Annotated in this window: 42 protein-coding genes and 5 pseudogenes; 26 read left to right on the top strand and 21 right to left on the bottom strand. The window is 71.0% G+C overall.

All coding sequences use genetic code 11. From position 1 onward, the window contains the following. Window positions 1-316 precede the first annotated feature (316 nt). Window positions 317-487, top strand: a pseudogene (locus tag B7L92_RS41405) (transposase); the annotation flags it as partial. Window positions 488-761: 274 nt separating this feature from the next. After that, window positions 762-1,193 carry an SRPBCC family protein gene (locus B7L92_RS17530; RefSeq protein WP_081238531.1) on the top strand — a complete coding sequence of 144 codons (432 nt, stop codon included), beginning with the start codon at window positions 762-764 and terminating at the stop codon, window positions 1,191-1,193. 315 nt (window positions 1,194-1,508) lie between these two features. On the opposite strand, the gene B7L92_RS17525 is transcribed toward B7L92_RS17530, so the two are convergent. Further along, window positions 1,509-2,114 carry a class I SAM-dependent methyltransferase gene (locus B7L92_RS17525; RefSeq protein WP_081238530.1) on the bottom strand — a complete coding sequence of 202 codons (606 nt, stop codon included), beginning with the start codon at window positions 2,112-2,114 and terminating at the stop codon, window positions 1,509-1,511. Window positions 2,115-2,550: 436 nt separating this feature from the next. Between B7L92_RS17525 and B7L92_RS17520 the strand changes: the two genes are divergently transcribed. Continuing rightward, the gene (locus tag B7L92_RS17520) at window positions 2,551-4,398 is read left to right on the top strand and encodes an ABC transporter ATP-binding protein (protein WP_081238529.1); all 1,848 of its coding nucleotides are present in this window, start codon (window positions 2,551-2,553) and stop codon (window positions 4,396-4,398) included. Then, window positions 4,395-4,535: a hypothetical protein gene (locus B7L92_RS40665; RefSeq protein WP_159461040.1), complete on the top strand. Its 141-nt coding sequence runs from the start codon at window positions 4,395-4,397 to the stop codon at window positions 4,533-4,535. Before B7L92_RS17520 ends, B7L92_RS40665 begins: the two co-directional genes overlap by 4 nt. Window positions 4,536-4,835: 300 nt before the next feature. Here B7L92_RS40665 and B7L92_RS17515 read toward each other — a convergent pair whose 3' ends face one another. The 5 genes from B7L92_RS17515 to B7L92_RS17495 form a co-directional block, all read right to left on the bottom strand. Further along, a complete protein-coding gene (locus B7L92_RS17515) occupies window positions 4,836-5,819 on the bottom strand; it encodes a ferric reductase-like transmembrane domain-containing protein (RefSeq protein ID WP_081238528.1) in 984 nt (327 codons plus the stop codon). 169 nt (window positions 5,820-5,988) lie between these two features. Next, complete coding sequence (locus tag B7L92_RS17510) at window positions 5,989-7,236, bottom strand: MFS transporter (protein WP_081238527.1); 1,248 nt, start codon at window positions 7,234-7,236, stop codon at window positions 5,989-5,991. Next, entirely contained in the window at window positions 7,226-8,452 is a 1,227-nt protein-coding gene (locus tag B7L92_RS17505) for an ATP-grasp domain-containing protein (RefSeq protein ID WP_081238526.1), read from the bottom strand. The genes B7L92_RS17510 and B7L92_RS17505 overlap by 11 nt, the downstream gene beginning before the upstream one ends. Beyond that, window positions 8,449-9,597: a pyridoxal-phosphate dependent enzyme gene (locus B7L92_RS17500; protein ID WP_081238538.1), complete on the bottom strand. Its 1,149-nt coding sequence runs from the start codon at window positions 9,595-9,597 to the stop codon at window positions 8,449-8,451. The genes B7L92_RS17505 and B7L92_RS17500 overlap by 4 nt, the downstream gene beginning before the upstream one ends. A 240-nt stretch (window positions 9,598-9,837) precedes the next feature. Further along, the gene (locus tag B7L92_RS17495) at window positions 9,838-10,578 is read right to left on the bottom strand and encodes a class I SAM-dependent methyltransferase (RefSeq protein WP_081238525.1); all 741 of its coding nucleotides are present in this window, start codon (window positions 10,576-10,578) and stop codon (window positions 9,838-9,840) included. Window positions 10,579-10,850: 272 nt separating this feature from the next. Between B7L92_RS17495 and B7L92_RS17490 the strand changes: the two genes are divergently transcribed. From B7L92_RS17490 to B7L92_RS39510, 3 genes and pseudogenes are all read left to right on the top strand, one after another. Beyond that, complete coding sequence (locus B7L92_RS17490; RefSeq protein ID WP_081238524.1) at window positions 10,851-11,495, top strand: hypothetical protein; 645 nt, start codon at window positions 10,851-10,853, stop codon at window positions 11,493-11,495. Between the two features lie 164 nt (window positions 11,496-11,659). Next, window positions 11,660-12,253: a sigma-70 family RNA polymerase sigma factor gene (locus tag B7L92_RS17485; RefSeq protein WP_081238523.1), complete on the top strand. Its 594-nt coding sequence runs from the start codon at window positions 11,660-11,662 to the stop codon at window positions 12,251-12,253. Between the two features lie 251 nt (window positions 12,254-12,504). Beyond that, window positions 12,505-12,654, top strand: a pseudogene (locus tag B7L92_RS39510) (IS256 family transposase); the annotation flags it as partial. Window positions 12,655-12,695: 41 nt separating this feature from the next. On the opposite strand, the gene B7L92_RS17480 reads toward B7L92_RS39510, so the two are convergent. Next, on the bottom strand, window positions 12,696-15,536 hold the full coding sequence (locus tag B7L92_RS17480; protein WP_081238522.1) for a poly(A) polymerase: 2,841 nt from the start codon (window positions 15,534-15,536) through the stop codon (window positions 12,696-12,698). Further along, window positions 15,536-17,275 (bottom strand): RNA ligase family protein, encoded by a 1,740-nt coding sequence (locus tag B7L92_RS17475; RefSeq protein WP_081238521.1) that lies wholly within the window; start codon window positions 17,273-17,275, stop codon window positions 15,536-15,538. Before B7L92_RS17475 ends, B7L92_RS17480 begins: the two co-directional genes overlap by 1 nt. Before the next feature lie 249 nt (window positions 17,276-17,524). Here B7L92_RS17475 and B7L92_RS17470 point away from each other — a divergent pair, with 249 nt between their 5' ends. Beyond that, window positions 17,525-20,026, top strand: coding sequence for a discoidin domain-containing protein (locus B7L92_RS17470; RefSeq protein WP_081238520.1), 2,502 nt, complete (start codon window positions 17,525-17,527; stop codon window positions 20,024-20,026). Window positions 20,027-20,250: 224 nt separating this feature from the next. On the opposite strand, the gene B7L92_RS17465 is transcribed toward B7L92_RS17470, so the two are convergent. Then, window positions 20,251-20,619 (bottom strand): transglycosylase family protein, encoded by a 369-nt coding sequence (locus B7L92_RS17465; RefSeq protein ID WP_081238519.1) that lies wholly within the window; start codon window positions 20,617-20,619, stop codon window positions 20,251-20,253. A 150-nt stretch (window positions 20,620-20,769) separates the two neighbouring features. Between B7L92_RS17465 and B7L92_RS17460 the strand changes: the two genes are divergently transcribed. Continuing rightward, window positions 20,770-22,941 carry a TerD family protein gene (locus B7L92_RS17460; protein ID WP_081238518.1) on the top strand — a complete coding sequence of 724 codons (2,172 nt, stop codon included), beginning with the start codon at window positions 20,770-20,772 and terminating at the stop codon, window positions 22,939-22,941. Window positions 22,942-23,259: 318 nt separating this feature from the next. Here B7L92_RS17460 and B7L92_RS17455 read toward each other — a convergent pair whose 3' ends face one another. The 3 genes from B7L92_RS17455 to B7L92_RS17445 are packed head-to-tail and all read right to left on the bottom strand — an operon-like array spanning window position 23,260 to window position 28,012. Further along, complete coding sequence (locus B7L92_RS17455) at window positions 23,260-24,345, bottom strand: thioesterase domain-containing protein (RefSeq protein WP_255311015.1); 1,086 nt, start codon at window positions 24,343-24,345, stop codon at window positions 23,260-23,262. An 11-nt stretch (window positions 24,346-24,356) separates the two neighbouring features. After that, window positions 24,357-26,351: a hypothetical protein gene (locus tag B7L92_RS17450; protein ID WP_081238516.1), complete on the bottom strand. Its 1,995-nt coding sequence runs from the start codon at window positions 26,349-26,351 to the stop codon at window positions 24,357-24,359. Next, a complete protein-coding gene (locus B7L92_RS17445; protein ID WP_081238515.1) occupies window positions 26,351-28,012 on the bottom strand; it encodes an alanine racemase in 1,662 nt (553 codons plus the stop codon). Before B7L92_RS17445 ends, B7L92_RS17450 begins: the two co-directional genes overlap by 1 nt. 210 nt (window positions 28,013-28,222) lie before the next feature. On the opposite strand from B7L92_RS17445, the pseudogene B7L92_RS42410 reads away from it, so the two are divergent. Together B7L92_RS42410 and B7L92_RS17435 are read left to right on the top strand one after the other, a co-directional pair. After that, window positions 28,223-28,418: pseudogene (locus B7L92_RS42410) on the top strand (GNAT family N-acetyltransferase); the annotation flags it as partial. Between the two features lie 380 nt (window positions 28,419-28,798). Beyond that, window positions 28,799-29,242, top strand: a complete 444-nt coding sequence (locus B7L92_RS17435) for a VOC family protein (protein WP_081238514.1) — start codon at window positions 28,799-28,801, stop codon at window positions 29,240-29,242. A gap of 56 nt (window positions 29,243-29,298) precedes the next feature. Here B7L92_RS17435 and B7L92_RS17430 read toward each other — a convergent pair whose 3' ends face one another. Beyond that, window positions 29,299-30,258: a DUF5996 family protein gene (locus B7L92_RS17430; protein ID WP_081238537.1), complete on the bottom strand. Its 960-nt coding sequence runs from the start codon at window positions 30,256-30,258 to the stop codon at window positions 29,299-29,301. 787 nt (window positions 30,259-31,045) lie between these two features. Between B7L92_RS17430 and B7L92_RS17425 the strand changes: the two genes are divergently transcribed. The 3 genes from B7L92_RS17425 (at window position 31,046) to B7L92_RS41400 (ending at window position 34,087) form a co-directional block, all read left to right on the top strand. Beyond that, window positions 31,046-31,624, top strand: a complete 579-nt coding sequence (locus B7L92_RS17425) for a fasciclin domain-containing protein (RefSeq protein WP_081238513.1) — start codon at window positions 31,046-31,048, stop codon at window positions 31,622-31,624. A gap of 630 nt (window positions 31,625-32,254) precedes the next feature. Continuing rightward, entirely contained in the window at window positions 32,255-33,760 is a 1,506-nt protein-coding gene (locus B7L92_RS17415) for a serine/threonine-protein kinase (protein WP_081238512.1), read from the top strand. A gap of 57 nt (window positions 33,761-33,817) precedes the next feature. Then, window positions 33,818-34,087 carry a hypothetical protein gene (locus tag B7L92_RS41400; RefSeq protein ID WP_081238511.1) on the top strand — a complete coding sequence of 90 codons (270 nt, stop codon included), beginning with the start codon at window positions 33,818-33,820 and terminating at the stop codon, window positions 34,085-34,087. Window positions 34,088-34,129: 42 nt separating this feature from the next. Here the strand turns inward: B7L92_RS41400 and B7L92_RS17405 are convergent, their stop codons facing one another. After that, the gene (locus tag B7L92_RS17405) at window positions 34,130-35,572 is read right to left on the bottom strand and encodes an aminopeptidase P family protein (protein ID WP_255311014.1); all 1,443 of its coding nucleotides are present in this window, start codon (window positions 35,570-35,572) and stop codon (window positions 34,130-34,132) included. Window positions 35,573-35,714: 142 nt separating this feature from the next. Between B7L92_RS17405 and B7L92_RS17400 the strand changes: the two genes are divergently transcribed. Both B7L92_RS17400 and B7L92_RS17395 read left to right on the top strand, forming a co-directional pair. Continuing rightward, window positions 35,715-36,698 carry a helix-turn-helix domain-containing protein gene (locus B7L92_RS17400; protein WP_174703976.1) on the top strand — a complete coding sequence of 328 codons (984 nt, stop codon included), beginning with the start codon at window positions 35,715-35,717 and terminating at the stop codon, window positions 36,696-36,698. Between the two features lie 438 nt (window positions 36,699-37,136). Continuing rightward, window positions 37,137-37,601 carry a DoxX family protein gene (locus B7L92_RS17395; RefSeq protein ID WP_081238509.1) on the top strand — a complete coding sequence of 155 codons (465 nt, stop codon included), beginning with the start codon at window positions 37,137-37,139 and terminating at the stop codon, window positions 37,599-37,601. Window positions 37,602-37,649: 48 nt separating this feature from the next. On the opposite strand, the pseudogene B7L92_RS17390 reads toward B7L92_RS17395, so the two are convergent. Continuing rightward, window positions 37,650-38,048 (bottom strand): annotated as a pseudogene (locus B7L92_RS17390) (ribosomal maturation YjgA family protein); the annotation flags it as partial. 560 nt (window positions 38,049-38,608) lie between these two features. Between B7L92_RS17390 and B7L92_RS17385 the strand changes: the two are divergent. Both B7L92_RS17385 and B7L92_RS17380 read left to right on the top strand, forming a co-directional pair. Beyond that, the gene (locus B7L92_RS17385; protein WP_081238508.1) at window positions 38,609-39,268 is read left to right on the top strand and encodes a CBS domain-containing protein; all 660 of its coding nucleotides are present in this window, start codon (window positions 38,609-38,611) and stop codon (window positions 39,266-39,268) included. A 339-nt stretch (window positions 39,269-39,607) separates the two neighbouring features. Continuing rightward, on the top strand, window positions 39,608-40,417 hold the full coding sequence (locus tag B7L92_RS17380) for an alpha/beta fold hydrolase (RefSeq protein WP_081238507.1): 810 nt from the start codon (window positions 39,608-39,610) through the stop codon (window positions 40,415-40,417). A gap of 42 nt (window positions 40,418-40,459) precedes the next feature. Here B7L92_RS17380 and B7L92_RS43895 read toward each other — a convergent pair. Continuing rightward, window positions 40,460-40,772: pseudogene (locus B7L92_RS43895) on the bottom strand (ISAzo13-like element transposase-related protein); the annotation flags it as partial. 553 nt (window positions 40,773-41,325) lie between these two features. Between B7L92_RS43895 and B7L92_RS17365 the strand changes: the two are divergent. The 4 genes from B7L92_RS17365 (at window position 41,326) to B7L92_RS17350 (ending at window position 45,749) form a co-directional block, all read left to right on the top strand. Further along, window positions 41,326-42,669 carry a COG1361 family protein gene (locus B7L92_RS17365; RefSeq protein WP_081238505.1) on the top strand — a complete coding sequence of 448 codons (1,344 nt, stop codon included), beginning with the start codon at window positions 41,326-41,328 and terminating at the stop codon, window positions 42,667-42,669. Window positions 42,670-42,835: 166 nt separating this feature from the next. Continuing rightward, the gene (locus tag B7L92_RS17360; RefSeq protein ID WP_081238504.1) at window positions 42,836-43,513 is read left to right on the top strand and encodes an HAD-IA family hydrolase; all 678 of its coding nucleotides are present in this window, start codon (window positions 42,836-42,838) and stop codon (window positions 43,511-43,513) included. 560 nt (window positions 43,514-44,073) lie between these two features. Continuing rightward, window positions 44,074-44,646, top strand: a complete 573-nt coding sequence (locus tag B7L92_RS17355) for a hypothetical protein (RefSeq protein ID WP_081238503.1) — start codon at window positions 44,074-44,076, stop codon at window positions 44,644-44,646. Between the two features lie 641 nt (window positions 44,647-45,287). Further along, window positions 45,288-45,749: an HIT family protein gene (locus B7L92_RS17350; protein WP_081238502.1), complete on the top strand. Its 462-nt coding sequence runs from the start codon at window positions 45,288-45,290 to the stop codon at window positions 45,747-45,749. Between the two features lie 145 nt (window positions 45,750-45,894). Here B7L92_RS17350 and B7L92_RS17345 read toward each other — a convergent pair whose 3' ends face one another. Beyond that, entirely contained in the window at window positions 45,895-46,905 is a 1,011-nt protein-coding gene (locus B7L92_RS17345; RefSeq protein WP_081238534.1) for a cytochrome d ubiquinol oxidase subunit II, read from the bottom strand. Window positions 46,906-46,944: 39 nt separating this feature from the next. Further along, complete coding sequence (locus tag B7L92_RS17340) at window positions 46,945-48,354, bottom strand: cytochrome ubiquinol oxidase subunit I (RefSeq protein ID WP_081238501.1); 1,410 nt, start codon at window positions 48,352-48,354, stop codon at window positions 46,945-46,947. Window positions 48,355-48,928: 574 nt separating this feature from the next. Here B7L92_RS17340 and B7L92_RS17335 point away from each other — a divergent pair. Continuing rightward, window positions 48,929-49,453 carry a hypothetical protein gene (locus B7L92_RS17335; RefSeq protein WP_081238500.1) on the top strand — a complete coding sequence of 175 codons (525 nt, stop codon included), beginning with the start codon at window positions 48,929-48,931 and terminating at the stop codon, window positions 49,451-49,453. A 147-nt stretch (window positions 49,454-49,600) separates the two neighbouring features. Here the strand turns inward: B7L92_RS17335 and B7L92_RS17330 are convergent, their stop codons facing one another. From B7L92_RS17330 to B7L92_RS17320, 3 genes are read right to left on the bottom strand one after another with little or no spacing between them, the layout of a single operon-like run. Then, window positions 49,601-51,037 (bottom strand): sugar porter family MFS transporter, encoded by a 1,437-nt coding sequence (locus B7L92_RS17330; protein ID WP_081238499.1) that lies wholly within the window; start codon window positions 51,035-51,037, stop codon window positions 49,601-49,603. Continuing rightward, window positions 51,034-52,488 carry a glucose-6-phosphate dehydrogenase gene (locus B7L92_RS17325; protein ID WP_255311013.1) on the bottom strand — a complete coding sequence of 485 codons (1,455 nt, stop codon included), beginning with the start codon at window positions 52,486-52,488 and terminating at the stop codon, window positions 51,034-51,036. Before B7L92_RS17325 ends, B7L92_RS17330 begins: the two co-directional genes overlap by 4 nt. Further along, window positions 52,485-53,309, bottom strand: coding sequence for an SMP-30/gluconolactonase/LRE family protein (locus B7L92_RS17320; RefSeq protein ID WP_368656251.1), 825 nt, complete (start codon window positions 53,307-53,309; stop codon window positions 52,485-52,487). Before B7L92_RS17320 ends, B7L92_RS17325 begins: the two co-directional genes overlap by 4 nt. Window positions 53,310-53,485: 176 nt before the next feature. Here B7L92_RS17320 and B7L92_RS17315 point away from each other — a divergent pair, with 176 nt between their 5' ends. The 3 genes from B7L92_RS17315 to B7L92_RS17310 all read left to right on the top strand — a co-directional run. Beyond that, complete coding sequence (locus B7L92_RS17315; protein WP_255311012.1) at window positions 53,486-54,658, top strand: FUSC family protein; 1,173 nt, start codon at window positions 53,486-53,488, stop codon at window positions 54,656-54,658. 207 nt (window positions 54,659-54,865) lie between these two features. Then, window positions 54,866-55,057: a hypothetical protein gene (locus tag B7L92_RS40310; protein ID WP_143626339.1), complete on the top strand. Its 192-nt coding sequence runs from the start codon at window positions 54,866-54,868 to the stop codon at window positions 55,055-55,057. A gap of 290 nt (window positions 55,058-55,347) precedes the next feature. After that, window positions 55,348-56,176 (top strand): PP2C family protein-serine/threonine phosphatase (locus tag B7L92_RS17310; protein ID WP_255311009.1); only part of this gene is annotated, 829 nt, incomplete at its 3' end.

Here is a 56,176-nt window from a genome sequence, read left to right as displayed (position 1 = left end):
GGGGCCTTGCCGCAAGCCCCCCGGTGCGCTATACGTTGAGCACGGTAACTGGCTGTTCTCTATCCGCTCGTGGAGTCGATCGGGCTCGAACAGGTCCCTGGTCCGGGTGAGTCGGCCGGTGTGGGTGCATAGAAGAAGGGCCTCTTGGTAGCTCGCGGTTGTCGAATCCAGCGAGGAGCAAGAGGCCCTGGTGTCGAAGTGTCGCGTGGTCGTGGTCGCCGAGTCCAGTTCGTCCACTCCTGGGTGTGACTGTCTCGCCCATCGGTTCGGGAACGCGGCCGACCGGCCGGAGCGCCGGCCCCGATACAGCTCGGACATGAGCGATGCGGAGTGGTCACGGGTGCGGGATCTGCTGCCGGTTCCCGGATGGCCGGCGGGCCGGGGCGGGCGGCCGGAGGGCTACTGCCACCGGCAGATGATCGACGCGATCCGCTACCTCGTCGACAACGGCATCAAGTGGCGGGCGATGCCCGCCGACTTCCCGCCTCGACCACGGGGCTCCGCCCTCACCGTCCGCCGGCGCGATACGGGCCTGACAGCCGAGCTGCACGACCGACTGCGGAACGCCGCGTCCGCCGGGCGGAGGGCCGGAGCCGAGCGCGGGTCGGGCGGGCCGAGGGGCTTCGGCACGATGCCGGCCTCCTCGACCGGTCCCAGGGTGCCCCTGGGCCCCGTCCCGTGTTCCGGCCGACCGGCCGGTGCCGACGCACACTGGAACCAGAGGGCCACACACGCACATGAGCCGGACATGGAGGTGGGCCATGAGCACCCTCGAACAACACATCGACGTCGGAGTCCCGATCGGCAAGGCGTGGGACAGCCTCCACCGGGTGGAGAACTACCCGCGCTTCGTGAATGGACTGCGAAACGCCCGTACGCAGGCAGAGGGCCGAGCACACCTCGGCATCGAGGCCGGCGGTCGGTCCCGGGAGTTCGAGGCCGAAGTCTCCGACCGCGAGGCGGAACACGTGATGGAGTGGCACACCACCGGCGCTCCCGACCTGATGGGTTCCTTCTCCCTGCAGCCGATCGACGAGAACCACACCCGGATCCAGGCACGGCTCGAGTACGAACCCGGCACCATCAGGGACACCTTCGGCGGACCGAAGGGCTTCGCCCAGGCGAACGCCATAGAACGCCTCGTCCGCAGCGACCTCGAGCACTTCAAGGAGTACGTGGAACAGGAACGGTGATCAGCCGGAAGGACCCCGCTGCGGCACCACCGGGACGCGGCACCACCCAGCCCATGACCATCAGGCCGGCCGGAGGCGTCGTCGCGATGTCCCGGCCTCGTGGCAGTGAACCCACCAGGGGACATACCGCGTCGTGACAGTGAGCTCCGGCGCCCGGGTCACCCTCGTGTCAGCAGCGGGCAGTCACTCGCCCCCACCGTGACCAGCGAAAAGGCGGCGGAAAGCGGCCGACAGCGACTGTCGGCCGTTCCACTGTCACGAACCCGGCGCATGGCAGCCCGGCGGGCACATGCGATCAAGACGTCCGGCAGATCCTCACCGGCGGTGGACGCTGACGGCGTAGCCGCCGCCGTCGTAAGGGGCGGCGTCCCAGGTGGCGAAGCGGTCGACCAGGGTGAAGCCGGCTGCGGCGCAGTGGTCGTCGTACTCCGACAGCGTGATGCTGGGCGGCACGGGCAGGTGGGCTTCGTCCAGGCCGAAGCCCGCGACCAGCAGACCGCCCGGACGCAGGGCCGCGGCCAGGCGCTTGACCACCGTGGCCTCGGTGCCGGCGGCGAGCAACGGGAAAACGTTGCCTGCAGCGACCACGAGATCGAAGTCCGCCGCGATGCCGAGCAGGCCCGGCTCGAACTCGGCCAGATCGACTTGGAACCAGGGCAGTCCCGGCGCCTGCTTCTGCGCCACTGCGAGCATCGACGCGTCGAGATCCACCCCGACGCAGTCGTACCCGAGCTCCGCGAGCCGGATCACGACCCGTCCGGTACCGCACCCGGCGTCCAGCACCCGCGCTCCGGCAGGCACGAGAGCTGCGCAGAACCGCGCCTCACCGTGCACGTCCTTCCCGCTGCGGGCCAGGGCCGCGAAGCGTGCGGCGTAGTCCTCTCCGGACGTCTCCCCGGTCAGCTCCCTCCAACGGCTCATGAGGCCAACTATAGGTCGGTCGTGTGCCGCTCGAAGAAGTGCCCGAGCGCGCGGCGCGGCTGGGCCGGACGGTGTCGAGACTTCGGGCGATACTCAACTATTTTCAACTTATTGCCCCGGAACGCCATCCAAGTCCCGCCCTGAGACGTACCCCAGGCATAGCAAGTTTCAGGAGGAACGCAATGGCTATCTTCAGCAATCTGATTCCTGCCTATCGCCGGGACCGCCACAACGACACGTCGCGCCGCGACGACTCCTCGAAGCATGGTCATGGGCACGACCGCGGTCACGGCGACCGTCACGGCCACGGCGGCCGTCACGGTCACAGCAATGGCCACGGCCACGGTCACCGGTAACCACACCACGGAGGCTGGGCGGACCATAGACCGGAAGGTCCTGGTCCGCTCTGTCCGTCCCTCCACGAGGAACGCATGCCATGGTGCATGTCCTGCGGCGTCTGCTGTCGGTGGGTGAGGCTTCCGATGTGGTGGCGGCCGCGCCTCCGGTGTCTCCGCGCGAGGTGTTCCGGCGGTTCTGGCCCTATACCCGCGGCGGTCGGCGCTGGTTCGCTCCCATCGTCCTCTTCAGTCTGATCGGCCCCGCCCTCGACGCCACGGAGATCTGGCTCTTCAAGATCGTGGTGGACGATGTGCTCGTTCCCCGCGACGTCGGACCGCTCCTGTGGATCGCACCGACCTATATGGGTCTCATCCTCGGCTCCGGCATTCTGGGGTTCGCCGACGACGTGACGTCCACGTGGGTCAGCGAACGCTTCCTGCTGACGCTCCGCTCCGATGTGTTCCGGCACGTCCAGGGCCTGTCGCTCGGATTCTTCGAACGCCGGCGGCTCGGGGACGTGCTGTCGCGTGTGACGGGCGACGTCGACACGGTCGAGACGTTCCTGCTCTCGGGGGTGGCGGACGCCCTCTACTACGTGATCCGCCTGGGTGTCTTCCTCGGTCTGCTGTTCTATCTGCAGTGGGACCTGACCCTCCTCGCCCTCGTCATCGTGCCGCTGTTCTGGCGCGCCGCACGGCACTTCTCGCGGCTGATCAAGGAGGCGTCCCGGGAACGCAGGCGCCGCAGCGGTTCGATCAGCGCGATCGCCGAGGAGTCGCTGGGCAACGTCGCCCTGGTGCAGGCGTACAACCGGCAGAAGTGGGAGGAGCGCCGGTTCGAGCGTGAGAACGTCGGCAGGTTCCGGGCCACGATGGCCTCGACCCGGATCCGCGCCGTCTACGGATCCGTCGTCGAGGTCATCGAGGTGTCCGGCGTCCTCGCGGTCATGAGCCTGGGCACCTGGAAGCTGGCCCAGGGACAGCTCACGCTGGGCGGACTGCTGGTCTTCCTGGCGCTGATCGGCAACCTCTACAGTCCGGTCCGCGGCCTGTCCCACCTCGGCACCACCTTCTACGCGGCGTCCGCCGCGGCCGAGCGGATCATCGAGTTGCTGGACCAGCGGCCGCAGGTCGTCGAGGCCGCCGGCGCCCGCCGGATCGGCCGTGCGCGGGGTGACCTGGAGTTCGACGGCGTCTCCTTCCGCTATCCCGGTACGCCGTCCTGGGCACTGTCGGACGTGTCGTTCCACGTGGCCGCCGGAGAGACGTTGGCGCTGGTCGGGGCCAGCGGGGCCGGCAAGTCGACGGTCGCGAAGCTGCAGCTGCGCTTCTACGACCCCGACCGGGGCGCGGTCCGCCTCGACGGGACGGATCTGCGGGACCTGAGCCTGTCCGACCTGCGGGAGAGCGTCGCGGTGGTCCTGCAGGAGACGCTGGTCTTCCACGGCACCGTGCGGGACAACATCGCCTACGGCCGACCGGAGGCGACGGAGGCGGACATCGTCGCGGCGGCGCGCGCCGCGGACGCGCACGAGTTCATCGAGCTGCTCCCGGAGGGCTACGACACGATGGTCGGCCAGCGCGGCCGGACGCTCTCCGGCGGGCAGCGCCAGCGCCTGGCGATCGCCCGCGCGATGATCAGGGACGCACCCGTGCTCCTCCTCGACGAACCGACCACCGGCCTCGATGCGCGGTCCGGCCGGCGGATCATGGACCCGCTGCGCCGGCTCATGGCCGGGCGGACGACCGTCGTCATCTCCCACAACCTGCTGACCGTCCGGGACGCCACGCGCATCGTGGTTCTCGACCAGGGCAGGATCGTCGAGTGCGGCGCCCACGACGACCTGCTCGAGCGCGGCGGGACGTACGCCCGGCTGCACCGGCTGAACGCCCTGACCGGTGCCGCCCCAGCCGGGCCCTCGGCCCCCAAGACGGTGCTGCCATGAGGGGTCCCGGCGGTGCGGGCCGCCCCGCCCCCGGCGCCCGGCACGAGACCGGCCCCGGGCTACGAGGTCGCGGCGCATCCGGCGCGCACCGGCGCCTGCTCGACTTCTACGACTTCTGGAGCGAGGCACGGCACTGATCGGCATCACGTCGTACGAGGTCGCCGCTGAGGACGTGCCGTTCGGCCGAGGGGTTCCCGCGAGGTTCCTCCCCGCGGGAAGAAAGGTGACGCGCCCTGCGACGGCGGTGTCACGGGCGGCCGGGACGGCTGGTATCCGCAGCGGGAAGGGGCCGTCCCGCCGATCGGCTCGCGGCGGTGTCTGCCCGGGGCTCGCGGCGGCCATCGACGGCTGCCCTCGGACCGATCCGTCGTGCCGGTCCCCGGTGGCCGAACCGGCCGCCGCACTCGACGCGACACTGCCCGGCCCGGGGCGCCGCCTCAGTCGTGATCGTGACTGGACGAGGTGTCGGCGGGAGGAACGGTCCGGCCGCCGTCGTTCCCGCTGACGACCACACCGATGAGGGCGAGGATCACGCCGACCACGGCAAGGCGCCCGCTCAGGCGCAGGGCCCAGCCCATGGGTGAACCCGAGTGGACGCGGGGACCGCGCAGCTTCTCCGAGCGGCGGGCGGGTCGCACCAGGCGTAGCAGAAGCAGCGCGGCGACAGGGAGCTGGAGCAGCCATACGGCGGTACGGAACCAGCCGTCGTACCAGACGTTCGTTCCGTAGAGGAGTGTGTGCCAGACGCTCAGGATGTAGACGACGATCACGAAGCGGTGCAGGACTCGCCAGGTCCTGGGACCGATGCGGTGCTTGACGTAGAAGAGCAGCCCCAGGGGGATGGCCAGGTAGAGCGCTGCTTGTCCGAGGGGGATGGCGAGCTTGCCGGTGCCGGAGTCGTAACCGCCCGGGACGAAGGTCTCCACGAAGGCCGTGCCGAGCGCCGAGTACCACCTCGCGGTGTCGCTGCGCACCAGTTGGGCGGCGAACAGCAGGGCGTGGGCGGCGATGAGGGCGATGCTGTTGAGGCTCGTGGTGCGGTGGAGGCGTTCGAGGCGCTGGCCGGACAGCCGGCTCCAGGAGGGGCGGGGGCCGGAGAGCAAGAGGCCGAGGACGACGGTGATCCAGGCCCACAGCAGTGCGGACCAGCCGAATGCCTGGCTGAGGAAGTACATCCAGAACTCGCCCGTGTCGACCATGAAGGGCATGACGGACACGGTCGACGAGGTCTCGGCACGGATGCGGTGGTAGAGGAGGGCGAAGACGGCAGCGGTGACGACCAGCGCGATGACACCGTCCGGTAAGGACGCCCGCAGATCGGAACGCAGGGTGGCTCGTCTTTTCCGCTCACCGGAGTCGGCACCGGGGACGGCGGAGCCGTCGGCCTCTCCGGGGGCGGATCGAGTTGGTGATGACGTCATCGTGCGGCCTCTTCAGTCGCTTCGGCTGGTGAGCGGTGCGTCCACTGGGGAAGTACAGGATGCTGTGTGCGGCCGCCCTGTTGGAGAAGTCGGGACGGCAGGAGGGAAAGTTCCCCGCAGTGCCGTATGGCGTGAGTCACATGACGTCGGTGTCGGCGGATGTCGTCCCTCACTCCCGCGACGACCGCTTCCGCTCCTGTCGCCGACCGGCTTCCGGAAGGTGGCCGCCGGTGCGGCGGCGACGCGCCGCGGCCGTCAGCAGGAGGGGAAGCAGCAGGCCCTGCAGGCACACGGCGATCCAGAACAGCCGTGTCGAGCCCGCGGCTTCCGCCCCCGCGTAGAGCTGGCCGCCGACCGCCCCGCTGGCGAACGCGCCGAGGCCGGCCGCCAGCCGCTGCCGGCCGAAGACCACAGCCGGCGGGGAGGACGATCGAGCGAGCGCCTCCAGGTCGTTCTTGAGGAAGAGCACGACCTCGCCCAGGCACATGAGTGCCGCTCCCGCGCCGATGGCCACGTACCCGCCGTGTGCTGTGACGGCCGTCCCGGCCGCCATGCTGCCGAACCCCACCTTCATGGCATCCCGGTAGGTGAGTGCGGCGGTCCACCGCGCCAGCAGCGGCTGCGTGACGGCCAGGAGGCAGGCGTGGCCCGTCAGCACTGCTCCGTAGAAGACCGCCGAGGTGCGGGGGACGGCATAGAGCGCCAGATAGTGCTGGAAGAACATGAAGACGTACACGCTCAGGACGGTCACGGCGAAGGGCGGCGGTCCGCAGTCGTGGTGTGCCTGCCTGCCGTCGGCGTCACCGGTGTCCGCCCCCACCGCGTCGGCCTCCGGCCGTGCGGCCGCCGGCAGCAGCGCGTGGCCGGCGCCGACGAGCGCGAACAGCACGGTGACACAGGAGAAGAGCACCGTGGGCGAACCCACGATGAGGGGTGCCGCGGCCGGCGGACCGAGGGCGATTCCGGCGTTGAACGCCGTCCCGCTCACCGCCAGCAGCCGGGGCCGGTCGGCCTCCGCGGATCCTTCCACCAAGTACGCCTTGTTCGCCGGAAGGTACAGGGCCGCCCCGCAGGAGACCAGGAACAAGGCGACGACCGCGAGCACGGGGCTGGTCATCCCCGGCACGAACACCGCGAACCCGGCCGTCCGCACGGCCAGCGCCGTCAGCATGGTGGCCCGCAGACCGACGCGCGCGGTCAGCGCGCCCGCCGCCACGCCCCCGGAGAACTGCACCAGGGAGGCGACGGCCAGCACCATGCCGACCGTGCCGAGCCCCAGCCCGAGCCGCTGGTGCAGCAACACCGACATGTACGGCAGGACGGCGAAGCTGCCCAGGGTGATCAGGAACGAGGCGGCCAGCAGGAACGCCTGCGGGCCCGTGATCCGCCGGCCGCCGGGCCGCGCCCTACGGCCCATCGTCGGCGACGACGGGCCACACGCGGACGGCCGCGCTCCACGCCCGGTGCTGCGCCAGCTCCGCCGTGGCGGCCTCGGCCAGCACGATGCCGGTGCAGCCGCGCTGGTCACCCACAGGGGGCAGGACGTCCCCCGGTGCCCTGGTCGGGTACCAGCGCACCTCTCCGGGGAAGGCCGCGAGTTCCTCCAGCCCGTGCCAGCCCTTGAGGACGCCCGGCCGGTCCGCGTAGACGAGGACGAAAGCGTGTGCGGGTCCGTCGTGCTCGAGCGGCGCGTCCATGAGGCGCGGCCGTGAGCCCAGCGCCTCCTCCATCATGGCGGTGTACACGTTGGTGCCGAGCGAGCGGCACAGGACCTCCCCCACCAGCGCTCCGCCGATCCTGCGGTTGATCTCGACCAGCTCCGGTCCGGTGGAGGTGACGACGAACTCCACGTGGGCGAAGCCGCTGTGGTGGCCCGTCGCGTGCAGAACGTCCCCGACCCACCGCTCGATCGCATCCGACTCGGCCTGGGGCAGAGCGACGGGGAAGGCGGCGGCCTCCTCCCGCACGGCCGGCTGCCGGGACGTCTGCCGGCTGAGGACGCCCAGCAGTCTCGTGGTGCCGTCCCAGCTGAGCGTCTCCGCGCTGTACAGCGGCCCGGACAGGAACGCCTCCGCGAAGAGGTCACCCATCAGCTGCTGCCGGCCGGCGTCGGCGAGAGCACCGCGCAGTGCTTCCTCGTCGTGGGCGATCCACACGTTCCGCGAGGAGGTCCCCGCGCTGTCCTTGAGCACCGCCGGGAGACCGACCGCACGGCAGATGTCCTCGGCGCTGTCCGGCCTCGGCGCCACGCGCACGGCACCGCTCCGGCTCAGTCCCCGGCGGTGCAGGAGGTCGCGCACCCTGTACTTGTCGCGGAGCAGCCGCACCGTTTCCGGGTCCGGGCCGGGCAGCCCGAACTCGGCAGCGAGGTCGGCGGCCGGCACGCTCCAGGTGTCGGTGGTGTTGAGCAGCGCGGCCAGGTCAGGCAGGGCTGCCAGCGCGCGCCGGGTAGCCGTCTCGTCGAACGTGTCGACGTCGATGACGGTCAGCGCGTCCCCGGGCAGGGTGTCGAGTTCATGGCGGTACACGGACCGGTCCGCGGTGAGCAGGCACAGCCGGTGCCCGGCGTCGGCTGCCGCCGCGACCATGCGGCCCAGACCGAAGGACAGCGATTCCAGTGCTGCGATGGTCATGGCGTCACCTCCGTGGACGAGACGTGTCCGGCGGTGTCGGCGCTGTCCTCGTCGGGGCACCGGTCCGGCCGGAAGTTCCCCGGATCGGGCCGCCGGGCCCACTCCATCACCGACCAGGGCGGCCGCAGTTCGCCGAGCGCACGGATGCGGCGCGGCCGGAGCGCCCGCATGTCCTCTGCCTCGGTGTGCCGGGCGAAGACCCGTTCGGCGTAGCGGTGGCCGGTGTCCGCGCCCAGGACGAGGTGGAGACGTTCGGGATCGCGGTCCGTCTCCCACGAGGCGACCAGGTGCGCGGCTCCGGTGGACAGACCCGCGAAGACCGCGTGCTGCCGCAGGAGGCCGACGGCGCCGGCCATGGCGTGCCGGAAGTCCACCCAGTGCACGGTGTCGTACAGCTCGTGCCGGACGTTGTCGAAGGGTATGGAACTCCCGATGCCCGCGATGATCGCCTCGGGGTCGCTGAACCGCTCACTGCCGAAGGTGACGCTGCCGAACGGCTGGATCCCGACCAGGCGTACCGCCCGTCCCGTCTCGCGCAGGGCCTGCACCAGTCCACCGGTGGAGGCGCCGGTGCCGACCGCGCCGACGACGGTCAGGGGTACGTCGGCCAATGTCCCGGTGACGAGGTCCGCGAACTCCCGGTAGCCGACGTAGTGGACGGAGTCGTGGTACTGCCGCATCCAGTGGAAGTCGGGGCGGGCGGCCAGCAGCTTTCGCACATGGCGTACGCGGCGTTCCTGGTCGAGCTTGAGGTTCCGGGACGGAGGCATCTGGTCGACCGTCGCGCCGAGCACCTCCAGCTGGGCCCGCATGACCGAGTCGACCGTCGTGGAGGCCACGATGTGGCACCGCAGGCCGTAGCGATGGCAGGCCATCGCGAGTGCCAGGGCGTAGATGCCGCTCGAACTGTCGACGAGCGTCTGTCCGGGGACGACGCGTCCACGGCGCAGCAGCGTGCGGACGGCGCCCAGCGCCGCGTAGACCTTCATCGTCTCGAAGCGGGCGAGCACGACATTGTCCCCGAGCCGGATCAGGGCGGGTGCCTTGATGGCATCGGTGATGTGGTCGTGCACCGGTGCGGTCGATTCGGCCGTGGCGGTGGGCGACCGTGAAGCGGCGACGGCCGTCCGTGCTTCCCCGGGCACCGCCCACGGGTCGCGTTCCGGCGGTCGGGCCGCTGCTGCGAGGATACGCGTGCGGTCGTGGTTCTCGTGGTGCGGTGGCATGTCGTACCGGTCCTCCAGTGATACGGGCGCCGAACAGTTGGCCACGAGCGGACGGCAGTGGATGCGTGCGCGTTCGGTTGCCGCCCGTGCCGGGGCTCGGTGGACCACGCGCGGCCGTACCCGCCCGTGGCGCGACGCGGGCGGACGTCACGGCCCGCGTCATTTCTTGCGCCCCCGAACGATCAGCCGCCGTGAGTGGTGGTCGTACGCGGAACCGTCGAAGCCGCCGAAGCACTCCACCTCCGCGAACCCGGCAGCCACGAACAGGTCGTGCAGCTCGGCGGCGCTGTAGAGCCAGGACGTCAGGGACGCCGTGCGCGCCGACGTGCCCCGCACCAACGTCCAGTCGGTCCGCAGCTTCCGCCAGCTGTCGAAGACGACGTCCCGCTGGACGACGTACGAGCCGTCCGGCAGGTCGACGGCCTGAGGACGCCCGATCCAGCCGGCCAGGACCTCCTTGCCCATGACGTCGACGAGGAGCTGCCCGTCAGGGGCGAGGCTCTTCCAGGCGTTGCGGAGAACCTGGAGGTTGTCCTCCGGGTCGTCGAAGTACCCGAAGGACGTGAACATGTTCAGGACAACATCGAATGCTTCGGGGGCCGTGTAGGTGAGCATGTCCGCCCGTACCAGCCGCACGTCGGCTCCGGCCTCCTCGCACGCGCTCCTCGCCCGGTCCAGCATCGCCTCACTGAGGTCGACACCCGTGACGTCGAAGCCCTGCCCGGCCAGCGGCACCAGGAACAGACCGGGACCGCAGCACAGGTCGAGCACCCGCGATCCGGGCGGGAAGCGCAGGAGGGGCGAGGTGGCCACCAGCTCCGCGACGGACTCCGCACGCTCCGGGGAGAACATCGTGGGCGCGAAGTCGGACCACAGGGAATCGTCCTCGTACCACTTCATGACGCTCGGCCTCCTCTTGGGCCCGTCGGCCCCGGTCGTCGTCTCCTGTCACTCACCTTCCTCTGAGAAGTCGGCTGCTTCCGGCAGGCGGTTCCCGGCGGTCGACGACGGACGGCGCCGACCGCGTCGGCTCCATCCCTCCTCAAGTTCCTTGTCAGTACTGTGAGTTGATTCACAGGGGCGGGGGTGAGTCGGGTTTTCGGCCACCCTCCGTACTGATCCGGCAGGAACAGCCGCGAAGCGAGAAGCACGGATGCGAGGATGAGCCCGCCATGACTGCTGGGTGGTGCTGTCGCGCGGTACGGGCCGCGGTGTTCGCGGCCGTCTGTGCGCTGCTCGCCGCCCTGGGGCACGGAACGGTGTCCGGCTCCGCCGTGCCGTGGTGGGCCGTCGCCGCAGCGGCCGTAACGGTCGGCGGAGCCACCTGGTGCCTGGCCGGACGAGAGCGTGGGCTCCTCCTGGTCGTCTCCGTCGCGATGGCCACCCAGGCAGTCCTGCACACGTGGTACTCGCTGGCCCAGGCGATCGCGCAGCGCCACGAGCCGCACCTGGCCCGGCCCACCACTCGTCACCCCGCCAGGGCACACGGCACGCCGCTGGAACACGTGGCACACCTGGATCACATGGGCAGCGACACGGCCGGCATCTCGTCGGTCGGCATGTTCGCGGCCCACGTACTGGTGGTGCTGCTGTGCGGCCTGTGGCTCGGCTACGGCGAACGCGCCGCCTTCCGCATCCTGCGGACACTCGCCGGGTGGTTCGTCGCACCGCTGCGGCTGCCGCTCCTGCTGCCCACACCGCCGCACCGTCCGGGCGTCCGCCCCCAGCGAGACCGATCGGCCCGCGCACCACGGCAGTTCCTCCTCGTCCACACCATCACTTCTCGGGGCCCGCCCACCGCAACCGCTGTCACCTGACAGCCGGTTTCCCGGTGCCGCCGAGGCTCCCCGCGCCCAGGCGGCTCGGGCATCGGCCGTACGCCTCCGTGCGGTCGTACCTCGCTCACCCCTGCGTGGTCGCACGCCGTCACCGGGCCCGCCGCCGTTCGCCGCCGGGTCCGGACTCCCGAGAAGGACGCCACATGACCGCTCCTGCCCTGCCCATCTCGCCCGACGACTCGGCGACGGTCTGGGCGCTCGCTGCCCGCACTGGTGACGCCGAGGCCGCCGAGCGCTTCGTCCGGGCCCTGCACCGAGACGTCCGCCGGTACGTGACCAGTCTCGGTGTCGACCCCCAGTCCGCCGACGACCTGACCCAGGACACCTTCCTGCGGGCGCTCGGCAGCCTGCATCGTTTCGAAGGCCGCTCCTCGGCCCGCTCCTGGCTGCTGACCATCGCTCGCCGCGCGGTGGTCGACAGCTTCCGGTACACCGCCACCCGGCCTCGGCTGTCGGACACCGACGACTGGCAGGCCGCGGCCGAACGCGCCCAGCCGCACAACCTGCCCGGATTCGACGACGGCATCGCCCTCGCCGACCTGCTGGCCGACCTGCCCGACGAACGCCGCGAGGCTTTTGTCCTCACCCAGTTACTCGGGGTGCCCTACGCGGAAGCGGCGCTGTTCAGCAACTGCCCCATAGGAACGGTGCGTTCCCGGGTGGCCCGCGCGCGCATCTCCCTGATCGAATCGCTCCGCGACGCCGAGCAGCACACCCGGAGAGACACCGCAGCCTGACCGTCGACGCCACAGCCGACCGGCGCACCACCTGAATCGGAAGACCACGAAGGGACCGACCGCCGAGCTGTCGGTCCCTTCGTCCTGAGCTCGACTCCGTCGGGACATTTCCGTCGGGACATTTGTCGAGGTGGAGCAGTGCTCGGTACCTGTGGATCAGCCCTGACGGAAGCGGGCGTGCCTCCCGACGGGTCGATCGACAGGTCATCGAGCAAGGCCGGCGTTGCCGCGTCGGTCGGAGAGATGTGCCCGTGCTCGCGGTAGTCGACGAGGACGGCACCACGCCAAGTGGCAGCTCACTGCTGGACGAGATCGTCCGGGAAGGCGCACGGCGGACGCCAGCCGCCGCGCTGGAGGCCGAAGTCAGTTCCCGTACAGCCGCGTTGGCCGATGAGCGCGACACCATGACAGCGCCTTGACGCACCATCCCCCGGTCAACCGGTCAACGCAGGGTCGGTACGGTGCCGCACTCCGCCCACGTGACGTCGACCCCGCGCAGTCCTCTGCCCCACTCCTCGGAGATTTCCGCGAGCCGGGCGGCATCGGGCGGGGTGCGGCCGAGGCCGATTGCGTACCGTACGAATCCCGGCCCCGTCTCGAACGGGCGGGGCCAGGCGTACGCGTCCGCCGCTCCGGCGTCCTCCAGAGCGGTGAGCAGCGCTCGCAGACGCCCCCGGACGCGCCCCGAAGTCTCCTCGAACTCCTCGGCGGGGCCCGGGCGCACGGCCAGGATCGCCCAGGCCGCGTGCTGCCGGTGCAGGGAGGGGGGCGACAACAGCTCGGGCCAGGGATTCGTGTCCGCATCCGCTGCCGTTTCCAGGATGGTCCAGGCGCGGTAGAGCTCATCGGTCAGCAGGTCCCGGAAGCCGGCGCCGACCTGTCCGGCGCAGTTGCGGACGGGATCGGTGGGCGTCATGAGTGCCACGGGCGTGTGCGGTCCCGTTCCGGTGGGTGTGAGGCCGACCGGGTCCCTCCAGTCCCAGGCGGCCCAGGTGCCGAAGAAGTGGCGGAGCAGGTCCGGAGCGGCCGAGTCCGTGGCCTCGCGTGTCGTGCGGGCCGCGAGCACCGACCAGGCCAGGCCCGGCAGTCCGCCGAAGGGGGCCGAGTCGAGGCCGCGCGCCCCGGCCCACGCCTTCACCTGCCTGGCGAGCCGGGTGAAAGCGGTGTGGTGGTCGCCCACCGCGGCCCGTACCGCGTGCGCGTCGCTCACCGCGCTCAGGGCGATCGCCGCCGCCTGGTCCAACTCGGCGCGGCGGGCCACTGCTTCGCCGGGGTCGAGCGTTCCGGTGGCGACGACGACCAGGTCGACGTCCAGATCACCGGTGCGTAGCCGCAGGCCCGGCACCCGAGCGCCGGTCACCTGCCGCACCCGGGTGCCGTCCGGCAGCGCGGCGGTCACCCGTGCCCGGACGTCGGCCAGGTCGACGCTGCCCGGCAGCGCCGCGACCAGGTCCAGGTCCGCTCCGGCCAGAGCGCAGCCCATGCGCCGTGATCCGACGATGTGGACGACCCCGTCATCCAGCGCCGCGGAGATGCGCTGCGCCGTCCTGCGCGCCAGGGCGGCCCGGGCCCCGCTCTCCGCGGCCGGCTCGGTGGTGGCGGGATCGGGGGTGTCGGGCAGCCACCGTACGTCGCCCGTTCCGAGCGCGATCGTGGCGCGTGGACGCATCGGTTCGTCGCCCCGGCGGGAGAGCAGGACCAGTTCTCCCACCCGTGCCGACATCCCGTCGAGCCGGGCGGCGCATGCGGCGGCGAGGCGCTGCGGATCCCTCGTCCGACCCAGGGTGAGGTGGGGGGTGAAGCCCTCGGCGCGCCCGCGGCAGCGCGGAAAGCGTTCCTCCAGAGCGCGGCGCAGTCCTGCCCACGGCGCTTCGTCGGCCGCCGGGTCGAGCCAGACGGTGGCATCGTCCCGGTGCCCGAAGGTGTGCACCCCGTCCAGCCGAGCGGTGAAGGCCGCCGTGCCGGCCGCCGCTTCGGCCAGCAGCGGGGCGGCCTGCTCGAAGTCGGACTCCGGCACGAAACCGAAGAGCAGATTGACGTGCGGCGGCCAGCGGTGGACCTGCGGATCGTGCTCCTGGCGGATGCCCTGGAGCATCGGCCACAGCTCCTGGGGAGGTATCCACGCCAGTGCGGTGCGGGCTGTCGGCCGGGCGTCGAGGACCCCCGTGGGCCCGGTACCGCTCAGCTGAAGGTCCGCCTCCACGCCGTAGTGGTCCGAGACGTAGAGCCCGTCCGTTGTGGGCGAGTCGCCCCGCAGGAAGGCCCCGGTCGCCCGCACCCGCCCCGCGCGCAGGAAGATCCGGTCCAGCCGGGAGGCCCGGCCGGACAGCGAGGACACCGCGGCCAGCGGATTGACGCCCGGGTCGAACGTGGGCGTCCGGTCGCCGGGCCCGTGGACCTCCGTCCAGGCGTCCCGCAGCCCGAGCGCGGCAGCCGGTTCGTCGCCGCCGTCGTTGAAGTCACCGACCAGGATCAGATCGCCGTCCACGCCGCCGAGTCCCTCGGCGAGTCGGCCCAGTTCGGCCTGCCGCCGGGCCGGGCCGTTGTGGGAGTGGTCACTGCTCAGATGGGTCGTGGCCACCACGAGGGGACCGGAGCCGGTCTCCACGGTGATGGCGGTGACGGCCTTGTGCGGTCCGAGTTCGTGCCGCCCCGCCTCCCGTACGGGCAGCCGGCTGAGCAGCAGGAGCCCGCTGTTCTCGACGTCCTTCCCTCCCGGGTCGGTGCCCAGGGTGTAACCGGCGCGGACCCAGGGCGCCCGCAGCAGCAGGGCGAGCAGACCGGCTTCGACCTCCTGGAGCGCGATGACGTCCGCATCGGCGTCCTCCAGGGCTGCGAGCAGCAGGGGGCGGCGCCGGGCGGTGTCGATGCGGTCGCTGTCGTACCGGTCCCACAGCGTGTTCCAGGTGAGTACGCGCAGACTTCCCGCGCTCGGCACGGTCGTCCGGGGTGCGCCGTCCGTGGGGCGCCACCCCTCTGCCGGTTCCCATCCGTAGGGCGTCCCGGCTGTGAAGAAGGGCGCTCGCAGCAGGCGCGGGTGCCGCACCCGGCCGGCGTCCGACGTGTCGATGCGGTCCACACCGGTGGCGCGGTCCCAGACCAGCTCGCCGTCCGCCTCGACGAACAGCACCCGGTGCCACGGGATGTCGCCGCCGGGCACGAACGAGGGCAGCGGGACCCGCTTGGGGGCGGCACCGCGCTGGGTGATCCCCAGCACGAACCGGGCCGGATCGAACCGCGGGTCCCAACGGACCCGGTGATAGACCTCGTCGCTCGTACGCATCACGCCTCTCCTCCGTCCACGGTGCCGTCCAGCGTGCCCTCGGTGTCGTCGACGGTTCCGCCCGCTCCGACGTACCAAGTGCGGTGGGCCTCGGCCGGGTAGGGCGGGGTGAACCGGTGCAGCTGCGAGGTGAGCACCGCGGGCGGCACCGGGTGCGCACGTCTCTCGTTGCGCCGTGCCAGCTCGTCCTCGTCGACCAGCGCGACCACGTGAGTGACCAGGGCGTCGCGGCGCCGTGCCACCCCGTGTACCAGGGAACGTTGGTGCGGGTTGAGGGACGTGGCGTCCCACACCACGGTCCCGCCGCCGGCCAGCGCCGCGTCGAGCCGGTCCAGGCCCTCCCGCAGGACGTCCCCGTTGGCCCGCTGGTCGGTCCGAGAGCCCCGGGCCCGGCGCAGTTCGTCGAGGGAGACGCACGAGTCGGTCCGGGGGAGTCTCCTGGCGAAGGTGCTCTTCCCGCTGCCCGACGGCCCGACGAGATGGATCAGCAGGGGAAACGCCCCGGAACGCCATCGCCAGCTTGCCGCCACCGCCTCGTCGACGGTGGCGACCCGCCCTTCGGCGAACGCGTCCCGCGCCTCCGCCCAGCACCGGTCGGCGGCAGCGGGGCCGAGGCCGGCGAGTGCGTCCTGCAGCCCGGCCCGCAGCGGCTTCAGCGGCGATGCGCCGAGCAGCCCTGCGTCCTCGGCGTGCAGCGCGGACCATTCGACCTGTTCACGAGCCTCGGCGGTGTGCGCGACCGCCCCCGCGACCGCGTGGAGCACCCCCAGGTCGGCGGCGAGGGCGATGCGTACCAGGCCGGTCCGGCGGTCGCCGTCCGGGTACGGGCGCTGAAGCCTCGGTGACAGCCCGACCAGATCTGCGGTGCGGCGGGCGCTCCGCATGCCCAGCGGTCCCGCGAGGCGGGGCCCGAGCCACGCCCGGCGCGTGCTGTGGAGCATCGCGGCCAGGACGCCCTCCAGCCGTGCGTCCCCGGACCGGCCCAGCACGTCCAGTCTCGCGGACACATCGGCGACGGCGGCCTCGGCGGCGGCCGGATCCTCCGGGGCGACGCCCAGCGCGGCCGACAGGGACGGCACGTCGGCGACCGCCCCCGAACGCACCGCCCACAGCGCGGCGTTCGGTCCCAGAGCGTTCTCCACGACAGCGGCGTGCATCCAGTGCGTATCGGTTCGAACGTGCCTCTTGCGCACCCACTTGGCCACCCGCCGCCCGAACTCCTGCCGGCCGAACCCCTCGACGGTGCGTACGACGTAGCCCTCCTGGCGCGCGGTGTCCAGCCGCAGCGCGCGCAGCGCACGCTCGTCGAAGACACCCCGCCACAGCACCTGCGGCACCGGAACTCCCAGCCGCCGCAGGAACCGGACCGTCCGGTCCCAGCCCAGGCAGCGGTTGCCGCCGTCCCAGACGGAGAACCCGTAGAACCAACTCTCCAGGTCCTCGTACGCGATCGAGTGCCGTGCGAAGAGGTTCTCGCCGCACACCCGCCAGCCCTGCGGGATCTCCGCGCCGATCCGCCCCTGCAGGCTCTTCACCCACGCCCGCGAGGGATGGTGCGCGGAATCCAGCGACCGGGCGTGAAGCCCGTCGGCGTAGAGGGTGGTGTTCTCCCCGTCGAGCTTCTCGGTGACCACGACCTCGCGGCCGCGCAGCCCGGACAGGTCACCGGCTCGTATGTCGTCCGACGCCGCCCCCGGTGACCACGGGAGATGAGGCGTACGGGGGTAGGGCACACGCATGATCCACTTTTCGTGACGAGGGGAGGTCCGGTCACTGTAGGAACTCGACGAGGGCGGATCCACCGAATAATCGCCGACCGGCAGGTCACCCATACAGGCCAGTCTTTTCCCACGCCGTACGGACTCTTCAGCTGTGGACCCGACTCATGGCAGTCTGAGCGGGAACCTCTGACAGACAACGTTGTCGGACACGGTCCGTCAGTCGCTCGGGCAGCCCTGTCCACTCGTTCCCGCAGAAGGAGTGCCCGCATGGCCCTCGATCGTCGGCGGCTTCTTCACCACGGCGCCGCAGCCCTGGGCGCGGTGGCCCTGAACGGTGCGGTGCCGCCCGGCGCGGCCGCACGCGTGAGCGCACCGGGCGGCCCTCCGGGCGAAGCGCCCGCAGCCGGCAAGCGGCCGGTCGCGTCTCCGTCGTATCCGGCGGTGGGCCCCGGAACAGCCTTCCTGGACCACCGGTCACTGCTGGGAGACCTGCCGGAGGCCGAGTGGTACGAGGCGAACATCCCCTTCGTCGACCTGCCCGACGCCGCGATCCGGGACACCTACTACTACCGGTGGCGCGTGATCAAGCATGCCCTGAAGTACACCGGGCCCCAGGAAGGTTGGATCTTCTCGGAGTTCCTGGGTCCGGTCGGCTACTCCGCGCCGTACGGCGGGATCAACGCCGCCGCCGCTCACCACATCCGCGAGGCGCGCTGGCTGCGCGACCACCGCTACCTCGACGACTACATCGGCTACTGGCTGCGCGGCAGCGGCTCGGGCCCCAAACCGGCCACGGACTTCCTCAACAAGAACACCACCGACTGGGCACACCAGTACTCCTTCTGGATCGCGGATGCCGTCGCGGCCCGGGCATCGACCGACGGCAGGTGGGAGCACGCCTTGGGACTGCTCGACGAGTTGGAGCGCCAGTGGGGGCGATGGGCTCCACAGTTCGACGACGAGGTCGGTCTCTACTGGCAGACACCGGTGTGGGACGCGATGGAGTACACCGCGAGCTCCTACCAGAGCGACGACCCGTACCACGGTGGTGAGGGGTTCCGCCCCACTCTCAACGCCTACCAGTACGGCGACGCCAAGGCGATCGCCGCGCTCCTGCGGCGCCGTGGCCGCAGAGGCGACGAGGCGAAGGCCGACCGCTACGACGAGCGTGCCCGTGCTCTGCAGGCGCAGCAGGAGCGCTGGCTGTGGGACGAGGAAGATCAGTTCTACAAGCACGTCATGCGCGACAAGAATCCCGAACGGCGCAGGATCGCCGACCGCGAGCAGATCGGCTTCCTGCCGTGGTACTTCCACATGGCTCCGGCGGGCAACGCTGCGGCATGGGCCCACCTGCGCGACCCCGAGGGATTCTCCGCGCCTTTCGGTCCCACCACGGTCGAGCGGCGCAGCCCGTGGTTCATGTATCAGGCACTCGAAGGCTGCTGTCGCTGGAACGGTCCGAGCTGGCCGTTCGCCACCAGCCAGACGCTCACCGCCCTGGCCAACCTCCTCATCGACTACCCCGCCCAGTCCCACGTCGACCGCACCGACTACTACGCCGTGCTCCGCGCCTACGCACTGACCCACCGCAAGGACGGCAAGCCGTACGTCGCCGAGGCGCACCACCCCGACGAGGACCGCTGGATCTACGACGGCCGCGGGCACAGTGAGGACTACAACCACTCCACCTTCAACGACCTGGTCCTGTCCGGGCTGCTCGGGATCCGCTCCCGGCCCGATGCCACCGTTGCCATCGCGCCACTGGTACCGCGCGCATGGGATCACTTCGCCGTGGAGAACCTCCCCTACCACGGGCACAACCTCAGCGTGCTCTTCGACCGCAGCGGCCGGCACTACGGACACGGAGCCGGTCTGAGTGTCTGGCTGAACGGCCGGCCGGTACACCGGCAGTCCGACCTGGAGCCGGTGACGCTCACCGTCGGCGGGACCAGGCGGCGCACCCTGCCCCGCGAGGTCGACGACCTGGCGAACGTCGAACAGAAGGGCCACCCGCTCGCACATGCTTCGTACACGTTCCCCCTCGACAGCCCGGCCAAGGCCATCGACGGGCAGGACCTCCACCTCGACACACCGTCATCGCGGTGGACCAACTACGGCAGCCCCCACGCCGGCGACTGGCTCGCCGTGGACTTCGGCGTCCCCACACCCGTATCGGACCTGCGCATCTCCTTCTACGACGACGGCGGCGGAGTCCGCACCCCCGACTCCTACGAACTCCAGTACCTCGGCCGGGGCGGCAGATGGCGTCCCCTGCCCGGCCAACACCGCACCCCGCAGGCCCCCCGACCAGGGGCCCTCAACCGGATCCTCCTGGAGAGGGCCGTCACCACCACCGCCCTCAGGCTCACCGCCGTACGCGCCTCGGGCGGCGCCGTGGGAGTTGCCGCCTGGCAGTCGTGGCGCACGGAAGACCCCCGGCTCTCCCTCACCTTCGAGACACCCCCGCACGGCCTCGTCCCCGTGGAACCGGGCGGAGCCGTGCGGGTCACCACCACCATCACGGCGACAGCCACCACAGTCGTCAGCCCACAACTGCTCGTGCCCGACCGCTGGAAGGCCCTCCCCCGACACCCCGTCCGCCCCACCACCGTCAAGGCGGGAAGGACGTTGTCCACACGCTGGCTGGTGACAGCCCCCACCGACCTGCCCCAGCACCTACCGCAGCCCCTGCGCCTGCTGGTCCGGTCCCGGGGCAAGGCGGCGGAGCGACTCGTCACCAGCATCGTCGCCCGAGCACGAGCCGACTGACGCGATCACCACAGCGCTGTCGCCGCACGGCGCCCGTGAACCGCTCAGGGCACAGCAGAGCCTCCGTCGGACCCGGAGCGGTTCACACGTCTTCGACCAGCGCGAACGTGGTGCCCGCCGGAAGAGAAGGCGTCCGCAGCCTTCCCGCGCGGTGTGCAGGCCCTCGCACAGTGGATCGAACGGGAAGACACCCCTCGACTCCGCCCACAGGAGGGGCCGGGTGTTCAGGCGCAGGACCAGGCCGACATCCCCTGGAGACGGGCCAGGCGTTCGGCCACGGCGATCTGTTCCTCGCGGGTGGCCAGATCCGCGCGCGGGGCGTACTCGAGCCCGCCGGCCGCGACCCAGCTCGACTGCGTGAACTGCAGACCGCCGTAGTGGCCGTTCCCGGTGTTCGCCTGCCAGTTGCCGTCGGATTCGCATGCGGCGATGGCGTCCCAATCGGGCCGTCCCGAGACGGTCGACGGGGCGGCCACCGCTTGGGCGGGCGTGCCGAGGACAACCGCGGTGACCAGGACCATCAGGGCGGTACGTGCCCGGCTGCCGTGAGCCCTGCACCCGCTGCCCGCATGAGCGTTTCGTCTGCTAGTCATAGAGAGACTGTTACTCCACGCGACGGGGGGACGGCATGTCGGCTGCCGTTTCCTTGGGCCGGACGAGCGATACCGCGCCCGTCCTGTGGCTCGGAGCGCGTACGAAAAACCCCTGTGCGTCGGCTCGCACACCTCTGCGATCATCCCCGAATGGCGTACAGTCTCGCATCGCTGGTCATCCGGCACACCCACCGCCTTCCTTCCCCCAAGGGCTCCGCCGGAGAAGGAGCCGTCGCCGCACGGCAGTTCGACGCGGCGCTGGCATCCGTGGGCTTCAAGCTTTCGGCGGAGCTGCTGGAGCGGCTGTCGGGTCTGTCCGGGGCCGCGGTCGTGCACACCGCCAAGCGGACGCTGCGCACCGTGAGCGAGATGGTGGGCGACCACGTCCGGCACAACGCGTACTTCATCGACTTTCCGGCCAACGTGCCGGACACCGAAGAGTTCTGGATGCGGTGTGTGGCGGAGGCGCTCGGCGACGACACGTCGCGCGGGAACGTGCTGACGCAACTGGCGCACGGGGTAATGGACCTGCTCAGCCTCCCCACGTACGGCCGCTACCAGCACACCTACGAGGAGATGCTCGCGGCGCAGGACGAGTTGATCGCCTCGGCGGGCGACCGGGTGACCGTCCTGCACCTGGGACGGGACCTGGACGACGAACTCACGGACCTGTACCTGGCCTTGGCCGGCAGCACGACGCCACTGGGTGAGGAGCACCTGCGCGACCTCAAGACCCTCGCCGAGCGGTGCGCGCTCGGCCCCCAGCCGGAGACGATCCCGATCCGGGAGAACCGGGCGGTCGTCAACGAGGCCCGTCTCGCTGTCGGCGCGGACCTCCTGCTGGACACCATCACCGACGTGCTGCGGCTGGCCTGCGCGCTGTCGGGCGGCGACGTGACGCTGCAGGAGCCGACCCGGTTCCGGACCCTCCCGCGGCCGGTCCGCCGTGCGCTGCTCGCGGGCCTCGACACCGTGGTCGCGGCGAACCCCGCCAAGCTGGCCGATGTGCACGCGCACCGCGAGCCCTTCAAGCGGCTCGGTGAGCGTCTCCACCCGCACGAGTACCCGCGCTGGCCGCACGCCGCCGAAGTGTTCGCCGTGGCGCGGGGCGAGAAGGAGGCGCGGTCCTTCGACAGCCGTGCCGAGAAGCTGCTCGCCGAGCGCGACGTCCTCGGCGCGGTGCGACTGCTGAAGTCCGCTCCCGGCAAGTTGTTCCGCGCCCTGGACCTCCTGCTGCGCATCGCCGCCGACCAGGAGGAGCGGGACGCGGTGGTGGCCGCCGCGGTGCAGGTGGCTCCCGAGGTCTCCGGCCGGGTCGTGCTGTCGGTCCGCGAGCACTTCCAGAACCGGGAGCGGAAGACCGACGAACCCCGGATCTTCGTCAACCGCCGGGGCCGCGGCTGGGTCACCGCCGACGCCCGGCCGCCGGTCCCCGCCGCCGACCGCGATCGTCTCATCACCGCCCTCGACGCCGAGATGCGCCGCAGGCTCCCCGCACCGGGCCGACTGCTGCTCGACCCCGAGGTCCTCGACGTGGCGCTCCCGCTCAGCGGCAGGGCGACCGCGGCCGGGCTCGGCGTACTGCCGCGAGGTTCGGTCTCGGCGGTCGACGGCGAACGGTTGCGCTTCTTCGTGCACTGGAAGCAGACCGAGCACCGGACCGACTACGACCTCTCGGCGCTGCTTCTCCGCGCCGACTACAGCACTGCCTCCTGGCTCTCCTACACATCCCTCAGGGCTGTCGGGGGCGAGCACTCGGGCGATGTCACCGAGGCGCCCGACGGGGCCTCGGAATTCATCGACCTGTCCTTGGGCCGGGTACGCAGCGCGTACATCGTTCCGCAGGTCAACATCTACGCCGGCGAGAACTTCGAGGAGGTCGAGGAGTCGTTCTTCGGTTTCATGCTGCGCGACGGTGAGCAGAAGGGCCGACCGTTCGAGCCGCGCACGGTGCGTATGAAGTCGGAGCTTCGCGGGGTGGGTCGCGTGGCGCTGCCGCTGGTTTTCCGGCGCGAGGACGACGATCGGTGGCGCGCGAAGTGGCTGCACCTGTATCTGAGGGGCATCTCGTACGCCAACCGGGTCGAGCAGAACCAGGTGTCGGTGTCCGAGGTGGTGCGCGCCCTCGTGGAGCGCGAGTACCTGACGGTGCGGTACCTGGTCGACCTGATGTCCGGCGACACCACGGCCGTGGGTCTGTGGGACGGCGGGCCGGTCCCGGACGAGCCCGTGATGTACATCGGTCTCGAACGTCCCGAGGGCCTGCACCCGGACTCCCGGGTCATCACCCTCGAAAATCTGCGCGACTTGATCCCGGGCTGAGTGCTAGCGTTGCCCACGGCGAGGCCATGAAGGGGCTTCCTTCTCAACTCCTTTTCTGAAACAAGTCCTTTCGCTTTCCTCGCCCTCGACGTCGCTCCGGGCGGTGCCCGCGCTCACCGCGCGAGTGCCGCCCGAGCCGCTTTCGAAGCCGATTCCGTTGGTCAACGAGACGGCGAAGGGTGTTCCGTCTCCCTCGTGTGCAGGGGCCGTCCGGGCCGTTCACGGGAGATGCCCTGTCCACGACCTTCCGCAACGCCCTTGGGAAGGCCCGGGACGAAACGCTGAGGCAGCATCGTCCTCACGTGCTTCGACGGGGCATCACACCTGCGCTTCCGCGATCGCCGCCCGGAGCTCGCGCGCCAGACGATCGACGTGGGGCTCGAGGACGAGCGTGACGTGGTCGCCGGGGAGGTCCCGGACGCGCGGCGGTTGCGACGAGACTTCTTCCCAGCCTCCCGTGGCGGTCTCGCACAGCGCGGATTCGTCGGCGCGAAAGAACGAGATCGGGCCCGTGTAGACGTCCTTGGGAACGTACCCGGCGCGACAGATGCGAGCGCCGAGATCCACGACACGGCTCACGCGGTCGTCGGGCTCGTCCGGTGTGAACATGCTGCGCTCCCTGGCGCGTTCCATGACGAACGTCGATCGTCGCTCCGGCTCGACCGCGAGCAGTGTCTCGCGCTTCAGCGGGAGCTCCTGACCGAACCAGGACGTGAACCCTCTCCCGAAGAAGATCATGGCCTCGAAGGGGTCCTGGACGATCTCCGTGATCTCGTCGCGGAAGAAGGGGGCGGGCGCGAGGCCGTCGATGGCGGCGAGCAAGGCCACGCGCTCCCCGCGGCGCTGCAACTGCAGGGCCATCTCCAGCGCGACCATGGCGCCGACGCAGTGACCTCCCAGGAGGTACGGCCCGCGCGGCTGCACGGAGCGCATGGACTCGATGTGGTCCGCCGCCATGTCCTCCACCTGGTCGAACGGCGGTTCAGCACCGTGGAGCCCTCGGGTCTGGAGGGCGTGGAAGGGCTGGTCCGGCGCCATCCGGCGCGCGAGCGCGTGGAAGTAGTAGACGTTTCCCTCCCCACTCGGCAGGAAGAAGAACGGGCGTTTCGAGCCGTGCGGCTGGAGCGGCACGACGGGCTGCTCGCAGAGCTTCCTCGATCGCGCGCGCAGGAGGCAGCCGATGCGCTCGATCGTCGGCGCCTCGAGGAACATCTCCATCGAGAGCGGCGGAGCGTCGAGCTGCGCCGCCATCGTGTCAAGGACGGCCTCCGCCTTGGCGTGGTCGCCACCGAGGGCGAAGAAGTCGTCCTTCACCCCGATGTCGTCCACGTGGAGGAGGTCCGACCAGATCTGCCAGAGCCGCAGTTCGTAGATGTCTCGGGGGGTCACAGGTCGCGGGGGCATGTCCTTCTTCCTCAGCCGTGCCCGGGAAGGGGGGCGCGTGCGCGTCGCTCGTGCTCGAACCGGCCCGGACGCACTTCACCGTGGCGTCCTCGGCCCGCGCCGGACGGTTCGTGACGGACCAGGAGTTCCCGGTCGCGCACCCGGCGCTTGACCTGCATCGGCAACACGCCGGAGACCGCCTCGCGCGCGAGCACGCTCGCGATGAGATGCGCGACGCGCGACCAGTCGCAGTACCCGTCGATCGCTGCCCGCTGGCGCGACTGGACGTCCGGCTCCACCGCACGGCGCAGCGTGAGCAGTGCCTTCTGCTGATCGTCGCCGAGCGTGTCCACGAGGACCGGCAGCGGCGAGTCGGGGTGCTCGGCGCACTGGGTGGCATAGAGCCGCTCGAGCTGGAACGCATAGACCGCGCGCTCCATGGCCACCTCCGCCGTGATCGCGTCCACGGTTCCGTCCGGCCCCGCCAGCGGATCGGGCGACATGAGGAGCGGGGGGACGCCGTTCGCAAGCGCGGCGCCGATGCTGCTCAGGCCCGGGCGGCAGACGAAAGTCGCCCGCGGTTTGGCGCGGAGGGCCCGGAGGAACGTGCTCCAGTGCTCGTTGATCCATCCGAGGGGCGTCACGTTCGCGCGTGGCCGGCGCTCGAGCTCGAGGGCCAGCCACGCGCGGTCCTCCGCGCTTCCGCCCGCGAACAGGAACTGTGTCTCCTCCATCCGCGCCGCCAGCGCCAGCATCGTGCGCCAGTGCTGGCGGCTGCGGGCGGAGAAGCCGTTGCCCTGCGACACGAGCGCGACGCCGCGTGCGTCTCGCGAGGTGAAGAGGTACCGGAGCGCCGCCCAGCGCTGGGCCAGGACGGCGCCGGCCCGCTCTGCGGCCTGCTCCGGGCAGAGCTCGCTGGCTTGGCCGAGCGGCGGGACGACCACGTAGGGCTGCTTGCCCGACTCCAGCGACAGCCGGTCACGCCAGTTGACGGCTTGATACCAGATCGTGCCGCTCCGAGGCAGGCGGGCCATGATCTCCCGGCTGGCGGCCTCGAAGTCGGCCGAGGGATTGCGCCGCGGATCGGTCCCTGACGCGTGCAACGCGTCCTGGAGCTCGCGCCGCGTGTGGATGGCCGGGGTGGACGCGGCCAGGAGCACGGCCACTCCCGTCACCGGCTTCGACGCCCGGTCCCGGCCCGCCAGCCGCCTCAGGGACGGGAACTCCTCGAACGCGTAGCGCACGACGTGCAGAGGGACTTCCTTCTGCTGTGCGTGCTCGGCGAGCTGGTGCAGGATCCAGGTCTCCGGCCGGCAGTCATTGACGATGGCGGCCGCGCCCGCGCCGGCCCGGGCGAGCTCGAGGTTGTCCGCGATCCACAGGAGGGCCGCCTCGCGGTTCAGGAGCTCCGGGCGCGAGAGGTTGGCGACATCGGAGGGTGTGATCGTCGCCGACTCCGAGTCGCTGTAACGGAGCGGAATCACATGGAGCCCCGCTGAGCTCTCGGCCTTGCGGCGAGCGTGGGCCGCGTCCTCCTGCCGCCGGATCGCGGCGGTGAACGGGATCGGTTCCGGGAGCCTGGCGAGGGCTCCGTGCACGGCTGGTACCCAGCCCGTCGTGTGCCCGAAGGCCTGAGCCACGTACAGCGCACCCGTACGAGCGGACGCGCCGTGGACCGTCACACGGAAGTGGCCCGCGCGCCGGGGATCCGGTCTCGTGGCATAGAGGGAGGCCTGCGCCTCCAGCAGCGAGGAGCCGTCGCGTGGGACGAGCACCGCCAGCCTCTCGTCGCGGTCCGAGACAAGGATGCTGTCCGATCCGGCCGCCAGGGCGAACGCCGTCTCGTCCTGGGCCGGCGGCGCGTCCCCGATCGGCAGCGGCTGCCCGGCGACGGCGATCCGCGGCACCTGTCCGGGGACGGGGTACGTCACCTCGACGCGTCCGAGCGAGAGCATCACGGCGTTGCCACGGAGCGCGCGGAACGGCTCGTCCGGCGGCGGATGCGCGAACGTCGAAGGGGCTGTCATCAAAAGGCCTCGTCCGCGTGGAGGTCCCTGGCGATCATGTCCTCGTAGGTCTCCGGGCGACGGATGAGCGTCTCGCGGCCCTGGTCCAGGACCACGACGCCCGGCTGTGGAAAGCAGAAGGAGTTCGAGAAGGAGACCAGATAGGCCCCCGCGTCCATGATCGCGAGCGTGTCTCCGACCCGGAGCGGGGGAAGCGCGACGGTTTGCCGCAGGCAGTCCATCGGGCTGCAGGTAGGGCCGTCGAGCGTGTAGGTCCCGCTCCGGGGTTCGCCCCACCGCTCGGCATGGAAGATCTCGTGATACTCGCGGTGCAGGATGTGGGCGATGTTCTCGCCGGCATCCAGGATCGCGTGCGCGGGCCCCGATCCGGACGCGTTGAGGCTGTTGACCCGGCAGAGCAGTATCTGGGTGTTCCCGGTCAGCGCGCGTCCGGGCTCCAGCAGGACACGAGGCGCCGGTCGGCCGACGCGACGGAAGTGATCCTCGACCTGCTCGACGAGCAACGCCAGGTAGCGTTCGATGGAAAGCCTGCGTCCCACCCGCTCGGCGAGCGGGAGCGGTGAGGCGTCGAGCGGCAGCACCGTCGGGACCGCCAGGCTCCCACCGAGGTCGAGCAGCCTCACGTCGAGGCCGAGCCGGGCGTGGAGCGCATCGCAGAACTCCAGCACCTCGCGGACGAAACGCTCCAACGTGTCCGCGTCCTCGATGGCCACGCCGCGGTGCGCGTGCAACCCGACGACCCGCAGCGAGGGATGCGCCAGGGCCTCCTCGTAGGCCGCCAGCGCCTGCCCTCCGGCGATCGGGACGCCGAACTTGCCCGACCAGCTGTCGGAGGTGGCCACGCGCAGGCCCACGTCGATGCGCTTGCCGAGTTCCGCGGCGGCTTGTGCGACGAGCGCGATCTCCTCGCGGTGATTGAGATGGGTGAGCAGCAGACCGCTCCGGACCAACGTGCGCACGACACTCGGGGTCTTGCCCGGGCCGTTGTAGATGATCCTTCCGGGCTCGACCCCGAGCCGCAGGGCGAGCCACAGCTCGTACGGAGAGACCACCTCGGCTCCGACGCCGAGCCGCGAGAGCCTCTGGAGCACGGCCGGGATCGGATTGGTCTTGTAGGAGTAGAAGACTTCGACATCCAGTGACCGGCCCCGCGGCACCTGCTGGAAGCGCCGGACGTTCTCGGCGAGCCGGGCGCCGTGGACGACGAAGAGAGGACTCCCCCAGCGATCCGCCAGGCTGGAGAGCGCCTTCCCCTCCAGGCGCAGCGCTCCTCCAGCGTGCGTCAGACCCCATGTCTCGGGATGGAGGGACCGCGAAGCTTCGGCCGATGGGTCCGGGCGCCGTTCGGGGGCGACGACGGGGTGTGCGGGCAACGCCGCACCGTCGGAGCCGGTCCCGGCTTCCTCGAAGGGGAGGTGTGCGAGCGGGGTGCGGGGCACGGACACCCACTCGGCGATCCGCCGCGGCACCGCATGCGGTTCGGCGTTGTCGGCGCTGGTCGTCCCGGGAAGCCGGCCGACGTCGATCAGTTCCTGGCGCCGCCATGTGTAGATCGTCCGGTCGCTGATGTCGAGATCCGCGGCGATCTGTGCGACACGGCCGCCCGCAGCGATCAGGTCGAGCACCTTCCGCCGGAACTCCGGCGGGTATTGCTTGGGCATGGGGAGCGGTCCTCCGTGCGACTGGGCTCAGTAATCCTCCAGCAACCTGATTCCGAGCAACAGCGGGAACATCCGTTTGGCGCCGGGGCCGGCGGCCACCGGTACGCCCAGGGCGCCGACGCCGTCTCCCGAACCTGCTGGTCATTCAACTGACCTCCCATCAGGTCCCGTACACCGCCCGGCTCGGCGCGGGTGAGGTTGGCGCCATCGCGCCACCAGTCCGCCCCCGCCCTCCCCCGGGCACGCGGAACAGCCGGCGCCCCGGTGACCTGAACGGACACGGGCTCGGTCGAGCTGCTGCGGCGTGCCGAGTGCGGCGAGATCCTGCAAGAGGTCTACGACCGGCACCGCCGCGCGGCCCGGCGCACTGTCCCGGCCGCACCGCTGGTGGGCCTTGCGCGCGGGGCCTGAGGGGGCGATACCGGGAGGCACGGGCGTGTCCTCCGCTTCCTCGACGTCGAGCACGTACGAGGTGCTGCGCGAACGGTACGCGCTGCGGCTCCCCGCGCCGTGGGAAGCGTTCGTCGGTCCCACGGCCGGTGCGGTGGAGCCGCCCTTGCACGTCGCCGGCGGCGGTAGTGCGGTAGCCGGGGCCGCTGTGCAGCCGCCAGGAGCGGGCAGGGGGCGGGGCCGATGTGCGGGTGCCGTCCGGCCGGTCGAGTCCTACTCTTGGTGCATGACCGACTACGCACCGACGGGGAGTGTGCCCGCGACCGGCAGTTTCCCGGCGCGGCTCCGGTCCGCCGCGCGGCCTGCCTCGCCGCCGATCCCGAGTGGGAGCAGAGGATGAATCGGGATGATCTCCCTGCGCCGATCGAGGGGCTGGTGCTCACGCACTTCCTCACCGTCTCCGACGTGCCGCGCTCCCGGGCGTTCTACGCCGACGTGCTGGGGGGAACGGTGGTGCTGGACGAGAACCCCTGCATCATCAAGGTCGCCAACGGCTGGATCATCATGAACCCCGGTGGCGGTCCCACCGACGACAAGCCCGACGTCGTATTGCGCCCACCGGACGACCCCCACACCGCCTCCAGCTTTCTGAACGTGCGAGTGGCCGACATCCACCGCTTCCACGACACGGCCGTCGCGAAGGGGGCGGAGTTCCTCACCCCGCCCATCGACCGTCGTGCCGAGTTGCGCTGTTACATGCGCGATCCGGACGGCTACCTCATCGAGGTGGGCCAGGCGACAGGTCTGCTCAAGGGCGAACTGGCGCGCACCGACATCTGAACGGGGCGGCGCCCGGGTGGCCACGCAGGCGCGGGATTCGCGGCTGCTGCCGGACCTCAGCCGGAAGCGGGATCGGGCCTGCGGGACCGCAGTTGCGGGTCTGTCACCCCGCCCGGGCACGCCAGTGGCTCGGTCTCCCATCCGGCGCGTCGGGCACCGGCCCGGTAGGCGCTTTCGTAGAAGGCGAGCACGGTGGCACGCGGGTCGGCCTCGGTGCGGACCTCGTCGTACCGCAGTACGGCCAAGTGGCTGTTGTTCCGGGCCATCCAGTGTGCCGCCGCGGGCCGGAGCGGCTCCTCGGCCAGGTGCGCCGGCTCCGGAGCGGTGTAGGAGTAGAACGCGGGCTCGGGGAAGGTGTCGTCTCCGAACCAGAAGCCGAAGCTGATCACCTCCCGGGAGTACGCCTCCCGGGTGACCGGGTCGATCCGCTCGGGCTGCTCGATGTGACGATCGGAGAACCGGCTGTGCGCGATGTCGAAGGTGTGCCAGAAGTGGTGCACCGGGCTCACCTTCCCCGAGTACCCCGCGGCGAATTCCTCCAGCACCGATGCCACCTGGCTGAGCACCCGCCAGTAGCGGTTGGCCTGCGAGGGGTCGTAAGTCGCGTGCTCGGCGTCCTCGGCGAACGGCCGACCGGAGTCGGGCAGGTCGAAGGGCCTGGGCACGTCGAGCCGCACCCGGATGCCCAGCGCGGCCAGCGAGTCCATGACCGCGTCGTGGAAGGACGCCACGGACCGGCCGATGAGCGGGAGGGAGATCTCCCGGCCGTCCAGAGTCGAAACAACCAGCCGATGCGCGACGAAGTCGAAGTCCACCGTGAAGATCGGGTTGCCGTCGACCTGTCCCATCGGACGAGTCGTGATGCCGCGCCCCGTGAGGTGGAACGGGACGTTCCACCAGTGGTTGCGCCGGGCGCTGGCGGCGAGACGGACCTTCCCGACGATCTGCGCGAAGCGATGGAGCGTCTCTTTGGTGTCGCGCCACTCGGCGAGCGGGATCGGCGGGAACAGCTCCATGGTCATCACCCTTCCCTGCCGGCCGGGCCGGAGCCTGGATGACCATGATGGCCACGCCGGGCGGGTATGGCATCTCGTGACCCCGGAAGGCCCCCTGATCGAGTGGCGGGGTGGCCGTCCGGACGAGCGGAGGCGGTGAACCGGCAAACGCCCACCCCCACCCTCAAGGCGGGCGCTGCCGTTCGGACGCCGAGCTCGGGGCTGAGCGTCGGGCACCGCGCGGCCGCCGGGCTGTCTGCTGTTGAGCCGTGCCCTCACCGGCGTCGCGACCGCCACCACCACGCCCAGGCGCGCTCCACCAGTTCCTCGACCCCACCCTGCGCGCGACACTCACCGGCACCGGCACCACCCGCCTGCAGACCGATGCCGTCACTGTGCACACCGCCGACCAACCCCGCCCACCATGAAATGAGCGGACCACCTCGACCTGATGCCCCATCACCCATCCTGCTCATGGGCAACTCGACAACGCCCCGGAACCCCCAATACCCGGATCAATCAGGACGTTTAGATCGTCTCGTGCGGGCGGTCGCCCAGACGTCGGCTGCAGTGTCTGAAGGCGTCGATACGGCGAACCCGGTGGGCCGAGGTCCAGCAGGGCGGGGCGTTCACCGCGTCCCGGCTTCGAGATGCGGTCACCGGCACCTGTCGCTACGCTCGCTGAGTAGCCGGGTGATGATGCCCCGAGGCCGGGCGCAGCAGCCGCCCCCACCCCGCCCAGCGGAAACGAAGGCTTCCGCGGTTCAAACCTCTGCAGTGTTCACGCCTCCACGGGAGGAAGGTTGCGATGAGGCTCACCCGCACGCGTACAGCAAAAGCCGCCGCGGCAGCTGTGGTCGCCATCCCGCTCGCGCTTGGAGGTCTGGCGGCGCAGAGCCACGCACAGGATGCGTCTCCCAGCCCGTCGGGGACGTTCGGCCCCGGCTGTTCGGCGATCTCCCAGAAGGCCGACACGTCCAAGGACAAGGTCGTAGAGGCCGCGGCCGCCTACCCACAACTCAGCCAGCTGGTCGCAGCCGCAGCCAGGGCGAACCTGATCGGCACCCTCGACGGGAAACCCGACGTCACCATCTTCGCTCCCAACAACCAGGCCTTCCAGAAGGTGACCGTGTCGCAGCTCGACTCGCTGCTCGGCAATCAGGAGCAGTTGAAGAAGGTGCTGACCTACCACGTCGTGGACCAGCAGATCACCCCGAACGAACTCCCCAAGGGCTCCTTCACGACGGTGGAGGGCAGCAAGCTGACCACGTCGGGCTCGGGCACCGACTTCAAGGTCAACGACGAGGCGAACATCGTCTGCGGCAACATCAAGGCCGCGAACGCCACCATCTACATCATCGACACGGTCCTCCAGCCCCCGTCCTGACCCACGGCTCTCATTCCCGGCGCGGGGCGATCCGTGTGGACTCGGGACGGGGGTTCCCTCACCCGGCTTCCGACCCGTGGCCGTCGGTGGACGCGGGCATCACGAAAGTGCGCGGTGCCGCGCAGTGCACCCCGACGAGCGCCGTTTGCCCGGGGTGTGGCATCTGGTCCAGCCGGGTTCACTGCTCCTACCTGCTCTTCCCCGCTGATGTGCCCAGCGCCGGGCGAAGCGTTGTCCTCCGGCTGCGGATCCGTCGGTCCACCTGTCGGAACGCCGAGTGCGAGCGACGTACCCGCGTCGAGCAGGTACCGGGCCTGACCTGCCGTCCCGTTCAGCGAACGGAGCGGCTGCGTCCTGCTCCAGCTGCGGTCGGCCTCGCCTTGGCGGGGCGGGTCGGCGCCCGGCCGTCCCGGGTGCGAGGGCATCGTCGTGTTCGGGAAGCCGGCACGTCGGCGGGGCCCGGCGGGCGCCGGTTTAGCCTCGCGGTGTGCCGTCGCGGTGCTGTACCGGGGGTATTGCAGCTCTTCATGGGTACCTGCGTCCGGTGGCGCGTCGACCACGGCTCGCCAGGAGCATTCGCACCTCGATGCAGTGGGAGAGGGAATGAGGCTTCGTGAATCGGCTCGGGCCATGGCTTCCCGGTGTTCGGCCGAGATACTGAGCGGCCGGTACCGTCTGGACGATCTCCTTGGTTCGGGTGGCGCCGCGGACGTCTATCGAGGTTTCGATCTGCGATTGAGGCGACCGGTGGCGGTCAAGGTCTTTCGACCCGATACCGGCATCGACATCGAGGAGAACTCGCACAGCGAAGCAGTGATCCTGGCCCGGTTGCACCACCCCGGACTCGTCACCGCCTATGACGCCGGGCAGCACGACGGACGTGTCTTCCTGGTCATGCAACTGATCGAAGGCGACACTCTGAAGAACCGCATCTCCGAGGGCCCGCTGTCACCCGAAGCGACTGCCGCACTCGGCGTCGACCTGGCCCACGCACTGGCTCACGCACACGAAGCAGGGATCGTCCACCGAGACGTCAAACCGTCCAACATCCTCCTGGACGCTTCCCACCGTCCCTACCTGACCGACTTCGGCATCTCCCGACTGCTGGATGCCACCACCCGCACCGCCACCGGTACGCTCATCGGCACCGCCGCCTACCTCTCCCCCGAGCAGGTCCTCGGCCAGTCCGTCGGACGGCCGGCCGACGTGTACGCTCTCGGCCTGGTGCTCCTCGAATGCCTCACGGGCAGGCTCGAGTACGACGGTGGCCCCCTCGAAGCCGCCATCGCACGACTGCACCGCCAACCCGTCCTGCCCCAGTGCCTGCCGGAACAACTGGCCTCCCTGCTGCGGGATATGACAGCCCTGGACGAGCAGAACCGTCCAACAGCCCGCGATTGCGCCCGCACACTGGCGGCGTTGGCCGAGACAGCACATCTTGAAGCCGGTCCGTCGGCGCACGCCACGAGCCTCGTCGCCAGCCACGGACCGTCGCGGACGGCCGACCGCACGCACATGAATCCGCTGCCCGACAGGGATCAGACTGCCCCCCGCGCCATGCCCGCGCGTGGGCGCACCCTTGTGGCCGGCGCGACCGTTGCGGTCGCCGCTGTCATGGCAACCGCCTTCGCCATCACCGACGCCTCTGCCCCACCAAGCGATGACCGAAGCGCGGCCAGGGCCACGAGTACCCCCACTGGAAAGCCGGATCCTTCTGACAGCGCAGGGCAGAAGGTCGATGACCGAAGCACGGCCAGGGCCACGAGTGCCCCCGCCGGAAAGCCGGATTCTCCTGGCGGCGCAGGGCAGGAGGAGGCGGCCACGGCTCCTGCGACAACACCGTCCCCTGACCACAGTCCCTCTGTCGGCACACTCCCCGACGACGCGCCCGGACAGAGCGTCGGCCCCACTCCCCACGGCCCGGGCCACAAATCCGCCGTCGACACCGACACACCCGGCTCTGCAACCAAAACGGCACGAGCCACACCGAGCGACACGGACACGTCCGTGGCAGCAACGCCGGACGGCACAGCGACCGAGACCCCGCACCGACCGCCCGGCCAGGTCAAGAAGACGGAAAAGGCCAAGAACAAGGCGCGGCAGGAGGAAGCCGAGAAGACGGCCACGGAACGCTGACGGTGCGAGCGGGATGCCGGCCGCCTTCGTCGAACCTCGGGTGGTCACGGCCTGGGCGTGGCGGGCTTCGTCATCGTCAGCGAACTGCGTGAGCGCGGCGTCGGCTTCAGCTTGCCGCACGAGAACCTGGACACCCTCACTCCGGAAGGCCGGCTCGTCCTCCACGCCGTCGAGGGCCGCCTCACCCCCGCTACGAACCGACCGCTCGACATTCAAGACCGGCGTCGAGTTGGCACCCGGAGGAGGGAGATCGCTCAGGACACGGGACTGTCGGCCGGCCTGCGCGACACCGTCCTCCGGATCGCATTCGACCGTCGCGTCCGGTGAATCGACCCGGAGGACCCGGAGAAGCCGCCGTCCTCATGGCCCTCAGCCCGCGAAGCGCGCCATCCATGCCTCGACCTCGTCCGCGGCGCGTGGCAGGCCCGCCGACAGGTTCTCGTGGCCGTTCTCGGTGACCACCAGGTCGTCCTCGATCCGGACGCCGATGCCGCGCCACTCCTCGGGCACCGTCAGGTCGTCCGCCTGGAAGTACAGGCCCGGTTCGACGGTCAGGCACATGCCCGGCTCCAGCACACCGTCGACGTAGTCCTCCGTGCGGGCCTGCGCACAGTCGTGGACGTCCAGACCCAGCATGTGACCGGTGCCGGCCATGGTGAAGCGGCGCTGCAGGCCGAGTTCGTACGCGCGGTCGACGGGGCCCTCGATGAAGCCCCATTCGACCAGCCGCGCCGTCAGGTGTCGCTGGGCCGCCTCATGGAAGTCCCGGTACGGGGCGCCCGGCTTGACCGCCGCCATGCCGGCCTCCTGGGCCTCGTACACCGCCGCGTAGATCTCGCGCTGCAGGGGCGTGAAGGTGCCGCTGATCGGCAGCGTGCGGGTGACGTCGGCGGTGTAGAGGGAGTGCGTCTCCACGCCGGCGTCGAGCAGCAGCAGGTCTCCCGGGCGCACCGGGCCGTCGTTGTCCGTCCAGTGCATGATCGTGGCGTGCTCACCGGCGGCGCAGATCGAGCCGTAGCCCACCGCGTTGCCCTCGAGGCGTGCCCGGCGGAAGAAGGTGCCCTCGATCCACCGCTCCGACGACGCGATCGCCCGGGAGAGTTCCCTGACGACGTCGGTGAAGCCGCGCACGGTGGAGTCCACCGCCTTGCGCAGTTCCCCGAGCTCCCAGGAGTCCTTGACGAGGCGGAGATCGCTGAGCGCTTCTTCCAGTTCGGCGTCCCGCTCCGGGTGGGTGGTGACGGCGGCCTCGAGGGAGGGGTCGATCCCGCGGACGATCCGGGTCGGCGGGCCGGAGGTGGCGGCCAGGTCGGCAGCCGCGGTGCGGACGTCGCGGCACGGCAGGCCGAGTACGCGCTCCGATTCGGCGAGTGAGCGGCGCCGGCCCGTCCACAGCTCGGCGTGGGCGCCCGTCCAGAACTCGTCGTCCTCCCTGCTGTCCCGCGGCAACTGGTAGCAGTAGGCGTCGTGGCCACCGTCCGCGCGGGGTTCTAGGACGAGTGCGCCGTCCCGGACTTGGTCGCCGGTCATGTGCACGTAGCCCGTGTACGGACGGAAGGGGTAGGTGTCGTCGTTCGAGCGGACCTTGAGGTTCCCCGAGGGGATCACGAGGCGTTCGCCGGGGAACCGCGCGGAGAGCGCGGCGCGGCGGCGGGCCGCGTACGGGGCCTGCTCGGCGAGCTGGAGATCGTGTCGTTCGGTGTCCGCCCAGCCCGTCCGCATCAGAGCGGACAGCTCTGCGGAGATCTCCGGGTAGAGGCCGTTCTTCCGACGGTTCGCCACGCCGTGCACCTTCTTCCGTTGGGATCCCATGGGGCTTCCATGAGGTTCTTCGGCACCGCCGGTCCGTGGCGGCTTCCGGACGGTACCGCCGCACGGCGGGCGCCGGGGCCGAAGAGTGCCAGTGGCACAGATCGGCCACAGGGTCCGATGGGAAACGTCGATAATGTGCCCCATGGTGCACTCGAAACTCGGCGAGGCCCTCCGGATGCTGGGGCTCGATCACACGGCGTGCCGGGTCTACCTGACCCTGCTGGAGCTGGCCCCCGCTCCGCTCGGCGCGATCGGCGCGGCGGCCGGGCTGGGCGGGGCCGAGCTCGCCGCGGCGTACGGCGAACTGGCCGACGCCGGACTGGCCAGCGCCGCAGCCGGGGACGGGGACGTGGTGGCCCCGGTGCCGCCCGCCGCGGGCCTGGAGATCCTCGCCCGGCACCGGGCGGCCGAACTCGAGGAATCACGCATCGCCGTCAAAGGCGCGTTCGAGTCGTTCCGGCGCGAGCGGCTCGCCGCGTACAACGACAACATCGTCGAGGTCGTCACCGGCGAAGCCGTCGGTCCGAGGATGCGCCACGCGTGGGCCAGCGCCCGCGAGCAGATCCGGCAGTTCGAGTCCCCGCCGTACGTCCCTCTGGCCGGCGCCACCGACGACGCCCTGGCGACGCTGGCCCGCGGGGTGACGCAGCGCGTCGTCTACTCACGGGAGTCCCTGGAGCATCCCGGCCACCTGAAGGACGTCATCGAACCCTGCATCGAGGCGGGCGAGCAGGCGAGGGTGCTGCCGTCGGTGCCGGTCAAGCTCTTGATCATCGATGAGGCGTACGCGCTGGTGTCGTTGTCGATCAAGGAAGCGGACGTGCACAACACCATGCTGGTGGTGCAGCCCTGCGGCCTGCTCTCCGCGCTCACCGCCCTGTTCGAGCAGGCATGGCAGAACGCCCTCCCCCTCCACGGCCGCACCACTCGCTCCGCCGGGCTCCCACCCGCCGACCGTCGCCTGCTGCGCCTCCTCGCCGGCGGCGCGACGGACGACATCATCGCCCGCGAACTGGGCATCAGCCGCCGTACGTTGTTCCGCCGCCTCCAGATCCTGATGGCCCGTCTCGGCGCGGCGAACCGTTTCCAGATGGCCCTGCAGGCACAGCGTTCCGGCTGGCTGTGACCGGGTGTCCCCAACGGCCTTCCCCGGACGGACCCGCGACAGCCCGCTGTTTCAGCGATCGCTCACCCGGCGCGCGCCCGCGGGCCACGGTCCCGTGCCGGCCATGTGCTCCACGATGGCGAATGCCTCGTCGATCGGCACGGTGTCTTCGTGTCGATCCTCGCCCGAAGGGTCTCCGGCCCCACCTCGGACCACACGGGGACGGCCGCGCCGTCGTGGGTCATCCAGGTCTCGGTCACGAGCACGAGCCCGGCGAACTCGTGGACGGCTCCCGGAGGCACCCCCCACGTCCCCTCCGGGCATCAGCGCCGAAGCCGTCGCCGGTCTTTCCCCGTCGGTGAATTTCCCACTGCGGGCAGGGACTTCCGCTGAGCCGACCACGGCGCGAGCACGTACCAAGTGCGGGAAGACACTCACCGATCCGAGGAGACCGCACCGATGAGCACCACGCGCCTGAACGACCGGCTGACGAGGCACCAGCCTCTGGTCCTGGGCCTGTTCCGTATCGTCCTGGGCCTGCTGTTCACCAGCGAGGGCGCCGCCACCGTCTTCGGGCTACTGGGCCGGAAGGCCAGCCCCGTGGGCGACTGGCCGTTCTGGTACGCCGGGGTGATCGAGTTGGTCGCCGGTGTCCTCGTCCTCCTCGGCGTGGCGACGCGCAGCGCGGCGTTCCTCAGCTCGGGAATCATGGCCTTCGCCTACTTCACCGAACACCAGAAGGACGGTCTCTTCCCGCTGCAGAACGGCGGTCTGTCCCCGGCGTTGTTCTGCTGGGGCTTCCTGCTGCTGGTGTTCTTCGGTCCGGGTTCACTGTCCCTGGCGGCGCTGGTCCGCCGTGGCGGCACCGTCCCGGGCGCCGCACGGCCTGGGGAGCCGGTCCTGCCCGGACCCACCGGGCAGTGATGACGCGGAACCTCCCCGGGCCGCGGCGCACCGCGTTTTTGCGCCGTGCGCCAGGCGCACGGCGAGCCAGCCGACCACCGCGCCGACCGCATACCAGAACAGGTCCGGTGCGCCGAAGGTGGAGCCGAGGACCAAGCGGGCGGCCGTACTGTGCCGGGAGAGCTCCGCCGGCAGGTCACTGAGCTGCAAGAACTCGACGCCCCAGCTCACGGCCAGGGCGACTCCACCGGCCTTCAGCGGTGTCGACCTCGGCGCCACCAGAATGACGAGGGCGAACAACAGGAGCGTGTACAAAGCGTCCCCGCCGTACTTGGCCACCCCTCCCCCTGTGGTCGCCCGGAGACCCAGCCCCATGCCGACGATCACCAACGCGGCCGCTGCCGCCGCGAGACGTATCCGTATCGGATCGCCGTCGGCACCGGTGCGGGTTCTGGAAGGGGAGGCCATGGAGTCATTCTGCTGGACACCCGTTGCTCGCTCCGGCAGGTGCCGACCGCGCGCCGAAGCACCCGCGGCGGAGCCACCCGAGTGGGCTTCGGCGAGAGCGAGCGACTGGTACGGGCGGGCCAGGGTGCCGCCTGTGCCGGAAGTTTCGCCCCACTGTGCGCCCGTCCGGCACCGCAGTTGCTCGATGCCGCGGAAGCAGGGCCGGGCGCCCGGGTGCTGGCTGCGGCCCCGGGCGATGTCCGTCAAGGGTTCGCCCGGCACCGCCGGGTGCCTCCCCCAGAGCCCCCTCCGATCGGGTGACGCCCGTGTCCCCCGGGGGCCCGCACCGGAGCGATCTCTCCGACGTGAGGGCGATCGGAAGCCATGGCAGATGTGGGTGTGAGGGCGCGCCGCGGGGCGCCCTCGGGCCGCCGTTCGGCACGCTGGTCGGGGCCGGAAGGCTGTGGGACCGGCGCGCACCGGCGGACGGTACGGGCACCCCTGCCGCCCGCCGGACGTTTCCCCTGGAGAGAAGGACGGGTGCCGGCCTGCGCAGGCCGGCACCGGAGAGGAAATGCACGATGAAGCACCAGAAGGTGGGCGACCTGATGAGCGACGCCGTGGTCCGCGTCCAGCGGGGCACGCCGTTCAAGGAGATCGCCCACCTGCTGCAGGACTACGACATCACCGCGGTGCCCGTCGTGGACGCGGAGGACCGGCCCGTGGGGGTGGTGTCGGAGGCGGACCTCCTGCAGAAGATGTGGGGCGGGGACCCGGACGAGGTCATGGGACACGGGGAGGGGTCCCGGCCCGCCGGGGCCAAGGCGTCCGCCATCGACGCGGCCGGGCTGATGACATCGCCCGCCGTCTGCGCGCGGGAGAACTGGAGCGTCGTCGACGCCGCCCGTGCGATGGCCCGGCACGGCGTCAAGCGGCTCCTGGTGGTCGACGAGGGAGGGCGGCTGATCGGACTGGTCAGCCGGAGTGACCTGTTGCGGGTCTTCCTGCGCAAGGACCGGGCGATCCGGACCGAGATCATCGAGGAGGCGCTGGTCCGGACCCTCGGCCTGGCTCCGTCGTCGATGCAGGTGGAGGTGGCCCACGGACACGTCGTCCTCAGCGGCCGGCTCCCGCAGGACGTGTCCGTCTCCGTGCTGGAGGAACTGTGCCGGCGTGTCGACGGCGTCGTCGCCGTGGAATTCAGGGCGACGGAAGAGTCCGACGGATCCGCCTCCGTCTGACGGCGGCCGGCCGGCTCGCAGGGGGTGTTCTCCGCCCGTTCCCGGCTCGTCGCCCGGGTGGGCGGCTACGGCTGGTCTCCGGTCGGGGCGCAGGACGCAGGAGGCGACCACCACGAGGGTCACAGGGACTGCGCGAAAGTCACGACGCGTTCCGCGACACCGGCGGCGACGGTGCGGTGCGGGCCTCTACGGCCTGTGGGACGGTGGCAACGGAACCCGCCTCCCGGTGCTGCGGGCACGCCGTCGTCCATGTCCTTTCCCCGGACGAGCCCGTCGCCTCCGGCACCGCGGCAGGTGTGCACAGGTCCATGACGGAATCAGCCGACCAGGAGGCTGAAGATGGGCGAAATGATCAACGCCGGTGGCGTCGACATCTGGTTCGAGCGCCGGGGCAAGGGACCCGACGTCCTGCTCATCGCAGGGCTCGGTGATCCCGCTGAGGTATGGCAGCCCCAGTTCGACGGACTTGCGGACCGCTACCGGCTCACCGCCTTCGACAACCGCGGCGTCGGACGCACGCCGCTGCCCGAAGGGCCTCTCTCGGTGCCCCACATGGCCGACGACGCCGCCGCACTGCTACGGGCGCTTCAGATCCCGACCGCCCATGTCGCCGGTTTCTCGGGAGGAAGTTTTATCGCGCAAGAGCTGGCGCTGCGGCACCCCGGCCTCGTCCGCAGTCTCGTCCTCATGAGCACATGCGCTCAACCCGACGCCTACTTCCGCGCCATGGCACGCTTCTGGCACTGGATGGCCGAGCGTGCCCCGAGCGAGCGCGCCATGCTCGAGGCGTTCTTCCTGTGGGTCTACACACCGCGTGCACACGCCGACGGCACGGTCGACCGGATCATCGAGGACACACTGGCCTTTCCCCACCCGCAGTCCGTCGACGCCTTCCAGCGCCAGATCGCCTCGTTCGCCGACCACGACACGCTCGACCGGCTGACAGAGATCACCGCGCCGACGCTCGTTCTGGCCGGCGAGCTCGACGTCGCCGCCCCACCGCGCCTCGGTCGCGTGGTCGCCGAGAGGATTCCGGGCGCCGAGTTCGAGGTGCTGCCCGGAGAGGCACATCAGCCCTTCCAGGAGGTGCCGAAGGTGTTCAACGCCCGCGTCGACGCCTTCTGGCGTGAGGTCGAAGCACGAGACTGAAAGGGCACATCCGGTCGCGTTCGATCGGGTCGCTGTAGTGCTTGCGATGGGGGCGTCGGGGTGCACGCAGTCGTGGTCCGGGGCCGTGATCGGCGCCCCCGTGGGGCGGTAGGTGCGGCCCGTCCGGACGACGATCGGCTCCTTCTCCGCATCCACGCTCACCACCGGCAGCCCTTGAGGCAGGAACCGCCGGACCGTGGCGTTGATGTGCCGGAACCGGGCGCCTCGATCAGCCGACCTCCCGCGGCTCCACCAGGGCCCTCGCGTGCCGACACCGAGCCAGGGTCACGCTCGGCGGCCGACCCGCGCCACCGAGACGGCGCACCCGTCCCAGCACCGGCGCACCGCACGCGACAACGGGCGCGCGGCTCCCCGGCGGTGCGCGAGTCCGCCTGTCCGAAAGCGTCCGATTCAGGACGTTCGACCATGCCACCGGGGAGCCGCGCTGTGGACGCCGGGGCATGTCACGCGGGGCGGTGCCCGTGATTGGCGCGGTGCTGACGCCACTTCCTCTTGCGGGTGCGCTTCGACATCGTCCGACCCCCTTCCGTGATTCCGAGGGCTTGGTCCGTCCCCCCGTACACCAGCGTGCTCCCGGCCCCTGAGCCTGTCGAGCGCGGTACCTGGTGAACGGTGCCGCCACGTCGGCCGACCGGCCTGGGATGGTCTTGGAGTCGATCGTGCCGGGCAGGGGGATCGCTCGTGTCGTCCGCGTCGCCGTCGCACAACACCCGGACGAGGCCTTCATGAGGATCAACGGTGAGCGGAAGTACCTGCGGCAGGCCACCAGAACTGACGGACCCTCACTCGGCAAGTCAGCAAGGCCACTTCGCCCCCTCTTGATCATTTAACCGGTATACCGAAGACTTCGGTGCACCACTCATCCGCCCACACCCCTGGGGGAAACCATGAGACCTGTCTCCGTCGGGCGTTCAGTGCGCCTCGGAGCCTGTGTCACCGCGGCGGCCGGCCTGCTCACGGCCGGTCTCGCCGCACCCGCGTTCGCGGACGAGCCGCAGACCGACCAGCTGTGGATCAATCCGCCGTACGAGCAGACCCTGCCGCTCGGTGCGAACGGCGGGGGGCCGCAGTCCCGCCCGCTCGACATCGGCCTCTACCACGACAACAACAACTTCACGGTCACCGACGGCAAGGTCACCGTGGACATCTCCGGGCTCGCCGGCGTCGCCGAGGTGACCTGGCCGGAGAACTGTGCGCCGAGCGGGACGACCGCCGTGTGCCACGTGCCGGAGGTGCCCGTCATCGGGCCCGACTACAGCGAGCAGATCCGTCTCGTCGTCCGCGCGGCCGACGGCGCGGCGGTCGGGGCGCAGGGCAGGATCACCTACGAGGCGACGGCCACCGGCGGCCCCTCCGGCACGCTCGTCGCGCCCCACGACAGCTTCGACACCACGCTCACCGTCGCCACCGGACCCGACCTGGCGATCGCCGACATCGCCCCGATCGAGCACACCGCACCCGGCGACGAGAAGACCATCCCCTTCGAGCTGACCAACAACGGCGACTCGACCGCGCACGGCTTCACGCTCACGTTGAAGGCCTCGTACGGGCTGGAGGAGCTGACCCGGTACGACGCCTGCACGTACTCCCGGACGAGCGGTGACGATTACGCGCCGAGGACCCACGTCACCTGCTCCTTCGACCAGGAGCTGGCGCCGGGCGACACCTTCGAGCTGCCCGAGCCACTGAAGGTGAAGCTCACCCGGCACGCGTTGCAGGAGCGGCTCGACATCAGCGTCGACCCGGGCGGCGGCGCCGAGGACCTGCGGTGGGACGACAACTACACAGCGCTGTTGATCGCGGCCGACAACGCCGCCGACTTCTCGGTCACCGGCGACGCGGTCTCCGGTGCGGCGGGTGAGACGGTCACGGCCCGGCTCACGTTCAAGAACAACGGTCCCGGCTGGCTCGGCAACATCGTCTCCGGCGACTCGGTCGCCAACGTCCGGCTGATCGTTCCCCGGGGCACCACGGTCACCGGCGTTCCGTCCGGCTGCATCCCGCGCACCCTCTCCGGCGACTTCTACCCGCGGCAGACGGGCGCCCCGCGCTACGACTGCCGCCTGCCGTACTGGGTGCTGGAGGACACGGAACGCTCGTACGCCTTCTCGCTGCGGATCGATACCGTGGTGCCCGGCACGACCGGTGCCGTGAGCATCCATCCCGAGTTCGGCGAGTTCGAGTTCGACCCGGACACCACGAACAACACGGCGGTCCTGGCCGTCAACTGAACGGGTCCCCTCGCCGATTGACGGTGATCCCGGCGCGCGGTGCGCGGCTGTCCCGCACCGCGCGCCCGGGCCCGGAATCGTAGACAATGACCGTTGGCGGTGCCGGTGGCTTGTGGTCATGCCGAGGACGCCGTCCCCGCTCCTTCCGAGACCCGGAGGAAGAGCGATGAGCGAGAAGCGTTGGGTCACCTTCGACTGTTTCGGGACCCTCGTGGACTGGCGCCACGGCATCGCCACCGGCATCGAACTGGTCGCGCCCGGTAAGGGCTGGGAGCTGCTGGACGTCTACAACCGCCACGAGCCGCAGGTGCAGCGCGAGCACCCCTCCATGCGCTACAGCGACGTCCTGACGGAGGCCCTGAAGCGCACGGCCACCGAGGCGGAGATCGATCTGCTGGAGGACGACACCCGTGTCCTGACGGCCGGCATCCCGTTCTGGCCGGTCTTCCCCGAGACGCGGCAGGCCCTGCGCGAGCTGCGGGAGTCCGGCTGGAACCTCGCCCTGCTGACCAACTGCGACCGCGTCATCATCGGCGAGACCCGGCGCCGCCTGCGGGTACAGTTCGACGCGATCGTCACCGCCGAGGACTCCGGCGCCTACAAACCGGCCCACAACCACTTCGAGTACTTCGAGAAGTCCCTCGGGGTCACCCGTGACCGCTGGGTGCACGTGGCGCAGAGTTACTTCCACGACATGGTTCCGGCCGGCGAACTCGACATCGCCCGCGTGTGGATCAACCGTCTCGACGCGAGCGACGACCCCTCGATCGCGCACGCCGTCCGCCCTGACCTGAGCGACCTGGCCGCCACCGTCAACGAGGTCCACCAGAAGCTCAACGGCTGACCTGCGGCTGTCTCCGTCCGTCTGCTCCGCCGGCGGCACGCCCCCGCCGGACCAGTCACCGCGGCGGTGGCACTGAGGGGAGCGCCCGCGGCGGGCCCTGCCACATCGCGGCGGCAGCCGCCTCCCCCGCGATCACGGCCGGCGGTGCGATCTACTCAAGGGGGTCCTCCAGGTCCCCTGTGGCCGACATTCCCGTATCACCCACTGCGCGATCATGGCGGAACGTGTTCGACCACTGACGAGTGCTTGCTCAACGCCATGGGGCCGCGGGTGCGGAGGTCCCCAGCGCCGACTCCCGACCAAGAAACGGGACACCGGACCGGAGCAGCCGGACCCCCTGGAGATCACTGCCCAGTCACAGGCGTGGAGCGATAGCCGGCGCCGTTGCACGGTGGCCGGCAACCGCCACTTCCCAGCCGGCCTGCTCGGGGGTTTCTCCCTGCGGATTACACCCGTCCGGGTCAACCGTGATGGCGGTGGGGCCAAGCTCCCGCGAGGGTGGAGTAACGCTCGGCGTTTCTGCCGGCTCCTCCCGTCCCCTTGCTGTAAGGAGCACTGCCATGTCCCATCGCAACACCTTCATCCGCAGCCTGCACGATGTGGGCCTGGCCGCCTGGTTCGGCGGGTCGCTGATGGGCGCGGTCGGTCTCAACGGAGCAGCCGAGGAGGAAGGCGGGACGGAACAGGTCAGGGCACGGATCTCGTCGTCGGGATGGGCGAAGTGGACGCCGGTCAACGCCGCCGCCATCGGCGCGCATCTGTTCGGCGGCGGCGGGCTGCTCGCCGCGAACGCCCACCGGGTCGCCACCCAGAAGGGTGTGGGCGCCTCCACCACGGTCAAGACCGCCGTTACCGCCGCGGCCCTGGCAGCCACTGCCTACGCCCGTGTCCTGGGCAAGAAGATCGAACTGGCCTCCTCTCCCGACCCGCGGGACGCGGAGCAGGCGGAGAAGCACCCCATCGACATCAACAAGGCCCAGCGGCAGCTGGCCTACGTGCAGTGGGCGGTGCCGGCCCTGACCGGATGCCTGGTGGTGCTCAACGCCCTGCACGGTGAGCAGCAGCGCCCGGTCGAGCAGTTGCACGGCATGTGGGATCGGGCCCGGTCTGCTGCTCCCTTCATGTCATGCTGAGCTTTTGAGGACGGGACGCGTCGGCCGTCTGTTCCGGCCGGTCGGCCGGTCGCCGTGGTGAGCAGCCTGTCCCGCTCGGACCTACGGTTCCGGGTCTGACCCGCGGCTCCTCCGGGTGGGGCGACGGCCTCCGCGGTGCCCGGGACGCTCCTTCGGCGCCGCTGCCCACAGCGTCACCGCGCCGGTCCGGAATCCGCTCGAGGCGCCCGCTGCCGTGCCGCGCGACCGGACGACCAAGGACGCACGGGCGCCGGCGCCACGGCACGAGAACACGGTGCCGCGCCGCCGGACCGCCCGGGTCCGCCACGGGTTCCGGACCGGATCCGGTCGGCCGTCCCTTCCCGCCGCCCCCGCCAGAGCGCCGACGTCCGGTCTGCGCGCCCGCGCCGGCCATGCCACCGGTCCGGCGCCGACGCCCGGCTCCCGGCTCCCGGCTCCCGGAAGGCCCCCTCCCCCGAGCGCCGCCGCCCGGTCGTGTGGGGGCTCGGAAAGTGGTCGCTGCGGGTCAGGCCGCGTACCAGTACTCGTCGGAGACGGACACCTGTCGGGCGGATGCCGAGGGAAGACGCGGCACCCCCACGCGCGGGCGCGGGTCAGCCCGGTCAGGAGCGGCTCCGGGACCGCTGTCGCATGCTGTGTCCATGGAGCTGTTCGCCGGGGATCCGACCTGTGCCTTCTGCGGCATCGTCTCCGGCCGGGTGCCGGCCAGCCGCGTGTACGAGGACGATCTGGTCCTGTCCTTCATGGACATCCACCCGGCCGCGCCCGGAGACCTCCTCGTCATCCCCAAGGTACACGCGGCAGGTCTGGAGGACATCGATGAGGATCTGATGGCCCATCTGTTCCGCGTCGTCCACCTGCTGGCGCGGGCTCTGCGGCGCTCGGCACTGCCGTGCGAGGGGGTGAACGTATTCCTCGCCGACGGCGAGGCCGCCGATCAGACGGTCTTCCACCTCCACGCGCACGTCTTCCCCCGCACCACGGACGACCGGTTCCGCTTGGAGGTCAGGTGGCAGGAGCGGTCCCGTGCCGCCCTCGATCACGACGCCGCACTGATCAGGGCGCGCCTGAACCGCGGCGGAGACCGCCGTGGAACTCCCTGACCCGTACCAGGCAACGGAGCAGTCCGGGGGATCTCCGCGACGACGGCCGGGGCGAACGACTCGGCCCCCGCCCCGGTCACCAGTGCGATACCCGACTGCGTGCGGGCCTCCAGCCGGCCGGGGTGACCGGCGTGGGTGCTTCGGTTCACCGCGAGGAGTGCTGGTCGACGGCTCCCCGCTGGAAGGTGGCGTACAGCAGCCACAGCGACGGGACGAGCACCACCGCTCCCACGCCCAGCACCACGAGGACCGCCGACAGCACGGAGGCGCTCGCCGCGGCCTCGGTCACCGTCGTGCTGCCCACCAGCAGGGCCGGGTACTGGGCTGCGCCCCACGCCCACAGGATGGCGGCGACCGCCAGGGCCGCGGCCGCGCGGGCGGCCACGAAGCGCTTCCGGGCCAGCAGACCGAGGCCGGTCAGGCCGGCCGCCGCACTGGTGATCACCAGTGGCAGTGCGCGGTGGGTCAGTCCGTGGAACAGCTCGGGGGCGTCCGCGTTCAGCACCGCGATGCCCGCAAGGGCCACGGCGCCCGCCACCAGGCCGCTGACCACCGCGTCGCGGGTGAAGGCCGCGGCGAGCTCCGGCCGTCCCTCGCGGTGCGCGTCGGCGCACAGGTACACCGCCGCCAGGTGCGCACAGGTCACCACGGCCAGCAGCCCGCCCAGCAGCGACGTCGGATTGAGCCAGCCGGTGACCACGTCGCCTTCGGCGAGCCCCGGCGGAACGCGGCCGGAGGCGACGCCCCCCGCCACCGTGCCGAGGAAGAACGGCGTCAGCAGCGACGACAGCGCGAAGCACGCGCCGAACAGCCGCTGCTGCCACAGTTCGGTGCTCGCCTTGCGGAAGGCGAAGGCGGCGCCCCGGGCGATGATGCCCAACGCGGCGAGGGTGAGCGGGATGTACAGGGTGGACATCACCGCGGCGAACACCGGCGAGAAGGCCGACCACAACATCACGACCACGAAGATCAGCCACACGTGGTTGGCCTCCCAGACCGGCCCGATGCTGTGCTCGATGAGCTCGCGCCGGGCCCGGCCGTGCTCGGCGCCGCCGGCCAGCAGGTCCCAGACTCCGGCGCCGAAGTCGGCCCCTCCGAACAGGGCGTAGCAGGTCAGGCCCACCCACATCACGGTGAGCGCCGCGTCCGCGAGCACGGTCACCTCCAAGGGGTCGTACAACGGGCTGCGGGAGGATCACACGACGGGATACCCGGTGACGTCCTCCTCCTGCGGTGCGCGCGGCACCGGGGTGCCCCGGGCGAGGCGTCGCAGGACGTAGACGGTCGCGACGGTCATGGCGGCGTACACCACGAGCACCAGCCACAGTCCGGTCATCAGGCCGGGAGCGGGGTTGACGGCATCGCGCACGCTCATCAGGCCCCACACGATCCAGGGCTGACGGCCCAGCTCCGTGACGGTCCAGCCGCACTCGAGGGCCACCACCGCGGCCGGGCCGCCGATCGCGGCCAGTGCCAGGAAGAGGCGAGGGGTGGACAGTTCGCCGCCGGTGCGGCGACGGCGCCACCACGCCCACAGCAACCACACGCCGAGGGCGAGCAGGAAGAAGCCGACGGCGACCATCAGGTCGAACGCCCAGTGCACGCCGGTGACCGGCGGGTGCTGGGCGGGCGGCACACGATCGAGGCCCTGGACGACGGTGTCGGGACGGTAACCGATCAGCAGCGACAGCCCGTTGGGGATCTCCAGGCCGTACTTCAGCCCGTTGTCACCCGCGACGCCGCCGATCGTCAGCGGTACGTGCGAACCGGTGCGGTAGACGCCTTCGACGGCCGCGAGCTTGGTCGGCTGGTAGTCGGCCAGGAAGCGTGCCGCCCAGTCGCCCACGACGATCTGGAACGGAGTCACGATCGCGCCCAGTGTGAACGGGATGAAGAACCCCGCCCGGTGGTAGGTGTCGCGGCGCCCGCGCAGCATGGCCACGGCGTACACGGCGGCGGTCAGGAACGACGCGACCATGAAGGCGGCCAGAATCATGTGCACGGTCTGCGGCGGGCTGGCCGGGTTGAGCATCGCCGCCCACGGATCGACGTCGACCACCTCGCCCTCGCGCAGGGTGAAGCCGCGCGGCTGGTTCATCCAGGCGTTCGCGCACACGACGAAGAACGCCGACGCGGTGCCCGCGATCACGATGGGGAGGCCGATCAGCAGATGGCGGCGGGGTGGCAGCCGGTCCCACGCGTACAAGTAGATGCCCAGGAAGATCGCCTCTATGAAGAAGGCGATGCCCTCCAGCGCGAAGGGCAGCCCGATCACCTGACCGAACCTTCCCATCAAGCCGGGCCACAGCAGTCCCATCTCGAAGCTGAGGATCGTGCCGGACACGGCACCCACGGCGAACAGCACCCCCATGGCACGTGCCCACCGGCGGGCCAGCAAACGGTACGCCGGGCTGCCGGTGCGGATGCCGTACCACTCGGCGAGCAGCGTCAGCGCCGGGAGCCCGACGCCCAGACAGGCCACGATGATGTGCCAGGCGAGGGAGAAACCCATCTGCGCCCGCGCCGCCGCCAGATCACCCTCCGACACCCGATCGGCCGCGTATCCGACGAGCACCCACGGGCCGGTGAGCACAGTGTGCGTCATGAACCCCGTCAGTACCCAGATCGGACGATCGAAACCGACAATTCGGCGAAACGGCGAACCGAAGGTGTGAAAGGCAGGTAGGGACGTGGTGATGCCCCCGCGAGAAGATCGAACCGGCCGCCATCGGTCGACCACGTCGGGCCGGTCCCCGGAGCCCCCTCGTTCGACCGAATCGGAGCTCGAACGGACGGTGCGCCCCGACCGCGAGGCGCCGCCTGGAGCCGGGCGGCTCCCCGTCCGACGGGTCGGATGCGGCCATGCGTTCGGTCGGACAACCCCTGCCCGGGCTTCGCGGGCGAGTGGGTGAACCACCTGGAACTGCCGCCGGTCGGTGGGCTGAGGCTCGCGAACCGTCCGGGCCACCTCGGCCGGCCCGGACTTGCGCAGCATCGCGGCGAGGACCGACGACGCCGAGAGCACCTCTCACCGCAGGGCACCGCGCCTTCTTCGCGTGCCTGCGGACGGATACCGTCCTGCCTCTGGCGGACGCGCGTAGACATCCGCCATGATCTGCGTGCACCACCTGCACAGCCATCCCCCAAGGAAATCTGGCCCCAGCAGGAAGGGTTCGTCCATGAAGGCCGTGAAGGCTCTGAAGTTTCCGAGGATCCGCTCGGTCCTGATCGCTCTCGCCCTGGTCGTCGCCCCCGGCGCCGCCGTCATCGGCACGGCGGGCGAGGCGTCCGCCGCCACGAAGATCAGCCACGCCACCGCGACCTCGATGTTCCGCGAGGTGGGCATCACCTGGTCGTCCTCCGGCAACTGCTCGAACCGCAACGTCTCGACCTGCACGTCGTTCGAACAGCTCAACCTCGCCACCGCCCAGGGCGCCCAGACCCTCAAGCGGGCCAGCGGCTGCGCACTGAACATCACGGGCGGCACCGAGACGGGCCACGCCTCCGGGACGTACTCGCACTGGAACGGCTACAAGCTCGACTACAGCAAGTCCACGTGCCTCGGGAACTACATCAAGAACAACTTCGCCTACATCGGGGTACGCGGCGACGGCGCCGGGCAGTGGCGTTCCGGTTCCGGCAACGTCTACGCCGAAGAGAGCAACCACTGGGACGTCACGTACTACAACTGCGGCGGCTGCTGAGCCGCACGCCCCCTGGCCCCTGTTCGGCCCGTCGAGGGCGGGCCGAACAGGGAGTCCGGCCACAGCCGGCCGGGCCACTCGCCCCTCCGCGCCGCCCTGCCCCGCGGCCGGGCTGGAACTGTCCGTCCACGCGCTCCGCGCGGAAGGTCACTCCGTCCGCACGTTCCACCGCCGATGGAGGTCCTCCCCCACTTCGTCGATGTGGCGGCCGCGCGTCTCGGGGACCCACCTGGCGACGAAGGCCACACCGAGCACGCAGATCACGGCGAAGATCCAGAACGTCGGCCCCTCCCCGATGGCCGAGATGAGGGGCAGGAACAGCAGGCTCACCACGAAGTTCGAGAGCCAGTTCACGGTCGCCCCCGCGCTGGACCCCTCGGCGCGTTGGGCCGGGGGGAAGATCTCGCCGAGCAGGACCCAGAAGACCGGGCCCATGCCGACCCCGAACGCCACGATGTACAGCATCATGAAGACGAGCATGAGCAGCGGGCTCAGGTCCACGACGAACGCGATGCCCAGCAGTGCGATGGAGACGGCCATGCCGGCGAGGGAGCCGAGCAGCAGGGGACGGCGGCCGAGTCGATCGACGAGGCCGAGGGAGACCACGGTGACGATGACGTTGATGACGCCGATGAAGACCGAGTAGTAGATCGCGTTCGAGGCGGACAGGCCGGCCTGGCCCATGATCGTCGGTGCGTAGTAGAGGATCGTGTTGATGCCGGAGAACTGCTGCAGCGCGGCGAGGATCAGGGCGACCAGGAGAGCGGGGCGGACCGCCGGGGCCAGCAGCGCCCGCACGTTTCCCGGCCCGCTCCCGGCCCCGTCCTCGCGCTGCCCGCCGTCGCGGCCGGTGCCGTGCTCGGTGTCCTCGAAGCGCGAGACGACGAGGTCCGTGCCGCCCGGTTCGGTGACCTTGTCGAGCGTCCGGCGGGCCCGGTCCGTTCTGCCGTGGTTGATCTGCCACACCGGGGACTCCGGCAGCCACAGGCACACCAGGACGAGGAGCGCGGAGGGGATGCCGCCGACCCAGAACATCGCGCGCCAGTTCTCGGACTCGGCGAAGGCCCAGTTCACGAGGTAGGAGGTGAGCAGACCGAGGGTGATGAGCAGTTGATTGAGGCTGAGGACGCGGCCCCGGATCTGAGCCGGCGCCATCTCACCGAGGTAGGTCGGCACCGTGGCCGACACGCCGCCGACGGCGAGGCCCATGACGACACGGCCGAGCATCAGCAGCCAGTAGCCGCCTGCCACGGCAGCGGCGACGATCCCGAGAAGGAACAGCACACCGAGGCCGGCCAGGAGCGGCCGTCGCCCGTAGCGGTCCGCGATCCTTCCACTGACCAGCGCGCCGACGACCGCGCCGAGCAGCAGGACGCTGACCACCGAGCTCTGCTCGAAGGAGTTGAGGTCGAAGTCGTCGCGGATGAACAGCAGCGCGCCGGAGATGATCCCGGTGTCGAAGCCGAACAGGAAGCTGCCGATGGTGATGGACACCGCCCACCGGCGGACGGTTCTGAGCCCCTGCGGCGTGAGTCGGACGAACCGGCTCTCCGACGTGGGGCGCGTGTCCAGCGGTTCGGTCATGTCGCCCAGTCCTCCCAGGCCGTGGGACCGGCGCTCCCGGCCTGGTAGTCCTCGAGGGGGACGCGGCCGTCGCGCCAGGCGTCCAGCACCGGCTCGACGATGCGCCAGGACTCGACCGACATGTCGTCGCGCACCGACAGGGGCTTCTCGTCCTCCAGCACGCCCCGGAGCACCTCGCCGTACTCGAGCAGGCCGCCGGGGCCGAAGCTCGTGTCGAGCGTCACCGGGGAGACCGTGGACGGGTCGCCCGGTCCGTTGATGTTGATGTCCAGTTGAAGGCGACGGGGGCCGATGCCGATGCGCAGCCGGTTCCCGGGGACGTCGCCGACGAGTCCGTCCGGAACGTGCTGGGGGGCCTTGAACCAGAAGGCGACCTCCTGCCGGGGCGAGCCGATCGCCTTGCCCGAGCGGACGCGGAACGGCACACCGGCCCACTTCCAGGTGTCGACGGCGAACACGACCTCGGTCAGGGTCTCGGTCTCCCGGGCCGGGTCGATGCCCGGCTCGTCGACGTACGACGGGAGCGAACGGCCGTCGACCGTGCCGGCGGTGTAGCGGGCGCGCCGGCTGAACCGTTCGGGGCGGTCGTCCCAGACGTGGGTCGCGCGCAGGACGTGCGCCTTGGCGTCCCGCACGTCGACCGGTTCCAGCGTGCTGGGTGCGGGCATCGCCACCAGCGCCAGCACCTGGAGCAGGTGGCTCTGGAGCATGTCGCGCAGGGCGCCCGTCGTGTCGTAGAAACCGGCACGGCCCTCGAGGCCGAGCGTCTCGTCGAACACGATGTCGACCGCTTCGACGTGTTCCGAGGTGAGCAGTGGTTCGATCACCCGGTTGGCGAACCGGACACCCAGGATGTTGAGCACCGTCGACATGCCGAGGAAGTGGTCGACGCGGTGCACCTGGTCCTCCGGCACGAGGCCGTGCAGCAGCTCGTTCAGCGCGGTGGCGCTGGCCGTGTCGGTGCCGAAGGGCTTCTCCAGCACCAGACGCGTTCCGTCCGGCACTCCGGTCCGGGCCAGCGCCCGGCAGGCCTCGACCGTGACCGCCGGTGGCAGCGCGAAGTACAGCGTGAGGCGGCCTCGGCGGCTCGTCAGCAGACGGCGCAGGTCGTGCTCGTCGGTGGCGTCCGCGGTCACGTAGCGCGCGTCGCGGACGACGGTGTCGACGGCCGGCCCGCTCGCCCCGCCCGCCGCGAATGCCTGCGCGACGGCCGTCCGCCACTCCTCGTCGCTCTCCTCGCTCCGGTCGCTGCCGACGAGGAAGAGGCCGGTCAGCGACGAGGCGGCGACGAGGTTGCCCAGCCCCGGAAGGAGCAGCCGTGCCGTCAGGTCGCCCTGGGCGCCGAGGATGACCAGTGTCTGGGTCTGCCCGGTCCCGGACTCGGCCTGCTCGTCGCTCTGCCCGGTCCGCTCCTCCTTCGAGCCGCCCCGGGGGGTGTCGGCGCCGCTCATCCGGCGTACTCCCGGACGGGCACACCCCGGACACCGGGGGTGCAGGTGAACAGTGCGCCCGCCTCCGGTTCGGTGCCGGGCTCGAGGTGCTCGCGCGAGGTGGTGATGAACAGCCGGTCCAGCTCCGGCCCGCCGAAGGTGCACGCCGTCACCTTGGTGACCGGGAGCTCCACGACCTCGTCGAGGGTGCCGTCCGGCGCGTACCGGTGCACCGAGCCGCCGCCGTACAGGGCGACCCACACGCCGCCCTCCGCGTCGACCGTCACCCCGTCCGGGCCGTCCGGTACGACGGCGAACGGGCGCCGCCCGCTCAGCCCACCCGCCCGGTCGTAGTCGAACACGTCGATGCGGCCCGTCGCGGTGTCGACGTAGTACGCACGGTCCCCGTCGGGGCTCCACTCGAGGCCGTTGGAGACCGTCACCTCGTCCAGGACGATCGTCGTCGAGCCGTCCGGGTCCAGGCGATGGACCGATCCGGCTCCCTGTCGACCGTCGTAGGCCATCGAACCGCAGTAGAACCGCCCATCCGGGTCGCAGCCTCCCTCGTTCATGCGGATGCGCTCATCGCTCCACAAGGGGTTCAAGATGGTCACCTTTCCGTCCGGGTCTTCGAGGGCGAATCCACGGGTGACGCCGAGGACGGCGCCCCCTCGCCGTCTGGGGCGGACCGCGGCGACCACGGTGGCGATGTGCCGTCGTGCCACGGTGTGGTCCGGGGCGAGCGACAGCACGTCCCCCGCCAGCATGTCCAGCCACCGCAGACCGCCCCACGCCGCGGACCAGACCGGCCCCTCACCGTGGTACGCGATCGATTCGGTCACCTGCTCGGCCCTCACTGGCGCCACACCCCTTCCGTCGCGGGCACGGGCACTGGCACGGCTCGCCGGGGACGGTCGGCGCCGGGTGAGCGGGGCGGCCGGCTGGCATGATGAGCCGGGTGAGCGCGCCGCTGTCCCGCAGAACAGTCCGCGGAACGCGCGCGCTGGCGCATCGGGCGGTGTCGCGTCTCTCGGTCGGCCGCCGCCGGGTCGCCCTGGACGTGTGGCTGCTCCTGCAGGCCACCGCCAGCGTCACGGCTGCGTGGCTGGTGGCCCGCTACGGGTTCGACCACCCCGCCCCGTACTTCGCGCCCATCACGGCGATGATCGCGCTGACCGCGGACCTCGGCGAACGCGGTCTGCACGCGATCCGGCTCCTTCTGGGCGTGCTCCTCGGTCTGCTGGTCGGCCAACTTGTGCTCGCCACCCTGGGGGCCGGTCCGGGCACGATGACACTCGCGGTCTTCGTCTCGCTCGCGGTCGCCCGCGCCCTGCGGAGCGCGCAGATCGTCGTCGTGCAGGCCGCGGTGAGCGCCATCCTGGTAGTGGCGCTGGGTGATCAGGCGAACGGTGTACAGCGCCTGCTGGACGCACTGACCGGCGCGGGTATCGCTCTGGTGTTCTCGCAGCTTCTTTTTCCGCCCGAGCCACTGGCGCTGCTGCGCCGTGCCGAGGCAGCCGCGCTCAACGCGATCGCCGGCGGCCTGACCACTCTGGCCGACGCCATCGACCAGGACGACGACAGGCTCGCCCAGCAGGCGGTCGGGGAACTCCGCGAGGTGCTGGACCACCTGCTGGAGCTGCGCCGGGTCGGGCGGACCAACATGCGTGTCACGCGTCGTGTGGTGACGGGGCGGGCGAAAGTCGTCGTACGCGAGAAGGAGGACGCGGAGCACCTCGATCTGCTGGGTGCCAGCTGCCTCATGCTCGCGCGCCTCCTCGCCTCGGCCGACGCCGACACCCGCGACCGGTTCCAGGAGCCGGTGCGCGGCCTTACGGACGTCATCGCCTCGCTGGCCGGCGGGCTCGGCGACCGCGACGTGCGCCAGCGCGCCGCGGACCGCTCGCTGGAACTCGCGACGCGGATCACCGCACAGGCCGGGCCGGCCGGCTCGGAACGTACCTTCCTGGCCTACAGCCTCCGCACGGTCGCGACCGACGTCATCGCGTTCGCGGGAGTCGACCTCACCGACGCGCTCGAGGCGATCCGCACGGGCGCGCTGGACCGGCGCGTACACCCTGCCAAGATGCCACCCGGTCGGCTCCGCCGCTGGTCCGGACGGCTCATCGGTTGGTCGAAACAGCTCCGGGACAGGGTCAGCCGGTCGTCCACCCGAAGCGGCAGGCCGTGAGGCCGAGAGGGCAGGCTGTGCTCCGGTGTTCCTGGGCATGGCGACTCCGTCCGGGATCGTGGCCAGAGGGCGTCAGAAGGCGCAATGGGGCGGCCCGCAGACGGCGCGGAACCACCACCGATCCGATGGTCACCCGCGCCCCGACCGCCCGCATCTTCACCGCACGGCCCCGAAGGGACGGCTCATCACAAGAAACTGACCGACGTCGTGATTACGGACAAGAACCTGCTGGACCGCCCGGGCCCCACGCATCTGCCGGAGAACGCCGGAGAACGAGGAGGCGTACCGCCTGCTGGGCGAGAAGCCCCGGCACCGGCCGAGGCGGTGGCGAAATGCCCCACGTTCTTCCTGGCCCGGGCGATGCTCGCCGACGACGTCTTCGAGGCGGGTCTTCTGTGATCCACATACCGGTCCGCCACGGGGGCGCGACGATCCTGGTGGCCTGCGGGGCCGCCTCCGCCGGTCACCGGGCCCGTCTCCCGGGTGTCGCCGACCCTTGGGCCAGCTGCTTCCGGACGCCCTCGTCGACCGTGACGGACCGCTTGCTCCGGCACGTCTGTGGCGCGCGAGCCGTGATCACCGACTCGGCCGTCCGTGCACCCCCGAAGGCGGCCCAGCGGTCGCCTCGATCAAGGATCCACCGGAGACTGGAGACCGGATCGGTACAGGACGGCTCGAGGACCACGGGGATGGAGCGATACCGGCACAAGCGCGCCCCCGGGAGAATGCGGTGGTTCCGGTACCTGCCCGCCGTCGTGCTCCTCGCCGCGGTCGTCGTCGACCTCGCCTGGCCGGAATTCAACACCTTCCCCCTCCTGGCGGCCGTCTCCGTGATCGCGGCACCGATGCTCTCCCTGGCCTGGACGCTCGCCAGTGGTGCGGCGGCCTGCCTGGCCGGAGGGCTCCTGGCGCTCCGCGAAAGCCAGGGCGTTCTCACCCGTTCGGTTCTCACCCAGACCGCGACCATCGCCGTCCTGACCGTCGTCGCGGCGTTCCTCAACCGGATGTTCGCCCGCGAACGGGAACAGCTGAGAACGGCCCGCCAGGTGGCGGAGGCGGTCCAGCGCGCGGTGCTGCCGGCGATGCCCGACCGCGTCCGGGGGCTGGCCGTCGCCACCCGGTACCAGGCCGCCCAGGAGGAGGCCCTGATCGGCGGCGACCTCTACGCCGTCCACGACACCCCCCACGGCCTCCGCATGATGATCGGCGACGTCCGCGGCAAGGGCATGCAGGCGGTCACCCTGGTCAACACCCTGCTGGGCTCCTTCCACGCGGCGGCCCTTCAGCTGCCGGACCTGCCCGGCATCGTCCGGAGCGTGGAGGTGCAACTGCAGGACGTCAAGAACCGCCAGGCCGACGCCCCCTACGAGGACTTCGTCACCGCCGTCCTCGTCGAGATCCCCCCCGACCATGGCGTGCTGCGCGTGGCGAACCGGGGCCACCCGGCACCGCTGATGGTCCACGGGGGCACGGCGACCGCCCTGGAGCCGCGGGAGCCGTCGCTGCCGCTGGGCCTGG

Source organism: Streptomyces viridosporus (genome assembly GCF_002078235.1).
GTDB lineage: Bacteria > Actinomycetota > Actinomycetes > Streptomycetales > Streptomycetaceae > Streptomyces > Streptomyces viridosporus.
This window is presented reverse-complemented; position numbering and strand designations above follow the sequence as displayed.

Excerpts from the sequence above, each read along its gene's own strand:
- B7L92_RS17530 (WP_081238531.1), top strand. The coding sequence starts at position 762 with ATGAGCACCCTCGAACAACACATCGACGTCGGAGTCCCGATCGGCAAG.
- B7L92_RS17525 (WP_081238530.1), bottom strand. The coding sequence starts at position 2,114 with ATGAGCCGTTGGAGGGAGCTGACCGGGGAGACGTCCGGAGAGGACTAC.
- B7L92_RS17520 (WP_081238529.1), top strand. The coding sequence starts at position 2,551 with ATGGTGCATGTCCTGCGGCGTCTGCTGTCGGTGGGTGAGGCTTCCGAT.
- B7L92_RS40665 (WP_159461040.1), top strand. The coding sequence starts at position 4,395 with ATGAGGGGTCCCGGCGGTGCGGGCCGCCCCGCCCCCGGCGCCCGGCAC.
- B7L92_RS17515 (WP_081238528.1), bottom strand. The coding sequence starts at position 5,819 with ATGACGTCATCACCAACTCGATCCGCCCCCGGAGAGGCCGACGGCTCC.
- B7L92_RS17510 (WP_081238527.1), bottom strand. The coding sequence starts at position 7,236 with ATGGGCCGTAGGGCGCGGCCCGGCGGCCGGCGGATCACGGGCCCGCAG.
- B7L92_RS17505 (WP_081238526.1), bottom strand. The coding sequence starts at position 8,452 with ATGACCATCGCAGCACTGGAATCGCTGTCCTTCGGTCTGGGCCGCATG.
- B7L92_RS17495 (WP_081238525.1), bottom strand. The coding sequence starts at position 10,578 with ATGAAGTGGTACGAGGACGATTCCCTGTGGTCCGACTTCGCGCCCACG.
- B7L92_RS17490 (WP_081238524.1), top strand. The coding sequence starts at position 10,851 with ATGACTGCTGGGTGGTGCTGTCGCGCGGTACGGGCCGCGGTGTTCGCG.
- B7L92_RS17485 (WP_081238523.1), top strand. The coding sequence starts at position 11,660 with ATGACCGCTCCTGCCCTGCCCATCTCGCCCGACGACTCGGCGACGGTC.
- B7L92_RS17480 (WP_081238522.1), bottom strand. The coding sequence starts at position 15,536 with ATGCGTACGAGCGACGAGGTCTATCACCGGGTCCGTTGGGACCCGCGG.
- B7L92_RS17475 (WP_081238521.1), bottom strand. The coding sequence starts at position 17,275 with ATGCGTGTGCCCTACCCCCGTACGCCTCATCTCCCGTGGTCACCGGGG.
- B7L92_RS17470 (WP_081238520.1), top strand. The coding sequence starts at position 17,525 with ATGGCCCTCGATCGTCGGCGGCTTCTTCACCACGGCGCCGCAGCCCTG.
- B7L92_RS17465 (WP_081238519.1), bottom strand. The coding sequence starts at position 20,619 with ATGACTAGCAGACGAAACGCTCATGCGGGCAGCGGGTGCAGGGCTCAC.
- B7L92_RS17460 (WP_081238518.1), top strand. The coding sequence starts at position 20,770 with ATGGCGTACAGTCTCGCATCGCTGGTCATCCGGCACACCCACCGCCTT.
- B7L92_RS17455 (WP_255311015.1), bottom strand. The coding sequence starts at position 24,345 with ATGCCCCCGCGACCTGTGACCCCCCGAGACATCTACGAACTGCGGCTC.
- B7L92_RS17450 (WP_081238516.1), bottom strand. The coding sequence starts at position 26,351 with ATGACAGCCCCTTCGACGTTCGCGCATCCGCCGCCGGACGAGCCGTTC.
- B7L92_RS17445 (WP_081238515.1), bottom strand. The coding sequence starts at position 28,012 with ATGCCCAAGCAATACCCGCCGGAGTTCCGGCGGAAGGTGCTCGACCTG.
- B7L92_RS17435 (WP_081238514.1), top strand. The coding sequence starts at position 28,799 with ATGAATCGGGATGATCTCCCTGCGCCGATCGAGGGGCTGGTGCTCACG.
- B7L92_RS17430 (WP_081238537.1), bottom strand. The coding sequence starts at position 30,258 with ATGGAGCTGTTCCCGCCGATCCCGCTCGCCGAGTGGCGCGACACCAAA.
- B7L92_RS17425 (WP_081238513.1), top strand. The coding sequence starts at position 31,046 with ATGAGGCTCACCCGCACGCGTACAGCAAAAGCCGCCGCGGCAGCTGTG.
- B7L92_RS17415 (WP_081238512.1), top strand. The coding sequence starts at position 32,255 with ATGGCTTCCCGGTGTTCGGCCGAGATACTGAGCGGCCGGTACCGTCTG.
- B7L92_RS17405 (WP_255311014.1), bottom strand. The coding sequence starts at position 35,572 with ATGGGATCCCAACGGAAGAAGGTGCACGGCGTGGCGAACCGTCGGAAG.
- B7L92_RS17400 (WP_174703976.1), top strand. The coding sequence starts at position 35,715 with ATGGTGCACTCGAAACTCGGCGAGGCCCTCCGGATGCTGGGGCTCGAT.
- B7L92_RS17395 (WP_081238509.1), top strand. The coding sequence starts at position 37,137 with ATGAGCACCACGCGCCTGAACGACCGGCTGACGAGGCACCAGCCTCTG.
- B7L92_RS17385 (WP_081238508.1), top strand. The coding sequence starts at position 38,609 with ATGAAGCACCAGAAGGTGGGCGACCTGATGAGCGACGCCGTGGTCCGC.
- B7L92_RS17380 (WP_081238507.1), top strand. The coding sequence starts at position 39,608 with ATGGGCGAAATGATCAACGCCGGTGGCGTCGACATCTGGTTCGAGCGC.
- B7L92_RS17365 (WP_081238505.1), top strand. The coding sequence starts at position 41,326 with ATGAGACCTGTCTCCGTCGGGCGTTCAGTGCGCCTCGGAGCCTGTGTC.
- B7L92_RS17360 (WP_081238504.1), top strand. The coding sequence starts at position 42,836 with ATGAGCGAGAAGCGTTGGGTCACCTTCGACTGTTTCGGGACCCTCGTG.
- B7L92_RS17355 (WP_081238503.1), top strand. The coding sequence starts at position 44,074 with ATGTCCCATCGCAACACCTTCATCCGCAGCCTGCACGATGTGGGCCTG.
- B7L92_RS17350 (WP_081238502.1), top strand. The coding sequence starts at position 45,288 with ATGGAGCTGTTCGCCGGGGATCCGACCTGTGCCTTCTGCGGCATCGTC.
- B7L92_RS17340 (WP_081238501.1), bottom strand. The coding sequence starts at position 48,354 with ATGACGCACACTGTGCTCACCGGCCCGTGGGTGCTCGTCGGATACGCG.
- B7L92_RS17335 (WP_081238500.1), top strand. The coding sequence starts at position 48,929 with ATGAAGGCCGTGAAGGCTCTGAAGTTTCCGAGGATCCGCTCGGTCCTG.
- B7L92_RS17330 (WP_081238499.1), bottom strand. The coding sequence starts at position 51,037 with ATGACCGAACCGCTGGACACGCGCCCCACGTCGGAGAGCCGGTTCGTC.
- B7L92_RS17325 (WP_255311013.1), bottom strand. The coding sequence starts at position 52,488 with ATGAGCGGCGCCGACACCCCCCGGGGCGGCTCGAAGGAGGAGCGGACC.